The following is a 57,671-nucleotide window of genomic DNA, read 5'->3' on the forward strand; positions in this document are numbered from 1 at the left end:
CGTAGATATCTATAATCAAATGAGGCCTCATACGGCTTTAAAATACAAAACGCCCGATGAAGTACATCGAGCGTTTTAGTTAAAAAGTGTCAACCCATATCAGGACGGGTCATATCTTCATTGTATTGCTCACTTTGTTTCAATATTTCCTATCTTTTGTCTGGTGATATTCTTCACAATAAAAGTTTTTTGCCCAATATATAAACAATTATTTGTTAGACTTGATTTGTCATAAATGTTAAATGATGTGTAAATATCTAGCATAAGATGCTAGTAAATGGTTTAAACTCAGATTAATCGAAAGTTTTGCCTGTTAAATGTCGCTTCTGGTCTTTATTTGGCTGGTGAATGCTTTGGAGTTAGAGTTTACTGCTAGATATGTGTGGTTTGGTCAGCATTATTGGTTTTTTTGCTACATTTTTATGGCAAATTACTTCAATGATTGCTAATGTGTGCCGCAGTCTTTGTAAGGTTTTAGACTTTTGTGCTCAGAAAGTGCACTAAAAAAATCTAAAACTCTGACCGTTCCAGGCCCTTACAAAGAAGTCATGGATGCTAACGAAAAAATTTGGAGTTTTACGCATGTATAAGAATAAAATCACGCGCGCTTTATTTATTGGTGCTGGTCTTTCTCTCGCTCTAGCTGGTTGTGGTGAAAAGCCTGCGGAGAAACAAGCTGCTGAGCCTGCTCCGGCTCCAGCCCCTGAAGCTAAATCTGATTCTAAAGAGCCAAAACTTGCTGCTGTTCAAGAATTGGTGCGTGGTAACGGTACAGAAGTTGCGACAATAGACCCTCATAAATCTCAAGGTGTTCCAGAATCCCACGTGATTCGCGATCTTCTTGAAGGCCTTGTAAACCAAGATGCGGACGGTAACACTATCCCTGGCGTTGCAGAATCTTGGGAAACTGAAGACAACAAAACATACACTTTCCACTTACGTGAAGACGCAAAATGGTCAAACGGTGATCCTGTCACTGCAGGTGATTTCGTTTACAGCTTCCAACGTGCAGTCGATCCAGCAACCGCCTCTCCATATGCTTGGTACATGGAATACACCAAGATGAAGAACGCAAAAGACATTGTTGCGGGTAAAAAAGATAAGAGCGAGTTAGGTGTTAAAGCGGTTGACGATCACACGTTAGTGGTTGAGTTAGATACTGCAGTACCATATTTTGTAATGATGATGGGCCACACGACAGTGAAACCTGTTCATCAAGCAACTGTTGAAAAGTTCGGCGATCAATGGACGAAGCCAGAGAACTTTGTAGGTAACGGTGCTTATGTTGTTGACAACTGGGTTGTAAACGAGCGTTTGGTTCTAAAACGTAACGAACAGTACTGGGACAACGAAAACACGACGCTTGACCAAGTTACTTTCCTACCAATCGAGAACCAAGTAGCGGAAATGAACCGCTTCCTAGCGGGTGAAATCGACTTCACGAACGAGCTGCCTACAGAGCACTTCAAGCGTCTGAAGAAAGAGCACCCACAAGAAGTGTCTGTAACCGGTAACTTATGTACTTACTACTACATCTTCAATACGAAGAAAAAGCCGTTTGATGATGTTCGCGTGCGTAAAGCGATTTCTTATGCGATTGACCGTAACATTGTGACTGATGCGATTTTAGGTCAAGGTCAAAAGCCAGCTTACTTCCTAACACCTGAAATTACGGCAGGTTTCAACCCAGAAATCCCTGCATACGGCAAAATGACGCAAGAAGAGCGTAACGCAGAAGCTGCGCGTCTATTGGAAGAAGCGGGTTACGGCGCAGACAACCCTCTTGAATTTAACCTTCTATACAATACATCAGAGAACCACAAGAAACTTGCGGTTGCACTGGGTTCAATGTGGAAGAAGACACTTGGTCTTGACGTTACGCTAGAAAACCAAGAGTGGAAAACTTACCTATCTACCAAAGATTCTGGCAACTTTGAGGTTGCTCGTGCAGGTTGGTGTGGCGACTACAACGAAGCTTCATCTTTCCTAACGCTGATGATGAGTAATAACACTACTGGTGGTATTCACTACGACAGCAAAGAGTACGATGCGATCATGAACAAAGCATTTGCTTCAACCTCTGACGAAGAGCGCCAAGCACTTTACCTAGAAGCAGAGAAGTTGATGGCAAAAGATATGCCAATCGCACCTATCTACCAGTACGTGAAATCACGTCTACTATCACCGAAAGTTGGTGGCTTCCCAGTAAATAACGCGGAAGACAAGATTTACTCTAAAGATCTCTACATCACAGAGTAATTCGTAACTCGATAGAACTATAAAAATGAGGCTCTACATGTGAGAAATTGCATGTAGCGCCTATCTTTAGTCCAAAAGAATTGGACGACTTCTTTAATTTAACTGTCACAGACTGAAAGAGTGAGTTTATGCTTAAATTCATCGCAAAAAGGATATTTGAGGCGATCCCAACAATGTTGGTTTTGATCACCGTATCTTTCTTTCTTATGCGCTTTGCACCGGGAAACCCTTTCTCGACAGAGCGTCCATTGCCACCCGAAGTAATGGCAAATATCGAAGCTAAATATGGCTTGGATAAACCTGTATTTGAACAATACACCACGTATTTGACCAATGTTATCCAAGGTGATTTCGGACCGTCATTTAAATACCTTGATTACTCAGTAAACGAGCTGATCGCGGTTGCCTTACCTGTTTCGGCTAAAGTGGGCTTCATCGCCTTTATCTTTACTTTGATAATGGGGGTTACCGTCGGTACCATTGCTGCGCTCAAGCAAAATACTTGGATTGATTACACCATTATGTCGACTGCGATGCTTGGTGTCGTAATGCCATCCTTTGTATTGGCGCCTGCGCTTATCTACATATTCTCGCTTCACTGGAATATCTTCCCTGCGGGCGGTTGGCAAGATGGTAGCTGGCAGTATTTAGTGCTTCCTGTTATTGGTATGTCGCTACTGTATGTTGCTACCTTTGCTCGTATCACGCGTGGTTCGATGATCGAAACCCTAAACAGTAACTTTATTCGTACGGCACGTGCTAAAGGTCTAAGTTACCGTTACATCATTATCAAACACGCTCTTAAGCCGGCACTTCTCCCTGTTGTTTCTTACATGGGTCCAGCTTTCGTAGGTATCATCACCGGTTCCGTTGTTATCGAAACCATTTTTGGTCTGCCTGGTATTGGTAAACTATTCGTTAACGCTGCGTTTAACCGTGACTACTCGCTAGTAATGGGGGTAACCATTCTGATTGGTTTCCTATTTATTCTATTCAACGCGATTGTAGATATTTTACTTGCAATGATTGACCCGAAAATTCGCTACTAACAGGGACGTTTGGTTATGTTAACGAAAAAAGAAAACCTAGAAGCGATTGAGAAATTCTCCGAAAACTTGGAGATTGAAGGTCGCAGTCTTTGGCAAGATGCTCGTATCCGTTTCATGCGCAACAAAGCGGCGATGGTGAGCTTATTCCTTCTTGTTCTAATGACGTTGGCGGTTATTATCCTGCCAATGATCGCACCGTACACATTTGATGATACTGACTGGTACGCGATGCACGTTGCACCGAATGCTGACCATTGGTTTGGTACTGACAGCTTAGGCCGTGATTTATACGTGCGTACGCTAATTGGAGGTCGTATTTCGTTGATGGTAGGTGTTATGGGGGCATTTGTAGCGGTACTGATTGGTACGCTCTACGGCGCAGCATCTGGTTTCATCGGCGGTAAAGTTGACCGCGTAATGATGCGTATTCTAGAAATTTTATACGCGGTACCGTTTATGTTCCTGGTGATTGTACTGGTAACATTCTTCGGTCGTAACATCATGCTGATCTTCGTTGCGATTGGTGCTATCGCATGGCTAGATATGGCGCGTATCGTACGTGGTCAGACTCTTAGTCTACGTAGCAAGGAGTTTATCGAAGCGGCACATGTGTGTGGTGTAAGCAACTGGAAAATCATTACTCGTCATATCGTACCGAACGTACTGGGTATTGTAGCGGTATACTCTACGCTGCTTATCCCAAGTATGATTCTAACGGAATCATTCCTATCATTCCTTGGTCTTGGTGTTCAGGAACCAATGACAAGTTGGGGCGCTCTTCTACAAGAAGGTGCACAGACAATGGAAGTAGCAATCTGGCAGCTGGCATTCCCAGCAGTGTTCATGGTTGTGACGCTATTCTGCTTCAACTACGTTGGTGACGGCCTGCGCGATGCGCTGGATCCAAAAGACAGATAATTAAAAGATAAGATTAAGGAAGCAATGATGAGCTTATTAGATGTCAAAGATCTGCGCGTCGAATTCACCACGCAAGATGGTATCGTAACCGCAGTAAACGATTTGAACTTTTCTCTCAACCAAGGCGAAACCTTAGGTATCGTTGGAGAGTCGGGATCAGGTAAATCTCAAACCGTATTCGCAATCATGGGCCTTTTGGCTAAGAACGGTATTATTTCTGGTAGCGCAAAGTTTGAAGGCAAAGAAATCCTAAACTTACCAGAAAAAGAACTGAACAAAGTGCGTGCGGAACAGATCGCAATGATCTTCCAAGACCCAATGACATCACTGAACCCTTACATGAAAGTGAGTGATCAGTTGATGGAAGTGCTTATGCTGCACAAAGGCATGGGCAAAGCGGAAGCATTTGAAGAATCAGTACGCATGCTGGAAGCGGTAAAAATCCCTGAAGCGCGTAAGCGTATCACGATGTACCCGCATGAGTTTTCAGGCGGTATGCGTCAGCGTGTAATGATCGCGATGGCGTTGTTATGTCGTCCTAAACTGCTTATTGCCGATGAGCCAACAACAGCACTTGATGTGACGGTACAAGCACAGATCATGGACTTGTTGAATGAGCTGAAATCTGAGTTCAACACAGCGATCATCATGATCACGCACGACCTTGGTGTGGTTGCAGGTTCGTGTGACAAGGTGCTGGTGATGTATGCAGGCCGTACTATGGAGTACGGCAACGTAAACGAAATTTTCTACAATCCAAGCCATCCTTATGCGGAGGGGCTGCTGAAGGCGATTCCTCGCCTCGATACTGAGGGTGAAATTCTGCCGACCATTCCTGGTAATCCACCAAACTTGCTTCGTCTACCGCCGGGCTGCCCTTATCAAGAGCGCTGTCACCGTGTGATGGATCGTTGTAAGCGCGAGGCGCCAATTCTGACACCATTTGGTGATGGTCGTCAGCGTGCATGTTTTTCTGAATGGGAGGCTTGGAACAAATGAACGCAGTAGACAAAAAACTAATTCTGGACATTTCTGAGCTGAAAGTTCACTTCAGCATTGCCTCAAAGTCGGCATGGCCGTGGTCAAAGCCTTCGAGCCTGAAAGCGGTAGATGGCGTGAACGTTCGACTATACGAAGGGGAAACGCTTGGTGTAGTAGGTGAATCAGGTTGTGGTAAATCGACGTTTGCTCGTGCCATCATTGGTCTGGTTGAAGCTACTGACGGCCAAGTAGTTTGGTTGGGTCAAGACCTTACTAAAATGAAAAGCGTTCAGCGCCGTGAGACGCGTAAAGAAATTCAGATGATTTTCCAAGACCCATTGGCATCGCTGAATCCGCGTATGACTGTTGGTGATATCATTGCTGAACCTCTTGAGACATTCTATCCAGAACTGTCTAAGCAGGAAGTGAAAGATCGCGTTAAAGAGATGATGGCGAAAGTTGGCCTATTACCTAACGTGATTAACCGTTACCCACACGAGTTCTCGGGTGGTCAGTGTCAGCGTATCGGGATAGCGCGTGCGCTTATCCTTAAGCCTAAGATGATCATTTGTGACGAGCCAGTATCGGCGCTTGATGTATCTATTCAAGCTCAGGTGGTTAACCTGCTTAAAGAGATTCAAAAAGAGTTAGGGCTTTCTCTGGTATTCATTGCGCATGACTTGTCTGTCGTTAAACACATTTCAGATCGCGTTTTAGTTATGTATTTAGGTAATGCCGTGGAACTTGGCGAGGCCGAGGCTCTGTTTGCTGATCCTAAGCACCCATATACGCGTGCGCTGATGTCTGCGGTTCCGATCCCGGACCCGGATATTGAGCGCAATAAGAAAATCCAAATGCTAGAGGGTGATCTTCCTTCACCTATCAACCCACCGTCGGGTTGTGTATTCCGCACTCGTTGCCCACAAGCAACCGAAGAGTGTGCGAAGACAAAGCCAACCATTTTAGGTAATGACGTTCACGCGGTATCTTGTTTACACGTTAGTGTATAAATTCAGCCTGTGACGGGCTTAAGCGCGACACCTTCATCGGGTCGCGCTTTTTTTATGTGTCTGATTTATACATTCGAATTTCTTGAACATGATGTCCTAAGTTCGATGATTCTCTGTTTGATAGGAAACGCTAATATAGACACAAACAGAACGAGAGGAGAGCAATCATGGGTAAGTTGGTTGAAGGTGTTTGGCAAGATGTCTGGTATGACACAAAATCAAATGGTGGCAAATTTGTGCGCGAAGATGCCGGATTCCGTAACTGGGTTAAAAACGACCCTGATGCGGAGTTTACACCAGAGTCCGGTCGATACCATTTGTATGTCTCTCTTGCTTGTCCGTGGGCACATCGAACCCTCATTTTCCGCAAGCTGAAAGGTTTAGAACCACATATTGATGTCACGGTCGTTTGCCCTGATATGCTCAGCCAAGGTTGGCAAATGGGGCTTCCTGAGCCATTGTTTGGTCACACGCGCATGTATCAAATTTACACGCAGGCCAAACCCGATTACACGGGCCGCGTAACCGTGCCTGTACTTTGGGATAAAAAGACCAATACTATTGTGTCAAACGAGTCGTCAGAGATCATTCGTATGTTTAACTCGGAGTTCAATGCGTTAACAGGGAATCGCGACGACTACTATCCAGAACATCTAAAACACGTTATTGATGAGTGGAACGATTTTGTTTATCCGAATGTCAACAACGGAGTGTATCGTTGTGGCTTCGCGACTACGCAAGAGGCGTATGAAGAAGCGTTTGATTCTTTGTTTAATGCATTAGATAAAATCGATGCTCACCTAGCTACGCATCGTTACTTAGCAGGGAACACAATTACTGAGGCGGATTGGCGTTTGTTTACGACTCTTATTCGTTTTGATGCGGTGTATGTGGGGCATTTCAAGTGTAACAAGCAGCGCATCGCAGACTACGAAAATATACAAGGCTACTTAAAAGAGTTGTATCAAGTAAAAGGCGTCGAAGATACGACGGATTTCTATCACATTAAACGCCACTACTACTTCAGCCACACTGGGATTAATCCGACGCAAGTTGTACCAAAAGGGCCTGATTTAGACCTAAATACTCCTCATGGAAGAGAAAGGATTGGCTAGTTTGCTGCTTCCATCGCAAATGAAAAAGTACTTAACGGTTAGCAATGCCGTTAAGTACTTTTGTGTCATCTAAATACCGGGAGTAGGAAGTTTACTTTTTCATTCATCGCCACCTTACTTAGCGCGTACGATGTCCATCACTAGCTTTCCGTCCACTTTTACAGGACCGTCCTCTTTAGCGCCGAGCGTATACTCAAACACACCAGTCTTCATGCCACCTTTCTCTCCGTGGACCATTAACATCAGCATATCGCCTGATTCTACTGGTTCCATCAAAATTGCATTTACGTTTTCATTCTTTCCCATTTTTAACGGAGCGTAGCCGATAACAGGACCAGGCTTCATTGATTCGTCTGTTCGGTGGACAACCATCCACCCATTGTCATCAGCATGAGCCATTTCAGCGGTCACCGTTCCTCCGGACATATCTTGATCGACGCCTTTAATACTCGGGGCGGAAAAGCTGAATGAAGAAAAACTAATCAGAAACGCAGCTAAACCAAACTTTATCAGTGATGTATTGATGAAATCCTTCATATATATTCCTTAGCAGTCAATGAATTTGTGCATTGCAGTAGCTTTTACGTATTTCCTAGCAAAAAAGTTTAGCTAAAACGTAAATAATGTCGATAAATTGAACAGGGACCGTGCTGCTTTGGAGCCAATGCATTTTTGGGAGTGGGTCAATCGGTGTAAGAACAAGCACGAGCAATGTCGATTAGGTATGGGGGGCGATAGGGAGAAAAGCTTTGTGCACCAGTAATTATAGGTTGTGCAGTGATTGGTATAAAAAACAAATAAGTGTTCTGGCCAGCAATAGAAAAAGCCCTCGACGAATCGAGGGCTTTGTATCTATATCCAACTAGATGTCAGAAGCGATTATTTAGCTTCTTGGTCTGCTTGGATAGCTGTTAGAGCGATGGTGTACACGATGTCGTCTACTAGCGCGCCACGAGACAAGTCGTTTACAGGCTTACGCATACCTTGCAGCATTGGACCGATAGATACTAGGTCAGCTGAACGTTGTACCGCTTTGTAAGTTGTGTTACCCGTGTTTAGGTCTGGGAATACAAATACTGTCGCTTTACCTGCAACTGGAGAGTTTGGTGCTTTAGAAGCAGCAACGTTTTCCATAATAGCAGCGTCGTACTGTAGAGGACCGTCAATGATAAGATCAGGACGTTTCTCTTGAGCCAGTTTTGTTGCTTCACGTACTTTATCAACGTCTGCACCCTTACCAGATTCACCAGTAGAGTAAGAGATCATTGCAACGCGTGGTTCGATACCAAATGCTGCTGCAGAGTCAGCAGATTGGATAGCGATTTCAGCAAGCTGTTCAGCAGTTGGATCTGGGTTGATTGCACAGTCACCGTAAACCAGTACTTGATCAGGCAGAAGCATGAAGAATACTGAAGATACGATAGACGCATTTGGTGCCGTCTTGATGATTTGGAACGGAGGAACGATAGTGTTCGCCGTAGTGTGAACAGCACCAGAAACTAGGCCGTCAACTTCGTCGTTCTCAAGCATCATTGTGCCTAGGAATACTGAATCTTGTAGCTTCTCACGAGCCACAACTTCAGTCATGCCTTTAGCACCGCGCAACTCAACTAGGCGAGCAACGTAGTTTTCACGAACAGCATCTGCATCAATGATGGTTACACCAGTACCTAGCTCAACGCCTTGTTGAGCCGCTACGCGACGGATTTCATCTGGGTTACCTAGAAGTACACAGTCTGCAATGCCGCGTTCAGCACAGATCGCTGCTGCTTTAACTGTGCGTGGTTCGTCACCTTCTGGAAGAACGATACGCTTACCTGCTTTACGAGCAAGTTCAGTTAGCTGGTAACGGAACGCTGGTGGGCTTAGACGACGAGACTTCTGAGTGCCTTCAGTCATAGACTCGATCCAGTTACCGTCGATGTGGCCAGCAACGTGTTCGTTGATGAACTCGATACGCTCTTTATCGTCTGCAGGTACTTCGATGCTGAAGCTCTGCAGGTTTAGAGACGTTTGCCAAGTGTTACCTTGTGCTTTGAAGATAGGTAGACCAGTGTCGAATGCTGGTTTACATAGGCCTTCGATTTCGCTAGGGATATCGTAACCGCCAGTTAGCAGTACTGCACCAATATCCACACCGTTCATTGCAGCAAGAGAAGCAGCAACGATAACATCAGGACGGTCTGCAGAAGTAACAAGTAGAGAACCCGGTTTGAAGTGCTCAATCATGTTTGGCAGAGAACGTGCACAGAAAGTGATGCTCTTGATGCGACGAGTGTTGATGTCACCTTCGTTGATGATATCTGCTTTCAGGTGCTTAGCCATGTCGATTGCGCGAGTCGCAATCAGATCAATGCTCCATGGCACACAACCTAGTACACGAATTGGAGAAGTGTTGAAAATTTCCATCACTTTCAATTCGTTTTGTTTTGCGCTGTCTGCATCGTCAAAGATTTCAGATAGGTCAGGGCGAGTACGGCCAGCTTCGTCAACAGGAGCGTTTAGCTTGTTGATGATAACACCAGAGATGTTTTTGTTTTTAGTGCCGCCGAAGTTAGAACATGCTACTTCGATACGCTCTTTCAGTTGCGCAGGGTTATCAGTACCTGGAGTCGCAACTAGCACGATTTCTGCACCAAGTGTTGCCGCGATTTCCGCGTTTACTTGGTTTGCAAATGGGTGCTTACGAGTAGGTACAAGACCTTCGATTAGCGTAACGTCTGCGTCTTTGTTGATTTGGTTGTAACGTTCAACAACGGTTTCTAGCAGCTCGTCCATGTTGTCGTTACCGATTAGGCTTTCAGCAACAGACATCGCCATTGGTTCACCGATCTTCATATCGCTGTTACGACCAACGATAGTTGAAGTCAGATCTGGCTGATCACCACCTGAACGTGGCTGACAGATTGGCTTGTAGAAAGAAACTTTAACGCCTTTACGCTCCATAGCGCGAAGAACACCCATGCTAACGCTTGTTAGGCCAACGCCTGCGCTAGTAGGGATAAGCATAATAGTACGAGACATTCGTAGAGTACCTTTAGCTATTTGGGGGATAAAAGCTCAACTCTTATTCCATGAAGCTCGAAGAATAGGAGTTGAGCCCCTAAGAAATTCGTTTGAATGAAAATCTGGCTAGCCGAGTGGCTAGCCAGGAATTCAATTAAAGACCTGTCAGGCGAGCAGTGTCTTCAGCGATGACTAGCTCTTCGTTAGTAGAGATAACCATTGCAGGGATACGGCTGTTTTCAGTCGTGATAACGCCTTCGCCGCCGAAGCGAGCTTTAAGGTTAGCTTCGCTATCTACTTCGATACCGAAGATGCCAAGACGGTTTAGAACCATTTCACGGATAGGGCCAGAGTTCTCGCCGATACCGCCAGTGAAAGTGATTGCGTCTAGACGGCCTTCCATTGAAGCAGTGTAGCCAGCAACGTATTTAGCTAGACGGTGGCAGAACACGTCCATTGCGCGTGTTGCTTCTTCTTTTTGACCGTAGTTGTCTTCAACGAAACGACAGTCAGAAGTCACTTCGGTTAGACCTTGAAGACCAGACTCTTTAGTTAGCATCGTGTTGATTTGATCAACAGAGTAACCTAGAGCGTCGTGTAGGTGGAAGACGATAGCAGGGTCGATGTCGCCACAGCGAGTACCCATTACCAGACCTTCAAGTGGAGTAAGACCCATAGAAGTGTCTACAGATTGACCGTTCTTGATCGCACATACAGATGCGCCGTTACCTAGGTGACAGTTGATGATGTTTACTTCTTCAACTGGTTTGTTTAGTAGGCCTGCAACTTCACGAGTGATGAACAAGTGAGAAGTACCGTGCATGCCGTAACGACGGATACCGTGTTCTTTGTATAGGTTGTATGGAAGAGCGTATAGGTAAGACTCTTCAGGCATAGTTTGGTGGAACGCAGTGTCAAATACAGCAACGTTTTTCAGCTCTGGGAAGTTTTTCTTAGCCGCTTCGATACCGATGATGTGAGCAGGGTTATGAAGAGGTGCAAATGTTGCAGCGTCTTGAATACCTTTTAGAACTTCATCAGTAATTAGTGCAGATTGAGTGAACTGCTCGCCGCCGTGAACGATACGGTGACCGATTGCGCCTAGGTTAGCTTTAAGCTCTGGCTTAGAAGCAAGAATAGTTTCTACCATAAACGCTAGTGCTTCTTCGTGAGCTGCACCATTGCCTAGTTGAGCTTCGTGCTTGCCATCAAGTTTCCACTTGATGCGAGCTTCAGGAAGGTGAAGACACTCAGCAAGACCTGACAAGTGCTCGTCGCCGTTCTCGGCATCAACAACGGCAAATTTAAGAGAAGAACTACCGCAGTTTAAAACTAAAACTAGCTTAGACATGTATGACTACCTGTTATTCGTCTGATAAAAAATCAGTTAAAGAATGAAAAATTAATCACAAGAATAGCCGATACCCAGAAGGCTGCGTACTAATCCTGGTCAAAAATTGTTCTAATTCCATATAAAGAAATAGTGATGAACCCTTCCATCACTATGATGCGATCCGTGCAGATAGATATCTCGGAGTTGCTTAAATTGTAAATAACAGCAACAATGAGATTGAGGGTCTGCAAAGGATAGCGATAATAAGCAATGATAACAAAAAAAATTTGAAAGAATATTAACTTTCATCAATTTTTTGTACCTTCAGTTGAAATGTTCAACTATTTTTTAGTGAGAGAGCGGTATGAGTAATAAAGTCGGATTGATCCATAGCCTGAAAGATGGCCAGAATTACATGGAGATCTGGCCGGTTCGTAAAGAGCTAAGCGCCATATTTCCGGAACAGCGTATCATTAAGGCGACTCGCTTTGGCATTAAAGTCATGCCGGCCGTTGCTGCGATCAGCGTACTCACTCAAATGGCATTCAACAATTACCACGCGTTACCTCAATCCATTGTTGTCGCCTTGTTTGCGATTAGCTTGCCACTTCAGGGCATTTGGTGGCTTGGTGCTCGATCCAACACGAAATTGCCGCCTTCTTTGGCCTCTTGGTATCGGGAGTTGCATCAAAAAATTGTGGAAACAGGTTTTGCATTAGAGCCTGTCAAAGCTCGCCCTCGTTACAAAGAGCTTGCGATAATACTGAACCGAGCGTTTCGCCAGCTCGATAAATCGTCATTAGAGCGTTGGTTCTAATTTAAATTGTTTGAAATGGAGTGTGCACTGGCCGCTCCATTTTTGATCCTGCCTCTATTACCTACTTTGACGGTCGTTGATGAAGCGAGCGAAGCTTTGTTTACCAAAGATTCTTTCCGGATGAAGAAGTCCCCCCGATCACAAATGTTGCTTTAGTGTTAAATCTTTCTTTTCTTTACTAAGACTTAGTAGTAATAATAAAAACAAGATGCGCAAGAAGTGCACAGTTATATGAACACAACAATACCGCCTTCAAACATTTGAATTCACGAGTCGATACACATATTGAAAGCTCGTGAAACAAGGACGAAGTCACATCAAGGAGTTATGATGAAAACGAAACGTTTATTAGCCACTGCCGTTCTATCAGCTACTGCTATTTTCTCTTCTACCAGTGTACTGGCCGCCACTGCAACTGTCGCAGTTTCACAGATTGTCGAACACCCGGCGTTAGACGCGACGCGCCAAGGATTGCTTGATGGTTTGAAAGCGAAAGGCTACGAAGAAGGCAAAAATCTAGAATTTGATTATAAGACCGCACAGGGTAATCCAGCGATTGCGGTGCAAATTGCCCGTCAGTACGTCGGCGAAAATCCTGATGTGTTAGTTGGCATCGCGACACCTTCGGCACAAGCTTTGGTGTCGGCTACTCGATCTATTCCTGTTGTCTTTACTGCGGTAACAGATCCGGTTGGTGCGAAATTGGTTAAGTCGATGGAACAACCAGGCAAAAACGTAACTGGCCTGTCTGATCTTTCACCCGTTGCTCAGCATGTCGATCTCATCCAAGAAATTCTTCCTCAGGTGAAAAGCATCGGGGTTGTATTTAATCCCGGTGAAGCTAATGCCGTGACTTTGGTTGAATTACTAAAAGAAAGCGCAAAAGCAAAAGGCATACAAGTGGTTGAAGCGACCGCACTAAAAAGTGCTGATGTTCAGTCTGCGACTCAAGCGATTGCAGCGAAATCAGACATTCTTTACGCCCCAACAGACAATACAGTTGCAAGTGCGATTGAAGGAATGATTGTGGCAGCGAATCAAGCGAAGAAACCTGTATTTGGTGGCGCGACGTCGTATGTCGAAAAAGGTGCAATTGCAGGCTTAGGTTTTGACTACTACCAGGTTGGTGTACAAACCGCGGATTACGTGGCGGCGATTCTTGATGGTCAAGAACCAGGCAAGCTAGATGTAAAAGTCGCGACGGGCTCTGACCTTGTAATTAACGAAAGCGCAGCATCTAAGCTCGGTATCAAGCTGCCAAGTTCTGTGGTTGAACGTGCGACAAGCATGCAATAAGTAACGCTTTTTGGGGTTAAGCCTGTCACGTTGGTTGGTAGAGGCTTGCCCCAAAATTGATACTCGCCGGATTTCTCGTGTAGAGCATTCTGCTAGAGAAGAAGGGGGAGTATACGTTAGAAGTCTTACGTTCAGGTTGGTATTAGCCAGCCTGAGCATGCAGAAAGGAGCAGTTATGTCTGCATTTGCTTTTTTTGGCGCACTCGAAATTGGCTTGATTTATGGCCTAGTCGCTCTGGGTGTGTATCTTACGTTCCGTGTTCTCGATTTCCCCGATTTGAGTGTGGATGGCAGCTTTCCAATGGGAGCGGCGGTGGCTGCAACGGCGATTGTCGCAGGTATTAATCCTTGGCTTGCGACAATAATGGCGATGATAGCTGGTAGTATGACGGGGTGGGTAACCGCTTTTCTGGCTGTTCGGTGTGGTATTTTACACCTGTTAGCTTCCATTCTTACCATGATCGCTGCATTTTCAATTAATATTCGTATTATGGGCAAACCTAATATGGCGTTGCTTGGAGAGGATACTATTCTCACTCCGTTTGAAGCATTGGGCGATGCGATGTTTATTCGCCCTCTGGTTGTTGGGGTCTTAGTTCTTCTTTCCGCTTTCTTTGTCATTCGCCTGCTGAACAGCGACTTTGGTCTTGGTTTACGAGCCACGGGTGTGAATGCGCGTATGGTTTCTGCGCAAGGGGCGAGCACTGGCTTTTATACCTACTTTGGCTTGGCTTTATCCAACGGGTTTGTGGGATTCGCAGGCGCGTTGTTTGCACAAACGAACAGCTTTGCGGATGTGACCTCTGGCGTGGGCACCATTGTCGTTGGTTTGGCAGCTGTGATTTTGGGGCAGACCCTTATTCCCGGGCGCAAGATTTGGGTTGCGGTGTTTGCGGTCATCATCGGTTCGGTACTTTATCGCCTTGCAGTGGCTTTCGCTTTGAGCTCTGGCATGTTTGGTTTACAAGCTTCAGACCTCAACCTGGTTACCGCAGTATTGGTGGCTGTGGCGCTTATTGCTCCAAAGCTAAAACAGAGCATGAGAGCGAAACAACGCGTTACTGATGCTAAACAAGCGGCATCAAAAAATGGTTCTGGGGAGGCATTATGATCGAACTAAATAATATTCAGGTCACGTTCAACCCTGGGACGATTTTGGAAAATTGTGCATTGAAAGGCGTCTCTTTAGAGGTTCCAGAGCATCAATTTCTTACCGTGATTGGTTCTAATGGCGCAGGAAAATCGACGTTGCTTGGTGCGGTGACAGGTGAGACGCCGATGATAGGTGGTCAGGTGATCATTGATGGCAAAGACGTCACCAAGCAGACGGTTGCCCAACGTGCGACGCAATGCGCCCGAGTGTTTCAAGATCCATTGGCCGGGACTTGTGGTGAACTTACGATAGAAGAGAACATGGCTCTAGCGCACATGCGTGGTAAAAAACGCAGCTGGGGGTTGGCGCTCTCTACTAAACGTCGCAAGCTGTTCCAAGAGCGAATTAGCATCCTCGGTCTTGGTTTAGAAGACCGCTTGGGCGATAGCATTGGGTTGCTGTCTGGTGGACAACGACAAGCCGTTAGCCTTGTGATGGCGACGTTATCGGAGAGTAAGCTGTTATTGCTTGATGAACACACGGCTGCGCTTGATCCTCGTATGGCGGCGTTTGTTATCGACTTAACTAAACGTATTGTCGATGAGTTCGATTTAACAGTGATGATGGTGACGCATTCGATGAAAGACGCATTAGCATGTGGCGATAGGACCGTAATGCTTCACCAAGGTGAAATTGTGCTTGATGTGGCTGGAGAGCAGCGCGCTAACATGCAAGTACCAGACTTGTTGGATATGTTCTCCAAAGTGCGTGGTGAAGAGCTGGCAGATGACAGTCTCTTGTTGAACTAAGCGGTATCCGACAAGTCACTACGCCTACTAAGTGTGATCCTCCTTGGGAAAATTGGCTGATATGTCAACTCGCAAGGAGGATTTCTTGTCTCTAATTCTTCAATAACATAGTGGCATATCCGATGACGAGGAGTGCCCATAATGAACCTGCCATTTATTTTTCATAGTCAAACTATTGATGGTTTAGCTTTTAATGACGAGCAAGTTACAGTCAGACTGAAAACCGAGACATTGGATTTTGATTCCGTCTATGTGCGTATTGAGCCGGACAATGAAGAATATCTGGTCGATATGGCTCAAGTAGGAACAGCTGGTGAATTACTACTATGGGAGGCATCGTTTCGACCAAATCAAGATCGAGATGTCACACATTATGTGTTTAAGCTCCTCAAAGACGGACAACAATACTGGCTCGATGCACGAGGCGTACAAAAGCGTATTCCACCCAAAGAGTTCCACTTTAAGTTGAATGTAGAGCATCAACCACCAAACTGGGTCCAAGAGCAAGTTTTCTATCAAATCTTTCCTGACCGTTTTTCTGCTAGTAAAAGTGAGTCTGATATTCGCCACGCTTATGCTCAGTATGATTCTGCCTCGTTCGTCAAGGCGTGGGGAGATGCGGTAGGCTCTCACCAAAATACCGGGGCACGTGAATTCTTTGGCGGCGACCTCAAAGGTGTGGAGCAAAAGTTGGACTATCTTGAACAGCTCGGCGTTACTGCGCTTTATTTTAATCCGATCTTTTCTTCACCAAGTAATCATAAATACGACACCACTGATTACTTCACTGTTGACCCTATGTTCGGCACCAACGATCAGTTTGCTGAACTGTGTGAGAAAATCCGTGGTAAGAATATGAAGATTGTCTTAGACGCGGTGTTTAACCACACGTCAGTGCATCATCCTTGGTTTGATATCCAACAAAAAGGAGAAGGAGCATATGGCAATCCGCAGTCAAAGCTCCGTGATTACTACTTTTTCGAAGGCGAAACCAATCACTACATTGGTTGGAAAGGCATTGGTAACTTACCGGTTCTGAACTTCGAAAATGAACAGGTGCGCGACTACATCTACCAAAGTGAAGATTCTGTCATCAAGTATTGGCTGAAGCCACCGTACTTGGTTGATGGCTGGCGGTTTGATGTAATCCATATGCTTGGCGAAGGGGACGGCGCGAAAAACAATGCTCATTATGTGGCAGCGTTTCGTCATGCAACTAAGTCAGTAAACCCGAATGCTTATGTGTTAGGTGAGCACTTTTTTGAAGCAACGCAGTGGTTGCAAGGTGATCAAGAGGATGGGGCGATGAACTACTACGGTTTTGCTCATCCAGTCCGAGCTTTTATCGCACGACAAGACATTATGTACGATCCAATCAACATTGATGGTTTGGAGTTTAAAGTATGGTTGGACGAAGCCAGAGCAAAAATCCCATTTTCGAATCAGCTATCGCAGCTAAATCAACTCGATAGTCACGATACTGCTCGGTTTATCACATTGGTTGATGGTGATAAGCGTAAAATGAACATCGCGCTAGCAATGCTTATGACTTACGTTGGCACGCCTTGTATTTACTATGGGAGTGAAGTCGGTCTAGAAGGAGGGCTAGACCCGGATAATCGTCGTTGTTTTCCTTGGAATGAAATTGAAAGTTCACAATGGCTATCGCTTTACCAACAATGGGTCAAGATACGTAAACAATGTAAGCCTTTACAGTCGGGCTGTATTCAATGGCTGCATTGCACTAACAACCAGTTGGCGTACGCACGTGTACTGGGTCGTGAAGCAGTCGTTGTTATGATTAATCTCAGTGGTAATGAATGTTCAATCGATTTACCTATGTGGCAACTGGGCTTGGAGGTTAGCCAAGTTATATCGTTGTTAGATGACACAGAACAGGTTGATTATAAAGGTCATATCTCTGTCAATATGTCGGCACAGAGCTGCAAATTATGGCGACTAAAGTGACACCACACTCTATATTGATTAAACTCCTTTAATATATAAACGGTCTCAAACAGCGCGCACACATTTGTTTGGTCTCTTGTTATCTGGTGCTGCATTGCATGCGTCACCAGATAACGAGTATCAATTTAATAGCAGTCATAAGAGACTATTGACCTTTCATATGCATGGTACTCAATGGTAAACCAAAGGCGATTTAGCCTCTCATTTGTCATCTTTTTTCCTCTGGCGTTATTTGTAGTGGTTTTACTCGTGACAACGAAAAATTACTATGATGCGGTTAACCGCTATATCGATTCTGAGTATTCGCGTATCGAGCGTGCAATGTCTCGCGGTATTAAAGTACTCACGGCTTTAGATTACAGCTTCACCAACTATACCAATTACGCTAACCCACTGTTTGAAGAACATAATTCTTTAGTCAAAGAAGGGCTTTGTTATCTTTGGCCTATAGATGTGTTATTACTCGAAAGTGTTTATAGTGAAGGGTTACCTGCGGTTGACCTTGATTATATGATCGTAGGGGATGAAAGCTTATGTCAGCAAGGTTCAACGATTAACCAGTTAGCTGAACAAAAGGCGGGTTTTGCGCCGTCATTGTCATTTCTGCACGATATTGAATCGCACATTGTTGGAATCCATTACATTGACAAGCGCGGTTACGTTATCTCCTCACCCGATACCTACGCAAAAAATTTCACAAGAGAGCTTTTGTCAACGCTAAAAGCCCGACCTTTTTGGCAAAAAACCGCGCAAGATAAAGTGAACATTACCTTGGCTGGACCAGGGCCTGTGTTGGACTCGATGGAAGGTCAAGTCATTAGTATGACGGTACCCGTCTATGAGAAAGGAGAACACCAAGGTGTTTTGTCTATTGATTTTGATATCAATACGCTCATGGCTTCATCGCTAGGTCTTGTAGGTCAGTTTCATTTGGTTTCCAATTTACAATCCATTCCTTCAAACAGTACACGAATCAAACCAGTCGAATTAGAGCGATTGAGTGCGAATCACAGCATGTACTACGAGTACAACCTTTGGGATGAAGCTAAGAACCTAGCGGTTTTTGAAAAATACAGCCTTATTGTCGCACTATTTATTTACGTGCTGAGTACCGTCGTCTTGTTCTATGTGAATATGCATAGCGAGCGACGTTACTTTAAAGAACTGGCAGCAAGAGACCCAATGACCAGCTTATTGAATCGTCGAGGTATGCAAACCGTGTGGCGTAATAAGATGACAAAAAAACAGGTTGCTTTGGCAGTGTTCGATATTGATAACTTCAAGAAGATCAACGACACCTATGGTCATGATGTCGGTGATTCTGCAATTCAGCTTGTTGCAAAATGTATACGTGAAAATATTCGCCATACCGATGTTGCCTCAAGGTTTGGTGGCGAAGAGTTCGTTTTAGCGATTTATGACGAAGATTCAGAGGGCATTAAACTCATTTTAGACAGAGTAAAAAAGGCCATAGATGAGCGCTCGACACGCGTAACGAAAGAAGGCTTTACGATCTCTGGCGGTGTGGTGTTTAGTAAAGAGAGCCGAGTAGAAAACTTTGATGAATTGTTTAAAGCGGCGGATGAAAAGTTATATCAAGCCAAAAGTACCGGCAAAAATAAGATCTGTTACTAGGATTTAGATACAAAAAAGGACGAGATATTCGTCCTTTTTTGTGTTCGGGAGTTATGCAACCTGAGAGTTTAAGTCATCGTGGTAGCGTTGAATATGCTCAACAATTGGTGCGGCTTTGTTGAACGTTCTGATTTCTCTAAATAGGTCTTTTGCTTCAGGATAAGCCTGACGTAAGTAAGAGAACCATTGTTTTACGCGGTTTGGGTAATACAAGCCTTTATCGCCTTTCATCTCAAACTTGGAGTAATAGATGAGCAACTCAACCACCTCGGGCCATGACATTGGCTGGTGGTTATGTTTTACCATATTGCCTAAGTTAGGGATATTGAAAGCGCCTCGGCACACCATCAAAGAGCTAACGCCAGTCGTTTCAATGCAACGTTGACCGTCTTCATAATTCCAAATTTCGCCATTCGCAATCAGTGGGATATCAAAACGTTCACGAATTTGGTTGATGTAATCCCATTTTATCTCAGAAGCTTTATAACCACCTTGTTTAGTACGTGCGTGTACGGTCAGTTCATTTGCGCCAGCAGACTGAATGGCATCGACAATTTCAAAGCAATCTTCAGGGTTCTCCCAGCCAAGACGAATTTTTGCAGTTACGGGAATGGCTTCTGGAACGGCTTCTCGACAAGCTTTAACCACACGGTGAATGAGCTCTGGATGTTGGAGTAGCGCTGCTCCACCTTTACTTTTGTTGACCATTTTGGCTGGGCAACCAAAGTTTATATCAATACCTCTGGCGCCAAGGTTTGCCGCTTTAATTGCGTTCTCAGCCATCCAGTTCGGTTCTTGTCCCAACAATTGCACATGTACTGGCACACCAGATGCAGTCTGAGAACCTTGCAACAGCTCTGGGCATAAACGGTGAAACACATGATCGGGTAATAGCTGGTCGATTACGCGAACAAACTCCGTAACACACAGGTCATAGTCGTTTATCTCGGTCAGGATTTGGCGCATCAAATGATCTAAAACGCCTTCCATTGGGCCTAGTACAACTCGCATAGCTTGCCTAATACAGTTTGGTGGTAAAAAGGAGGGCGATTGTAGCGATGTAAGTTAAGTTTGTCATTAAAAGACTCGAAGCGCCCAATGCCGTCAAACACACAACGTTAGGTTACTTGCTTTTGAGCTCTGAGGTATAATGCCGCCAAATTTATGGGAAACCAGATGTCATGCAATACACATTGATTGAAAAAGGTGAAGTTCACGTCGATGAATCTTGCCTATTTATCGAAGGCGCAGTGTTAGCTGCGAATCTGACGACAAAACCACTCGCTCCTGAAAAGTGGTTAGAGCCGCTATTAGGTGAGGGATTCAAAGCGATTCAACCAGCTGTGGAAGAGCAAATTCACAAGCAGCATAACCGAATTCAACGAAACGAATATTCCGTGCTAGAGCTAACAGGCAAAGAACCTGAACAACTTGCTGATTTTGCCGAAGGCTTTATGTCTGTTTGGCCAATGATTGAAGAACAATGGCAAGACGTTGAGCTCAATGATGGGTTACAGCGTATGCTGCAAGCATTACTGACCACTTTGATGCTGGCTATCGATGAGCCAGCAACGCAGCAACAGATGCGCGACGCAGGTATTGAAACGCCACCGGCCCTGACAGATTTAGTCGATCAGCTTGATTTAATGGTCGGTGAAGTCGCGCTGGGCGCGGATGAGTTGATGGTAGGCAATAAAGCTCAAAGCCTAAACCCATTCAAAGGTATCGGGCGCAATGATCCCTGTCCTTGTGAGAGCGGAAAAAAATTCAAGCAGTGCTGTGGTCAATCACGCGGCTAAATCGAATCGCCGCGCTATCCACTTAACAAAAAGCCGACCAGATGGTCGGCTTTTTGTTAATTTTTACGCGTCAGTAGGATTAACGAATTGGATTAACGCGTTTTGCAGGGAAGAATTGTGCAATTACAATTAATGCCAAAGCGATTAAATTGCCTGCAAAAATTACGACTAACCATTGTGGCATTGATAAATCAAGGAACTGCCATACAACCTTAGAGCAATCACCATATGCTTCAAACATCCAAGGAACCCACTGATTGAGCGGAGCCCAGCTAGGGAATGTGACGAATAAATCGCAAGTCGCGAATGGTGATGGATTAAACTGGTAGTCAACGTGCTGCATCGCAAGTAACAAACCCTTGTAAGCACTTAATCCCCAGCCTATCAAACCTAGCCAGCGGAAAATTGGGTTCTTGGGTGCCAATATACCAACCATTGCAGCGACGCCCACTCCCATCATCGCGACTCTTTCATAAATACACATGACACATGGTGCAAGCATCATGACGTGCTGAAAATAGAGGGCACATGCTTCAAAGAAAACGACGAATAGCAGAAGCAGTAGCCACGATAAACGTCCCTTTGAAAACTGGTTAAGTGAATTTAAAATAGTCACGTTTTTGTTCCTGTCTGAAATAGAAAAAGCTCTGAATACTCAGAGCTTTTTATCGTGGATAAGTTTCCTAATCAACTCAAATTTTAGTGACCACCGGATACTACGGGAGTCAGATCACCACTATGAGGTAAAATCCAACCAGCTTCGTAGAAAGAAGCTGTTGCAGGCTCTAGGAAGAACATGATTCCCATTAGACCGACAATCGCAAGAACGACGGTGTAAGGCAGCGCCATGATAACCATTCGCCCGTAAGACAGACGAATTAATGGAGCGAGAGCCGATGTGAGTAAGAATAGGAATGCCGCTTGACCGTTTGGCGTAGCAACAGAAGGCAGGTTAGTACCAGTATTGATTGCCACCGCCAGTAAGTCGAACTGATCACGAGTAATGAGACCCTCAATGAGTGCAGTTTTTACTTCATTGATGTAAACCGTACCAACGAACACGTTATCCGACACCATAGATAATAAGCCATTCGCCACATAGAACAGAGCTAGCTGAGTACCTTTATCTTCAACGGCAAGCACCGCATCGATGACTGGTTTAAACAGCTCTTGGTCAATGATTACAGCAACGATCGAGAAAAATACTGCAAGCAGTGCAGTGAAGGGCAGGGCCTCTTCAAACGCTTTCCCCATGGAGTGCTCTTCAATGACACCAGTAAATGCGGTCGCTAAAATGATCACAGAAAGGCCAATTAAGCCGACAGCCGCTAAGTGCAAAGCGAGTGCGACGATCAACCAAACCGCAATAAGACCTTGAACCCAGAGTTTTGCGACATCTTGATTTGTTCGCGTTTTACGCTCTTCACGATCAAAATCGACGAGGATCTGACGAACGTTGTTAGGAAGCTTTGCGCCGTAGCCAAACACTTTAAGCTTTTCAACTAAAGCACAAGTGATGAGACCACAGAAAAATACAGGTAGTGTCACTGGAGACATACGGATTAGGAATTCACCAAATAACCAACCCGCTTGGTCTGCAATAATTAAGTTTTGAGGTTCACCAACCATCGTGGTTACGCCACCTAAGGCAGTACCTACACCAGCATGCATCAACAAAGAGCGCAAAAAGGCACGATAGTTTTCTAAGTCATCACGCGTTAGTTCAGTGATCGTGTCATCTTGTGTATGGTCATGGTCACCGATAGGGTTACCAGACGCTACTTTGTGATAGATAGAGTAAAAGCCGATCGCCACGCTGATAACAACGGCGATAACCGTCAAGGCATCCAAAAATGCAGACAAAAATGCCGCGGCAAAGCAGAACGCGAGTGATAGTAGGGTTTTAGAGCGAATGCCAAGTAAAATCTTGGTAAAAATGAACAGCAATAGCTGCTTCATGAAGTAGATGCCCGCAACCATAAATACCAGAAGTAGCAGTACTTCGATATTTGCTACTAATTCGTGCTTAACTTGCGCAGGGCTAGTCATGCCGATAGCAATGGCTTCAATAGCAAGTAAACCGCCAGGTTGTAATGGGTAGCATTTTAATGCCATTGCTAGCGTGAAAATAAATTCAGCGACCAACAACCATCCAGCTACAAATGGGTTTATTAGGAAGAATACAATCGGGTTAATTATTAAGAAGGCTATAATGGCAACTTTGTACCAATCAGGCGCTTTACCAAGGAAGTTCTTGATAAAAGCGTTTCCGAGCGATATCGGCATGATAATTCTCTTTATAACAAAATTATGAATAGACACTACAATAGTGCTTAAGTATCTGTTTGTTAGACTTATTAACTAGTCTTTAAAAACAATAACTTAGTAAAACAACAATCCTTTGTTTATTGTAGTCTTGCCAAGTTACTTCCCCTGAACTCAAGCACCGCTCACTTTCGACCGCAAACTCTACACTCAGGCATTTATTAGTCAATAACAAAACGTGATGCTACCGACTAAAATGACTTTTTAAATGTAATAACGCGATCAAAACGGCGTTACTATACCATGAAAGTCTTAAAAAAATCCTCTTGGATTTTAAATGACGGCCAGTGACGAGAAAAGGCAAATTAAGAAAGAATATTAACTGTGATATACAAAGTAATTTTTCATATTTTGAATATAAAAATGTGACACGGTTGTCTTTATTTCTCCGAGATTTGTGAGCTGTTTAATTAAATGAAAATTCATATTTTACTGCTTTCGCTCGCATGTTAGAGCCTCTTAAATTGACACAACATATAGAGTATTAACTCTATGTTATGGAGTCGTTTCCACTATTGATCGTAAATTTTCTCAAACCGCTAAGTAGTGGTATGATGAGTACTATCGACCCTCAGAAATCAATATTGGATAAAAAGTAGAATGGTCATAAAGGCGAAAAGCCCTGCGGGATTCGCAGAAAAATATATTATCGAGAGCATTTGGAACGGCCGTTTTCCTCCAGGCTCAATTTTACCTGCTGAGCGCGAGCTGTCCGAACTGATTGGTGTTACTCGAACGACTTTAAGAGAGGTTCTTCAACGACTAGCCCGTGATGGCTGGCTGACTATCCAGCACGGCAAACCTACGAAAGTTAACCAATTTATGGAGACCTCTGGTCTGCATATTTTGGATACTTTAATGACGCTAGACGTTGATAATGCGACAAACATTGTAGAAGATCTGCTTGCGGCACGTACCAACATCAGTCCTATCTTTATGCGCTATGCATTTAAAGCGAACAAAGAGAGCTCTGAGCGTACAATTAAGAACGTAATCGAATCTTGTGAAGCTTTAATGAATGCGGCTTCCTGGGACGAATTCATCGCTTCTTCGCCGTATGCTGAAAAAGTTCTGCAGAATGTGAAAGAAGATAACGAGAAAGATGAAGCGAAGCGTCAAGAAATCTTGATTGCTAAAACGTTCAACTTTTACGATTATATGCTTTTCCAGCGCCTAGCATTCCATTCAGGAAATCAAATTTACGGTTTGATCTTTAATGGTTTGAAGAAGCTCTACGATCGTGTCGGTAGCTACTACTTCTCAAATCCAGCTTCTCGTGAGCTAGCTCTGAAGTTTTACCATCAATTGCTCGAAACTTGTGAAAGTGGCCAGCGTGAGCAACTACCAGTAGTGATTCGTCATTATGGTATGGAAAGTGCGTTGATCTGGAACGAAATGAAAAAGCAATTACCAACGAACTTCACGGAAGACGACAGCTAAGCGCTGACAAGTTGGATAAACGAAAACCGCAGTGCCTTAGGCCTGCGGTTTTTTTGTTTTTATTTATAAGTCGGCGACGAACCAAGCACCAATAATAAGGTATGGAACGTTTATCCTGCTAGTGAGAGTCTGGGTAACGGTAGATATAATGACTCTACGACATCTGAAAGGACATGGTCGTAAGTATTGAAGATGGTCAATGACAAGTCCGATGTGACGCCATAAAGCTCTGCTTCTGTTAAGTCGACATGACTCCCTGTCACGTATTCATTTAGCGTCTGTATTGAGCGCGTGGAAGCAGGAGAGGTAATGCTAAGTGGAGCGATAACCGCTAGTTGGTTTAGCTTACGCATCATGACCGATGCATAGTTTTTGAAACGCTCATTTCCGCCTTGTTCTCCTAAATCTTGAATGCTGATTCGTAACTGAGTCAGGGTCTCCAAGCTATCCATGATGTTTTGCCAGTTCATGTGATACTCATTATGCAAGTCATCTCTTTGCTCAACCGCTAGCCATGCGATGGTTACTTCATCCATCAAAAACAAGCAATGACGAATTAACTTACCATGCTCCATCTGGTTTCTTGCAACACTATGGTCATTCCATTGTTCAAGTAGTTTCCCTACTTTAATCTGTAATACGCGATACATGGGTTTGTTTTCAAACCGTGATGTTTCGACTAAAAGATGAAGCTTGTTAGTCAGAGCATCATTAAGAGCGTCCAATTTTTGTTGATCGTTTTGTTGGAATTGAAGCGAGTAGTGAGTAGCAGCTCGGTGGTGTCTCAGAAGGTGAACAACATCTCGTAATAATGTTAACAGCTGATATTTGCGCGCATGTTGCTGCTCTCGTTTAGAAGATAAGTGATATATTCCAGCTAAAATAGCGATGGACAATAGTGTGGAAATCAAAACAAACATAACCAACTCCTTGTTAGTGTTTGGACCTAACAAGGAAGATTGCAGTTTTGATGCCAAACAAAAACTCAATTTAAACAATTGGTTATATTGAATGTTCTTTTTGAATGGTCGTTGTTGGTGCATGGATTCACCAAATTTGTGAATATGGTTGATTATTCGGTGTCGATGCTTGGTGTACGCGTTATTCTTTGTGAGTTACATATTGATTACTTTTTGTAGTCTGATTCAAGTCACAATGTTTAGAAATTAAAATACTCGAACACTTCATATGATATAAGTTGTCTATTTTGTTGATTGTTCGAGGTAATTAATTTGTCTAATAAATTCGACCTATGCTTCAGTACTCACTCAAAGATAACGCTCCCTATCGATACAAATGATGAGGATAGGTACCTTCAGTTTCGTAAGGACAACCCACATATATTTGGTAGTTTTATTCCCGCAGGTACTCCTTTCATACTGAACGAAGGCTCTGTGAACAACATAGCTAAGTTGCGTAGCGAGAGACCTGATATAGCTTGTGCTCTTGATACTGTAAAAAGTTGGTCACAAGAAACCAAAAGAAATGTAGCCAATCTAACACGTGAGTTTGGCGATGAAAACTAACAAGCGGTAGCCCTCCTCTATGAAAAAGAGATTAAGCCTTTTTTAGATGCTACTAATCATACTATGGGGAGGGGGGAATCGATGAGTATACTGCAGTAGGTGCTGCCGCTACTGCTGTTAATGAAAAGCAAGTCAGATTGAGTAATTTCGGGAAAGCTTCGCTCAAATATCAAAACGCCTTACTAGATGTACGTACAGCCTCACGAAGTGGTGCGCAGAAAAAGGAGCTTGTGAAGCTTGGATATAGAGTTAAAGAAGCTCACAGTTCTTTGAATGCCAAATTTACAAAAGAGCTTGCCCATTATGCAGGACGAGTTAAAAGTAGCCGTGGAAACATTTGGAGCAACCCGAATAGGGCTGTCAATATCGCGCGAAGTGGCAGGGATATAACTAAGTTACATTTAACATCTATAGCTAACATCCGCTCAATTCGATTTCTTGAACAAAGCTCTAGTATTGTGGGTAAAAAGATCATCATGATTGATGCTGGTGTTCGATTTAACAATGTTCGAAATGCCAAGAATAACGGAGAAAATTGGCAAAAAAGAGCAGCAATGGAAGTTGCAGGGTTTGGTGCGAGCAACGCTGCTGGCGTTTGGACTACATCCAAAGTGATTGTATCTGGAATGGGAGTCGCTTTGGCTGCTGGCCCATTTGGAGTAGTAGTATTAATAGGTGTTGGTTTAGGGGCTGGTTATGCGGCTGCAAAAATGGGTGATTGGTTTGGGCAAGGTTTAGCAGAAAAAACCTATGAAACTAGCTCTAAAGTAAATTGGTTTTAAAGGAGTAGTTGTGTTTTGTTTCGATCTTATAGTGATGATTGTTGGTTGGACATGGTTACTGAGCACATTGGTTTTTATTCGTGTATCAGCAAAGCGGATTGAGACAAAAATATTGCAGGATGGTCATGATCCAATTGGCTGGGACAGAAATGGGTGGGGTTTTAGATTTCCCATGTACGCCTCAGTGTTGATGCGAGGTAAACCTGCGAAAGTATCGCTGGTAGAAGACAAACTTATTCTAAAGTACGCGACGGTCTTTGACCGAGTGCTTGCGTATATTGTCACAATAAGCTTCGTGATGGCACTTGCTTTGGGAGCAGTAATGGGGTTGGGGCCTGAAGAGTACTGAGTGAAAACCAGTTAAGCGCAGGGCTCTGTAGAACGGTGAATACAAGCCTAGTTGAAAAGCCAAATCCTAGTAAAGGGAACAAAGTGTTTTATTTTAATATTGTAAACATTATTGTTGGATGCACTTGGCTAGTGAGTACCTTGTTTTTTATTCGTATATCGGTAAAGCGGATTGAGAAAAAGATGTCGAAGGATGGTCATGGCCCTGTCGGTTGGGATAGAGATACCTGGGGGGTTAGATTCCCAATGTATACTACAGTTTTAATGCGAGGCAAGCCTGCGAAAGTATCACTTGTAGATGATCAGTTAATACTAAAATACGCAACGACATTTGATCGAGTTCTCGCTTTTGTAGTCACGATCAGCTTTGTACTTTTCCTTGCATGTGGCGCGATTATTACTTGGGGTCCAGAAGAATTCTCTTTGTAGTACAATCAAGCTTAATCGATAAGCTTAACTGCGAGAAAAGGCTTAACTGATTTAGTTAAGCCTTTTCAATAAAGATACTTACATTACGCGCATACCAGGTTGAGCGCCTTCGTGTGGCTCAAGGATCCACAGGTCACTACCACCAGGGCCTGCCGCTAGGATCATACCTTCAGACATACCAAACTTCATCTTACGAGGTTTTAGGTTTGCAACCATTACCGTTAGTTTGCCTTCTAGCTCTTCAGGTTTGTAAGCTGACTTGATGCCAGAGAATACCTGACGAGTTTCACCACCGATGTCCAATTGGAACTTAAGCAGTTTGTTGGCTTTTGGTACTTCTTCACAAGAGATGATACGAGCGATACGCATATCTACTGCAGCAAAAGCATCGAACTCAATCTCTTCAGCGATTGGCTCTTTGTCTAGCTCAGTTTCGCTAGCCTTGTTCTTTTCCGCTTCTGCTTTCTCTTTCGCCGCCATTTCTGCCGCCGCATCTTCTTTAGATGCTTCGATCATCGCTTCAACATTCTTCGGATCGATACGGTTGAACAGTGCTTTGAACTTAGTGATCTCGTGGTCTGTTAGTGGAGCAGCGATGTTTTCCCAAGTTAGCTCTTGGTTTAGAAACGCTTCAGTACGCGCAGCTAGCGATGGCATTACTGGTTTCAGGTAAGTCATCAGTACGCGGAACAGGTTGATACCGACAGAACAGATGTCTTGTAGTTCCTGATCTTTGCCTTCTTCTTTTGCTACAACCCACGGTGCTTTTTCATCAACGTATTGGTTAGCTTTGTCTGCCAATGCCGTGATTTCACGGATTGCACGACCAAACTCACGCGTTTCGTAAAGCTCAGCGATACGGTCAGCAGCAGCAACAAATTCGTTGTAAAGTTCAGGCTCAGCAAAGTTGTCAGACAGTTTTCCTTCAAAACGTTTCGCGATGAAACCTGCGTTACGAGATGCCAGGTTAACGATCTTGTTAACAACGTCAGCGTTTACGCGCTGAGTGAAGTCTTCAAGGTTAAGATCTAGATCGTCGATACGGCTGTTTAGCTTCGCAGCGTAGTAGTAACGTAGACACTCAGGGTCTAGGTGCTCTAGGTAAGTGCTTGCTTTTACGAACGTACCTTTAGACTTCGACATTTTTGCGCCGTTTACGGTTACGTAACCGTGTACGAATACGTTGTTAGGCTTGCGGAAGCCAGAACCTTCTAGCATTGCTGGCCAAAATAGGCTGTGGAAGTAAACGATGTCTTTACCGATGAAGTGGTACAGCTCTGCTGAGCTGTCTTTTTTCCAATACTCGTCGAAATCTAGGTCGTCGCGCTTGTCACATAGATTTTTGAAAGAGCCCATGTAGCCGATAGGCGCGTCTAGCCATACGTAGAAGAATTTGTTCTTCTCACCAGGGATCTCGAAGCCAAAGTATGGTGCATCACGTGAGATATCCCACTGCTGCAAGCCAGATTCGAACCATTCTTGCATTTTGTTCGCTGTTTCAGCTTGTAGCGAGCCAGAGCGAGTCCACTCTTTTAGCATGCTTTCAAACTGAGGCAGGTCGAAGAAGAAGTGCTCTGAATCTTTCATTACTGGCGTTGCACCAGAAACCGCAGATTTAGGATTGATCAGTTCTGTTGGGCTGTAAGTCTCACCACAGTTGTCACAGTTGTCACCGTACTGGTCTTCAGACTTACATTTTGGACAGGTACCTTTTACGAAACGGTCCGGTAAGAACATCTCTTTTTCTGGATCGAACAGCTGAGAGATAGTTCGGCTAGAGATAAAGCCATTTTTCTTCAACTCAAGATAAATGTGTGACGCTAGCTCACGGTTCTCATCTGAGTGTGTGCTGTGGTAGTTATCAAAGCTGATATCAAATCCAGCGAAGTCTTTTTGGTGCTCTTCGCTAACTGCGGCAATCATTTCTTCAGGAGTAATACCCATCTGTTGCGCTTTAAGCATGATTGGCGTGCCGTGAGCATCGTCAGCACAGATGAAGTTTACAGTGTTGCCGCGTAGGCGTTGGTAACGAACCCAAATGTCCGCTTGGATATGCTCAAGCATATGACCAAGGTGGATCGAACCGTTAGCGTACGGAAGGGCACAAGTTACCAGCATTTTCCTTGACGGAAAGTTTTTTGGATCGTTTGCCATACTTAATATTCGCTTTTCTTGATAGGTATAAATAAATTTTGATGGATAATACTACCCCATGAACTGACTAACTCCAAGGTGTCAAACTGCGGAATGCCTTAGTTTTTTTGGGGTTCTGGTTGAGCCTGGACGGTGGTAGCATGACATCTAAAAGGAGGGCTTATGCATCAGTTCACTTCAAAACAAGATTTTTGTCACTGGTTTAACCAATTCCAACATCCACAGTTGGTGGAAAACTGGGCAGATATTCATGGCGCAATTTCGATTACGACACAGGGTTCTATTGATATAACGTTGCCATTCGCAAGTAATGAGCTTCAAACCGTACTGCATGACTGGATCAAACAGCAGCAAGCCTCGGGTAAAGTGGCTGAATTCCCATTTAATATTCGCCTTGGAGTTAAAGCTTTAGAAACTCAAGTGGCTCACTCGGTTAAGGGTGTTAAGAACATCGTTGCCGTCAGTTCTGCGAAAGGTGGCGTTGGTAAATCTACTACCGCAGTTAACTTAGCGTTGGCGATTGCTCAATCTGGGGCGAAAGTGGGATTGTTGGATGCAGATATCTATGGTCCGTCTGTACCTATGATGTTGGGGCAAGAAGATGCTAAACCAGAAGTTCGTGATGGCAAGTGGATGGAACCCATTTTTGCTCACGGCATCTATACTCATTCTATCGGTTATTTGGTGGATAAATCAGAAGCGGCGATATGGCGCGGTCCAATGGCTTCAAAAGCATTGTCGCAGTTATTAACTGAAACAGATTGGCCAGATTTGGATTATTTGGTGATTGATATGCCGCCCGGTACGGGGGATATTCAATTGACTCTGTCACAACAAATTCCGGTAACAGGTAGCGTGCTAGTCACAACACCGCAAGATTTAGCCCTTGCCGATGCAAGGAAGGGAGCGGCAATGTTTAACAAAGTCCATGTCCCGGTTATTGGTGTTGTGGAAAACATGAGTTATCACATTTGTAGTCAATGTGGCGCGAAAGAGCATATTTTTGGTATGGGCGGAGCTGAAAAAATGTCGCAAGAATTTGGCTTAGCATTGTTAGGACAAATTCCGCTTCATATCTCTATGCGAGAAGATATTGACGCTGGCGTGCCAACGGTAGCAAGACGCCCAGAAAGTGAGCATGCAGGGTATTATAAGCAACTTGCCGATCGCGTATGTAGCACGATGTTTTGGCAAGGCAAAGCAAAACCAGATGCGATTAGCTTTACAATGGTGAACTAAGTTTACTATGCCTGTTGGTTGATAATTGCACATTTTAACGTTTGCTCGGAGGTTAATCCTCTGAGCAGGCAGAAACTTATGACTAAACCCTAATTCCAACTAGTAACTATGGGGTGAACTCCCTATAATCAGGCAGTTTATCTTTTTATGTGACTAGAAATCATCATCGGGTGCAAACTAATGTCTGATAATAATCAATGCGTCATCGTAGGTATTGCTGGCGCTTCTGCTTCTGGAAAAAGTCTGATCGCGAGCACTATTTATAATGAGCTTCGCGCGAAAGTAGGCGATCATCAAATCGGTGTCATCACGGAAGATTGCTACTACAACGACCAAAGCCACCTAAGCATGGAAGAGCGAGTAAAGACGAACTACGATCACCCGAGTGCGTTGGACCACGACCTACTGTGTGAGCACCTAGAAAAATTGGTACGTGGTGAAGCAGTAGAAGTGCCTGAGTACAGCTACACTGAGCACACAAGAACAATTAACACCACCACAATGACACCTAAAAAGGTGATCATTCTAGAAGGTATCCTTCTTCTTACAGACCCTCGTCTTCGTGATTTGATGCATGCGACAGTATTTATGGACACACCGTTAGATATTTGCTTGCTTCGCCGTGTTAAGCGTGATGTGGAAGAACGAGGCCGAACTATGGAATCTGTTCTTAAGCAATACCAACAAACAGTACGTCCGATGTTCATGCAGTTTATCGAACCTTCTAAGCAATATGCGGACATTATTGTTCCTCGCGGTGGTAAAAACCGTATCGCAATTGATGTATTAAAAGCTCACATTGCAAGACTTTTGAAAGCTTAAGCCTATAGACGGCTATATCGCTTTATTTTTAGGAGAAGAAGTGGCACCTTAAGTGCCACTTCTTTTTTTGTTTTTAAATTAGTCAGTTGCAGGTTAAAACCAGACACTTTTCACGCTTTTGTGGAACTGTCAGCGGTAAATGGAGTCTGCGCTTATAATTGTAAAAACACTCGAGCAAGGAAAAACAAATGAAGAAACTGCTCTTAATTCTAGCAATACCGATTGTGGTCATTTTGGTCGCAATTTTAGCGTTAACCATCTTCGTCAATCCGAATCAGTTTAAACCCCTTATTGTTGAGCAAGCGCAAAAGCAAACGGGATTAGAGTTGGTGATTGAAGGGGATATCAGTTGGCAATTTTTCCCATCGATTGGCTTTGAGTTGGGACATACAGAATTGCGAAACCCGCAAGGCTTTAGTAAACCCAATTTATTCAAAGTTGATACCGTTGGTGTAGACATCTCTGTTATGCCACTTTTTAGTCAACAGCTTGAAATTGGAAACGTCACGCTTGATGGTGCTGAGTTCTACATTGAAACCAAGAAAGATGGCAGCAAGAATATTGATGCATTGACGAAAGCCCAAACACAACAAGCAGAACAAGAGAGCAATACTGCGCCTACGCAAAATGGTGAAACGCAAACTTCTGGTTCTGATTGGAGTATTAATCTTGCTGGCGTTACGGTTTCTAACGGTTCATTAGAAATGCAGGATAAGCAAGCCGGTAGTTACACCAAACTTTATGATATTTCATTAAACCTTTCCGAATTCGCTTTTGACAACTGGACAACGGCTGATTTTGGCGTGAAGGGCGAAATGAACGACCAAAAGTTCACCGCGAAAGGTCAGGCAGACTTTAAGCTAGAAAAAGGTTTGGCAAACTACGCGCTAAAGAACATCAACTTTGATGCGACATACTCTGACCCTGCCAATAAAATTGAATCGGTAACGATCGGTTTAGACACGTTTGAATTCGATAAAGTAAATAACCTGACTTATGCCATTAAGGGTGACGCTGGTGGTATGAAGTTAGATATGCAGGGTGCTGGTCAACTTAGCGTGGACAAGGCTATCAGCAAAGTACAGTTGGATAAGTTAACTCTTAAATCGACTTTTGAGGGTGATGCTTTACCTCAGTCCCCAATGAAAGTCGACATGGTGTCTGATCTGTCTTTCGACCTAACGAAAAACCATCTGAGTTTTGTTCTAGAGAAGTTAACAGCGAATGCTATCGCCCTAGATGGTAAGGCAGATGTGACACTCGGTGATATTCCTAAAGTACGCTTTGCTCTCCATAGCCCCAATATCGATCTTGATGAGTTCTTAGGGTTAGATAAGCAAGCTGCCGAAGGTAATAAGCCTGCTTCTGGTGGCGAGAGTGCTCCTGCCGGACCTGAGGTTGAGCCTGATTTGTCTGCGTTGAAAGCGTTAGATGTAAAGGGTGACATTACTATCGACAAATTCAAAGCGGCAAATGCGAAGATGGAAGCGGTAAAAACGAGCTTCACTGTAAATCGTGGCGTGTTTGAGCTTACATCTTTTAGTTCGAAGTTGTACCAAGGCTCAATCTCAGCGACAGCGAAGTTAGATGCACGCCAATCACCAGCGACTTACAGTGTTAAAAAGTCAATCAAAGGCGTGAAAGTTCAACCGCTACTTATAGACGTTGCTGAAAACGACAAACTTGAAGGGACAGGTAACATTGATGTGAATGTTACAGGTAAGAGTCTCACGCCTACCGGTATCAAGAAGAATCTATCTGGTACGGTTGTTATCAATTTTGCTGACGGTGCGGTGAATGGCATCAACGTTGCTCAGTTGATTCGTGAAAACTATGCGAAATTTAAAGGGCAAAAAGTTGAAGGCACCAATGAAGCTAAGAAAACAGACTTCAGTGCGATGACGGCGACATTGAAACTCAACAAAGGTGTTGTATCAACGGATAATATGCAAGCTCAGTCTCCATTGTTACGTGTTCGTGGTAAAGGTACCGCAAACTACATCAATGAAACAGTCGACTTTACTATCAGCACGTCAGTTGTAGGTAGCCTAGAAGGCCAGGGCGGTAAAGATATAGATGAGCTGAAAGACATCACGATTCCAATCAATGTGTCTGGTAAGTGGGCAGAACCTAAATTCAAGCTCGTATTCGATGATGTTCTGAAGCAGAAAGCTCAGAAAGAAATCGATCGTGGCGTAGAGAAGCTAACGGACAAAATCAAAGACGAGAAAACCAAAGATGCGGTCGATGGTTTATTGAAGAATCTTTTCAACTAACCGTGCGTGAAAATCAAAAGGGTTGGCATTTTGCCAACCCTTTTTAAATTACTCTGCGAGTGTTACCAATCGACGCCTTTGAGGGCTTTTACGCCAGATTCAAATGCGTGCTTTACATTTTTCACTTCAGAAACGGTATCGGCCATTTCAATCAGGGTTCGATGTGCGCCACGCCCAGTAATAATAACCGACTGCATTTTAGGTCGGTTGCTCAGTGCTTCGACCACTTCGTCTAAGTCGATGTAGCCGTAGCTCACCATATAAGTTAGCTCGTCAAACAAGATGACATCGATAGAGTCGTCTTGCAGCATGCGTTTACATTCTTGCCATACGCCTTGCGCTGCTTCGGTATCAGCGGCTTTGTTTTGAGTTTCCCATGTAAAGCCGGTCGCCATTACTTGGAATTCAACGCCGAGTTTCTCAAGTAGGTTGCGCTCACCGTTGTCCCAAGTACCTTTAATAAACTGCGCGACAGCACAATTCAAACCATGACCCACTGCGCGTGCGATCGTACCGAATCCTGATGTCGATTTACCTTTACCATTTCCGGTAATGATCAGTAGCAGACCTTTTTCCTCTTGAGCAGCAGCGATTTTTGCGTCTACCTGTTCTTTGACTTTTTGTTGGCGAGCTTTATGGCGTGCTTCTTTATTTTCTTCGATAGACATAATACTTCCTTAATTCCTTTTCGTGCTGTGCCCAAGCTAATTTGGGTTCATTGATTTATCTCGCTATGATAGACCAACATATCGTGAAGAAAAACCACCGATAATTCAGGGAATAAAATGAAGAAAATACTTGTTGTTTGTATGGGAAACATTTGTCGGTCACCAACTGGAGAGGCAGTGTTAAGAGCGAAAGCTCAAAAGCTAGGCGTTGAAGTAGAGGTTGATTCGGCAGGTACAATTGGCTACCACGCAGGAAACCGACCGGATTCAAGAGCGATGGCAGCAGGAAAGCAGCGAGGTTATTCTTTTAAAGGAATGCAAGCGCGCCAAGTCACCATTGATGACTTTGAAAAGTTTGACCTTATATTAGCCGCAGATAAAGCAAATTTGGCCGATTTATTGGATATTTGTCCGTTGAAGTATCGACACAAAGTATCGTTATTTTTAAGTCATTCTGAGTCAGTTTACGACGAAGTCCCGGACCCATATTATGGTGGGGAAGATGGCTTTGAACTGGTGCTTGATTTAATCGAAGAGGCATCAGACGCAATTTTGAAGAAGCTATAATCACCGTACTTGAAGACAATAGAAAAAGGGATGAGCTCAGCTCATCCCTTTTTATTCGTGTTAACCCGCTAGTATGTCGGTTGCGACTTTGTAGCTTGGGTCTTCCTTCACGTTAATTTCAACCAAGCTGCCAGCTTTGTCCAAAAGTTTACGACAATCTGGGCTTAGGTGACGAAGGTGCAGCGTTTTACCTTGAGCATTGTAACGCTCAGCCAGTGTTTCAATGGCTTCAATTGCAGAGTGATCTGTCACGCGAGAGTCTGCAAAATCGACAATCACATCTTTTGGATCTTCAGGCGCGTTAAACAACTCCAGGAAGTTAGCCGCAGAGCCAAAGAAAATAGGGCCGTGAATCTTGTACTCTTTTGAACCTTCCTCGTTTAAGCACGTGTCGGCATAGATGTGCTTAGCGTGTTGCCATGCAAACATTAATGCAGAAACGATAACACCAACCGCTACGGCAACAGCAAGGTCAGTAAGAACAGTAACAACGGTCACAAGAACAATAACGAAGAAGTCTTGCTTCGGTACGCGGCGTGCTAGCTTAAATGTTGCCCATTCGAATGTACCAATGACAACCATGAACATCACACCAACCAGAGCAGCGAGTGGGATCATTTCAATTAGCGAAGAAGCGAATAAGATAAACATCAATAGAGCGATAGCCGCAACGATACCAGATAGACGGCCGCGACCACCTGAGTTTACGTTGATCATCGACTGACCAATCATCGCACAACCACCCATTGCGCCAAACACAGAACACGTCATGTTTGCCATACCTTGACCGATACATTCGCGGTTAGATTGACCACGAGTATTCGTCATCTCATCTAAAACTGTCAGTGTTAGTAGAGATTCAATTAGACCAATGGCCGCTAGAATGATCGCGTATGGAAGAATGATTTGTAGAGTTTCTAGCGTAAATGGCACCGCCGGAATAGAGAAGGTCGGCAGTGAACCTGCGAGTGTTGCCGCTTCATCACCAGACATTGTACGCAGGAAGTCAACAACAGTACGAGTTTCCAGATCCAAACCAACCACTAAAGCAGTCACCGTTACGATTGCAACAAGTGAAGAGGGTACAGCCGTTGTGATTTTTGGTAGAAAGTGAATGATTGCCATAGTTAGCGCAACCAAACCAAGCATTAGTAGCATTTGGTCTTGTGGTAGCCAAGTAAGCATGCCGTTGATATCTGGCGCTTTAAACTGACCCAACTGAGCTAGGAAGATAACAATAGCCAGACCGTTCACAAAACCAATCATCACAGGGTGAGGCACGATACGGATGAACTTACCCAATTTAAACATACCAGCGGCAATTTGAAGAATACCAGCGAGCATGATGGCTGCGAATAGGTACTGGACACCGTGAGTCGCGACAAGCGAAACCATTACGACTGCCATGGCACCTGTTGCACCAGAAATCATGCCAGGACGACCACCGAAAATGGAAGTAATAAGACCAACGATGAATGCAGCGTAAAGACCGACCATCGGATCTACGCCTGCGACGAACGCAAATGCGACAGCTTCAGGAACCAATGCTAGCGCAACGGTTAAGCCTGATAGCACATCATTTTTTACGGAGTGCTTAGAAAATTGGGGAAATTCGAACATGTTTGTTTTTAAGTTCTCTTTGCAATGAGTTAAACCCGACACATATTCGTATTTGCACAAGCCACTGGAAGGTTGATTTTTAATCAAACATTGCAGTGGAAACCGTAGTATTAAAAGAGCAGCATCAGAATGGTGTCGAAAACTTGAGTCGGCGCATGCTACCGAAAAGTGTGATTAAGTTCAAGAATGATACGAATAATGGCGTACAAATGTGATCACGAATTGGTATTTATATGAACAATTTATTGGGCAAATATGAAGATAAAAAAGGCTACCAGATGGTAGCCTTTAATTTATTTATGCCGTTAAGCAGTTGAACGTAATGATTTAGCCTAGTTAAAGTTAGGCTTTGTCATCTCTGCCGATGCACGGTTTTTAGCCACTTGGCTACCAGCACCTTTAGCTTGGTAACGTTCGGTTTTGAACGGTGCTGCTGCAACCGTGATTTCGCGTAGCTCTTGAGGGCCAGGTGCTTTCGTCATCGGTGCGCTAGCGTTTAGCTTAGCCGCAACTTTAATGGCTTCGACTTTAGGCTCTGGTTTATCTACTGGCGCTTCGGCTGCAATCTCTTTTGCTGCTTCAACGATAGGCTCTTCAGCAGGTGCCGTTTCTACGATGACATCAACCGGTTCAGCATGTTCAGTTACAGGAGTTTCAACGATAGGCTCTACCGATGCTGTTTCTACTACTGCCGATTCAGCTTTTTCTGCGATTACTGTTTCAACAACAGGTGCTTCTACTACTGGAGCTTCCACTTTCGCTTCAACGGTTTCTTGAACCTTGTGTTCAACAACTGGCGCATCTGTTACGACAGGTTGCTCGCGACGAATAATCACTTTACCCATTGCCATTTCTGGACACGCAAAGCCACCTTGGATTGTAGGTACTGCTGCTACAGCTTCTTCCTTAACTCGCTCTTCCTTCTTAGGTGCTGGTTTCGGAATGTAACGTGGCATTACTTTACCCATAGCCATTTCAGGAGAAGCGACACCTCCCTTACGTAGGCGGAACGGGTTAGGGCGGCGATCACGGCCACGGCGACGACGCTGGCCGCTTGCACGCAGGTGACGTGGCGAACGACGGTTACGACGTTGCTTAGACTCTGCTTGCTTGTTGTCTTGTTGTGCTTCTACCGCTGCTTCTGTTGGCTTCTCAACTTTGGTTTCAACCGTTTCTTGAGTCTTAACCGCTGTTTCTTCGGCTTTCTTCTCAATAGCTTCTTGGTCCTTAACGCGTACAGACTTGTTCAATTTGCGACGTTGGCGGCGCTCTTTCACTTTTTCTGCTTTCGCATTTTGCTGCTTCGGTTTGCTCTCTTCTGGTTTTGTTTCAGTACGAGCTTCCGCTGCTAGCTGCAGACCTTTTTCCGCTACTTTTGCGTTTGCTTTCTGCTCTTGGGCTTTATCTGCCTGTTGAGCTTTAGGTTTACGCTTTTGGTTACGGTTTTGCGGTTTATTTGTTTGTTGTTGAGCTTCGTTTTGCTCATTAGCCTGCTCATCACGAGGCTTACGACGACGTCGGTTATCGCGATTGTCGCGGTTATCACGATTATCGCGCTGGTTGTTATTGCGACGACGATCGTTACGATCACGTTTGTTACGTCGATTATCGCGATTTGGTTTTTTCTCTTCCTGAGGTTTCTGTTCTTCTTTTGTTTCTTCAGAACCACCGAATAGGAAGCTACCAAGTGCTTTAAACAGACGGCTGAACAATCCAGGTTTCTCTTCTTGTTCAACGTTTTGTTCTTTCTTCTTCGCCTCAGGAGCTGGTTTAGCTGCTGGTGCAGGTGCGGTTTGAGACGGAGCCGCAAAGCCTTTAAGAACTGGCTCTTCAATTCGTTTTGGTTTTACGTCAACTTCCGCTGGCTCTTTACCTTCCGCTTCTTTCATTGCTTCCAGTTTTTTAGGAAGTAGGTAAGAAATCAGATCGAACTCTTCACCTTCACGAACACGGATAACTTCGAAGTGCGGCGTTTCCATGTCAGAGTTTGGAACAACCGTAATCTTCACTTCTTGAATGCGTTCGATATGGTTAACTGAACGACGTTTTTCGTTCAACAAGTAAGAAGCGATTGGCACAGGTACAACTGCGAGAACTTGCGCTGTATTGTCTTTCAGTGCTTCCTCTTCGATTAAACGAAGTACAGAAAGTGCTAGAGATTCGTTGTCGCGAACGACTCCAGTGCCGCTACAGCGAGGACAGATGTGGTGGCTTGCTTCTGCTAGAGAAGGGCTTAAACGTTGACGTGACATCTCCAACAAACCAAAGCGAGAAATACGACCGATTTGTACACGAGCGCGATCAAGACGAACGGCTTCACGTAGACGGTTTTCTACTTCTCGTTGGTGGCGAACAGGTGTCATATCGATAAAGTCGATAACCACTAAGCCACCCAAGTCACGTAGACGTAACTGGCGAGCAATTTCGTCGGCTGCTTCTAGGTTCGTGTTTAGGGCTGTTTCTTCAATATCACCGCCCTTGGTTGCACGAGCAGAGTTGATATCGATAGACGTTAGTGCCTCAGTCGGGTCAATAACAATAGAACCACCAGATGGCAGACGCACTTCACGTTGGAAAGCCGATTCAATTTGGCTTTCGATTTGGTAGTGGCTGAATAGTGGAACTTCGCCTTCATATTTCTTAACGCGGTTAAGGAAATCAGGGCGCACCAATTGAATGTGCTCTTTTGCACGTTCGTAGATGGTGTTGCTATCAATTAAGATTTCGCCAATATCACGACGCAAATAGTCACGGATTGCACGAACGATAACGTTACTTTCTTGGTGGATTAAGAATGGAGCAGGGTTAGAGTCCGCTGCACCTTTGATTGCACCCCAGTGGTTAAGTAGTACATTCAAATCCCACTCAAGCTCTTCAGCACTCTTGCCAACGCCAGCAGTACGTACGATTAGGCCCATGCCCTGAGGCAGTTCCAAAGTACTTAATGCGGCTTTTAGTTGAGTACGCTCGTCACCTTCGATTCGACGAGAAATACCGCCAGCACGAGGGTTGTTAGGCATCAGAACAAGGTAACTACCAGCAAGAGAAATGAAAGTAGTAAGAGCTGCGCCCTTGCTTCCACGTTCTTCTTTTTCCACTTGAACGATAACTTCTTGGCCTTCCGTTAGCACTTCTTTGATGCTTGGACGACCTTGGTAGGTGTAACCTTCAGGGAAATATTCGCGGGCAATTTCTTTGAGAGGGAGGAAACCGTGACGCTCGGCGCCGTAATCAACAAATGCGGCTTCTAAGCTTGGTTCGATACGTGTGATACGTCCTTTGTAGATATTCGCTTTTTTAGATTCATGACCTGGACTCTCGATATCAAGATCGAAAAGTCGCTGGCCATCAACCAGAGCGACACGCAACTCTTCTTTTTGAGTTGCGTTAATTAACATTCTTTTCATTGAAAATTCTCGTTGTCTTTTCTTTTATATCTTTCTTGTCGACTTGCCACTGTTTTTTCGCTCTTTCACGGTGCCTGATCCCATGGCTTGTATTTTGCAGCCTCCCGGCTGGAAGGGGATGCTCTCGGGCACTTCAGTCATCACAAGCCTCTTGTGGTTTCTGTTGGAAACGTAGACTTGTGACCCGCTATTTGGGCGGTAGGTACTCAACGTGAATATGCGAGGAGTAGGGTGGCAAGAGTGTTGAATTCGATGTGTCTCACGCCAATGCTGCACTCGACCTTCAACGATCTACTCACATTGCTTGAGGATAAATGATTGGTAATGAATAAAATGTAACCAAACCTTCCTTAGCAGCTGTGAACTATAGCAGTGCGCGTGGCTATCAGCAATCTGCTTTCACGCAAACGATAGAAAATTTGCCGCTAAACTCAAAATTTCTATTTTATAACTGGCTGTTTCATAAGCAATTGAGATGTGCAAACTGTTCAAGACAGAAAACAAATTGAGAACTTGATTGAGAGTTTTAATAATTTAAACAAAAGCTTGGCGAAATTTAGACCAGTATGTGCCACCGAGTGTTTCTTTTACGACAAGAATAATGTGAAGTCGCACGAAATTGAGTTTACAATACGGCTCATGAACGAAATAAGAACAAAAGTCCAGTTCGTCGACATTGACGAAGATATGGCGGGTCAGCGCATTGATAATTTTTTGCGCAACCAATTAAAAGACATTCCTAAAAGCATGATTTACCGAATTGTGCGTAAGGGCGAAGTGCGCGTAAATAAAAAGCGTATAAAAGCAGAGTACAAGTTAAAAGCAGGCGATCTCGTTCGTATTCCACCGGTGACCGTCGAGAAAAAAGATGACGATGTCGCACCAAGTACGAAACTTAACAAAGTCGCTGAGTTGGAAAATATGATTATCTTCGAAGATGATCATATGTTGATTCTAAACAAACCATCTGGCACCGCTGTGCATGGTGGCAGTGGTTTAAAGTTTGGTGCGATTGAAGCGCTTAGGGCTCTGCGTCCTCAAGCTCGCTTTCTTGAACTTGTGCATCGTATTGACCGTGATACTTCAGGGATTTTGCTGGTTGCTAAGAAGCGTTCTGTACTTCGTCACTTGCAAGCCCAGTTTCGTGAAAAGACAGTAAAGAAGTTTTACTTAGCTCTTGTCATGGGGCAATGGAAAAGCAGTTGTAAGGTTGTGAACGCGCCACTGCTCAAAAACGAAGTGAACAGTATTGTTCGTGTTAACCCTAATGGTAAGCCGTCAGAAACGCGTTTTAAGATTTTGGAAAAGTTCGAACAAGCTACATTGATTCAGGCGAGTCCGATTACTGGTCGAACTCACCAAATCCGAGTTCATACGCAATACACTGGTCACCCAATCGCTTGGGATGATCGCTACGGTGATCGCCGCTTTGATGCTTATACAGGTCAAGTTGGTTTAGATCGTTTGTTCCTACACGCGGCAAACATCAAGTTCCAACACCCATCAAATGATGAGTGGATGGAAATCAACGCACCGATGGAACCGAAACTAGAAAAAGTGTTGGCGGGTTTAAGAAACGCGTAACCATGTTTTCCTCGCGGATGCAAAAGGGAGCCACAGGCTCCCTTTTATCGTATTTGGGTTAAAGGACATCGAGTCCTTGAACATGCAACATATCAATCAAATCAATCAATGGTAGTCCGACAAGTGTATTCGGGTCTTTACCAACTAATTTCGTAAACAAGCAAATTCCCATGCCTTCGCTTTTAAAGCTGCCTGCGCAGTAAAAAGGTTCTTCCCTGTCGACGTAGCGTTCGATTTGTTCAAGCGTTAAATCTCTAAAGTGCACCTCGAAAGAATCAAAGCCGACTTTTGTATGGTTTGTGACGGTGTTATGTACCGCAAGACCAGTATAGAAAGTGATGACTTTTCCACTTTGAGCCAAAAGTTGATTTATCGCGTTATCTCTATTTAAAGGCTTGCCAACGATTTCACCATTAATGACACAAACTTGGTCACTACCGATAACTAAACTTGCTTTATCCGTCTGGCAAGATATTGCTTTCTCTTGGGCCAGTCTCTGCACAAGTTCAGTTGGCGTTTCTTGGTCAAAAGGTGTTTCATCGCAATCAGGTGATAAACAAACGAATGGTAGTGAGAGCTTTTCAAGCAGTTGTTTACGAAAAGGGGAGGTTGAGGCTAAAACCAGTTGGTAATTTTTCATTTTGAATTACAATTCGTGGGAGCATTTCCAATAGGATAATCGATCAAAAATGATTCTGGCTAATGCTCTGTATGTTAAGCGTAAAAAAGTACAACTTTTTTGCCTTTTTCTTTGACTAATTTTGATTTGGAAGATAATATTCGCGCCCTATGCAAAAGGTAAAAATACCGCGAACGGTTGACCCAGCTAAAGCTGCACAGAAACGATTGGATTACGATGGCATCATCCAAGCTAGTCTTTTCAAGCGCTTAGTGGAAACAACTGAAGGCGTAAAACGCGACGCAGAAGTCTCATTGTCATTTGGGATGGATGAACAGCGACTCGTTGTTATCTCTGGTAAAGCTAACATCGAAGTCGATTTAGAGTGTCAGCGTTGTAATGAGGTATTCGCACATGAGTGCGAAGTTGAATTCCTTTCTACTCCTTACTACGGTGAGAAAACAGAACAGGAAGCACCAGAAATTTATGATTTGGTAGATCTAAATGAATATGGTGAATTAGACCTCATACAACTTGTTGAAGACGAGTTCATCTTAGCATTACCTCAAATTGCGATGCACGATGAAGCGGATTGTAGCGTTGATTCAAATAACATGGTTTTTGGTGAGATTCCTGAAGAAATTGAGGAAGAAAAACCGAATCCATTCGACGTTTTGAAAAGTCTGAAAAAGTAATAGGTGTGGTAGCCGATTCTTCTTCAGGTTTTTAACCCAATAGTATAGGAGTAGGGTCAATGGCCGTACAGAAAAACCGTAAAACTCGTTCTAAGCGCGGTATGCGTCGTTCACACGATGCGCTAACTACAGCTGCTCTATCTGTAGACGCGACTTCTGGTGAAACTCACCTACGCCACAATGTAACTGCTGAAGGTTACTACCGTGGTCAAAAGGTTATCAACAAGTAAGGTTGAACCTTTGCAAAGTATTACCGTTGCACTTGATGCAATGGGCGGGGATTTCGGTCCACGCGTAACAGTGCCTGCCGCCGTGCAGGCACTGTCTCATTTCCCAGAGCTAAAAGTGATTCTTATTGGTGATCAATCTCTGATCACGTCTCAATTATCTCAACTCGGTACCTCGACCAGTTCCCGCTTGACTATTCTTCACAGCGAGAAAGTTATCTCGAACTCAGAAAAACCTTCATTGGCGTTACGTAATAGCCAAAATAGTTCTATGCGTATGGCTATCGATTTGGTTTCTGAGCAGAAAGCGGATGCTTGTGTTAGTGGTGGCAACACCGGTGCATTAATGGCACTATCGCGTTTCATTCTTAAGTTACTTCCTGGCATTGAACGTCCTGCTTTAGTTTCCGCTTTACCGACGATTACCGGAAAGCGCACTTGGATGCTAGATCTGGGAGCGAATGTATCGTGCGATGCTGATAGCTTGTTCCAATTTGCTGTAATGGGCAGTGCATTAGCTGAAGAACACTTGGGTCGTCCTCCTCGCGTTGCTGTACTCAATATTGGCGCAGAAGAGATTAAAGGTAACGATTTAGTCAAACGTTGCGCAGAAATGCTTTCTCAGACCGATGCGATTAACTTTGTCGGTTATATTGAAGGTAATCAAATTTTGCATGATGTTGCGGACGTCATTGTTTGTGATGGATTTGTCGGCAACGTATGCTTAAAAGCCAGTGAGGGAACAGCTCAACTTTTTATCGAAAAAATTAAAACCAGCATAATGGCATCAACGATAAAGGGTTGGATAGCTAGAAAGTTGTTTTCTAGGCTGTTTAATGAACTAAAAACACTGAACCCCGACCAGTATAACGGCGCAAGTTTGCTAGGATTGCGCGGCATTGTCATAAAAAGCCATGGAAGTGCGGATGTATCTGCGATTGTCAATGCACTTGGCGAGGCAGTACACGAGGTCAAACGACAAGTACCAAGCCGTATTAGCGATCGTTTGGAAGCGGTTTTACTCGAGAGGCATTATTAGTCTTCATGTATAGCAAAATTTTAGGTACTGGCAGCTACCTGCCATCTCAGGTGCGTACAAACGCAGATCTAGAGAAAATGGTAGATACAAGTGATGAGTGGATCGTTGCTCGCACGGGTATTAAAGAGCGTCGAATTGCTGCAGAAAACGAAACTGTAGCAGACATGGCATTCTACGCAGCTGAAAACGCTATCGATATGGCGGGTATTGATAAAAACGATATCGACCTGATTATCGTAGCCACAACGAGCAGTAGCCATACTTTCCCTTCATCTGCGTGTCAGGTGCAGGCAAAGCTTGGCATTAAAGGTTGTCCAGCTTTTGACTTAGCCGCTGCTTGTTCTGGTTTTGTGTACGCATTATCTGTTGCAGACCAACATATCAAATCTGGTATGTGCAAAAACGTACTTGTGATTGGTTCAGATACTTTGTCTAAAACGTGTGATCCGACAGACCGTTCAACCATTATCCTATTTGGTGATGGTGCGGGAGCCGTTGTCGTAGGCGCTAGCCAAGAGCCTGGCATTATCTCTACCCACATATACTCGGATGGTCAATTCGGAGAGCTTCTAAGCCTACCTGTACCTGTGCGGGGGCAAGATGCGGATAAATGGCTTCATATGGCTGGGAACGAAGTATTCAAAGTCGCTGTCACTCAGCTATCGAAACTAGTAAAAGATACGCTTGAAGCCAACAACATGCATAAGTCTGAACTAGACTGGCTAGTGCCGCACCAAGCGAACTACCGCATTATTTCAGCGACAGCGAAGAAACTTTCGATGTCACTAGACCAAGTCGTGATTACACTTGATAAACACGGCAACACATCAGCTGCGACGGTGCCAACAGCACTAGATGAAGCGGTACGTGATGGTCGTATTAAACGCGGTCAAACTCTGCTTCTTGAAGCGTTTGGCGGCGGATTCACTTGGGGCTCGGCCCTTGTGAAGTTCTAAGTTTCACAAGAATTCAAAATTTAAGGTGCACTTGGTGCATCTTATTTCTTTTTACTTTGCTTAAAGGAAAACAACATGAGCAAGTTTGCTATCGTATTTCCAGGTCAAGGTTCTCAAGCTGTAGGTATGCTTGCAGAACTAGGCGAACAATATGACGTAGTAAAACAAACATTTGCAGAAGCATCTGACGCACTAGGTTACGATCTATGGGCGCTTGTTCAAAATGGACCTGCAGAAGATTTAAACGAGACTTTCCGTACTCAACCAGCTTTGCTAGCTTCATCTGTTGCAATCTGGCGTGTATGGCAGGAACTTGGCTTAGAGCAACCAGCAAACCTAGCCGGTCACAGCCTAGGTGAGTACTCAGCACTTGTATGTGCGGGTGTTATTGACTTTAAAGAAGCCATCAAGCTGGTTGAATTACGTGGTCAACTTATGCAAGAAGCAGTACCAGCTGGTACTGGCGCAATGTACGCGATTATCGGTTTGGCTGATGATGCGATTGCAAAAGCGTGTGAAGACGCAGCGCAAGGCGAAGTGGTCTCTCCAGTAAACTTTAACTCGCCTGGTCAAGTCGTTATCGCTGGTAGCAAAGACGCAGTAGAGCGAGCTGGTGCGCTATGTAAAGAAGCTGGTGCGAAGCGTGCGCTTCCTCTTCCTGTTTCAGTACCTTCACACTGTGCACTTATGAAGCCAGCAGCGGAAAAACTTGCTGTAGCTCTTGAGTCTATCGAATTTAACTCACCACAGCTGCCAGTTATCAACAACGTTGATGTGATTGCTGAGACAGATCCTGCAAAAATCAAAGATGCGCTTGTTCGTCAGCTACATAGCCCAGTTCGTTGGACTGAAACAGTTGAACTGATGCACGAACAAGGCGTAGAAAATCTTCTTGAGCTTGGTCCTGGTAAAGTTTTAACAGGTCTAACAAAACGTATCGTGAAAACGCTAACTGCAGCAGCAGTGAATGATATCGCATCGCTAGACGCTGCGAAGTAATCCATCAAGCGATAAATTTGCGATAAGAAAAGGAAACACAACATGATGAATCTAGAAGGTAAGATCGCGCTAGTTACCGGCGCAAGCCGTGGTATTGGCCGCGCGATCGCGGAACTTCTTGTCGAGCGAGGTGCTACGGTTATCGGTACTGCTACTTCTGAAAGTGGTGCGGCTGCTATCAGCGAGTATCTTGGTGATAACGGTAAAGGCTTAGCGCTTAACGTGACCGATGTCGAGTCTATCGAAGCGACACTAAAAACGATCAACGAAGAATTTGGTGTGATCGATATTCTGGTGAATAACGCTGGTATTACTCGTGACAACCTATTGATGCGTATGAAAGATGATGAGTGGAACGACATCATCGATACCAACCTAACGCCTATCTACCGCATGTCTAAAGCGGTTTTACGCGGCATGATGAAAAAACGTGCGGGTCGTATCATCAACGTAGGCTCTGTTGTTGGTACCATGGGTAACGCAGGTCAAACTAACTACGCAGCAGCGAAAGCGGGCGTGATTGGTTTTACTAAATCAATGGCTCGTGAAGTTGCGTCTCGTGGTGTAACAGTGAACACTGTTGCTCCTGGTTTCATCGAAACTGACATGACTAAGGCGCTAAATGATGACCAACGTGCGGCAACTTTGTCGAACGTGCCAGCAGGTCGTTTAGGTGACCCACGTGAAATTGCATCAGCAGTAGTTTTCCTTGCTTCTCCTGAAGCAGCGTACATTACTGGTGAAACTTTGCATGTAAATGGTGGCATGTACATGGTTTAATGCGACAGTTTATGCAAAATAAGCTATTTTACATTGTGAAAAATAGCCTATAGTTGCAGTTAACTGTCATGAACTTGTCATGCTTATGCGCAAGATTTGTGCATGATTTAAGTCAAAAATGTATTGAAATTCGGTTAAATTCGCTAATTTTGTGGTTTGACCAGCAAGGACCCCCTTGCAACTTTCAATAGTTCGAATAAACTACGGAATCATCGCATTAGGCGAAATCTGTAAAGGAAAAGAAAAATGAGCAACATCGAAGAACGCGTAAAGAAAATCATTGTTGAACAGCTAGGTGTAGACGAAGCAGAAGTTAAAAACGAAGCTTCTTTCGTTGACGATCTAGGTGCTGATTCTCTAGACACTGTAGAACTAGTTATGGCTCTAGAAGAGGAATTCGACACTGAGATTCCTGACGAAGAAGCTGAGAAGATCACTACTGTTCAAGCTGCAATCGACTACGTAAACAGCGCTCAGTAATTAGCTCTCCCAGGCGGTCTCCTAGACCGCCTGTGTTCTTTCTAACTTCTTCTATCCTCTCATAGAAATATTCAATTCCCGGAGAATTATATCGTGTCCAAGCGTCGTGTAGTTGTCACTGGCATGGGTATGTTGTCACCGGTAGGCAACACAGTAGAATCATCTTGGAAAGCCCTGCTAGAAGGTCAAAGTGGTATCGTAAATATCGAGCACTTTGATACTACGAACTTCTCAACTCGTTTTGCAGGTCTTGTTAAAGATTTCGATTGCACAGAGTACATGTCTAAAAAAGATGCTCGTAAGATGGACCTTTTCATCCAGTACGGCATTGCAGCGGGTATTCAAGCTCTTGATAACTCTGGCTTACAAATTACCGAAGAAAATGCGGCTCGAGTTGGTGTTGCTATCGGCTCAGGCATTGGAGGTCTTGACCTTATCGAAACTGGCCATACCGCATTAGTAGACAAAGGCCCTCGCAAAGTTAGCCCATTTTTTGTTCCTTCGACCATTGTAAACATGGTTGCAGGTAACCTATCTATCATGCGTGGTCTTCGTGGTCCAAATATCGCGATTTCTACCGCATGTACTACTGGCCTGCATAATATCGGCCATGCAGCACGTATGATTGCCTACGGCGATGCAGATGCGATGGTTGCTGGTGGTGCAGAAAAAGCTTCTACGCCTCTTGGCATGGCTGGCTTCGGTGCAGCTAAAGCGCTATCTACTCGTAATGACGAGCCTCAAAAAGCGTCTCGCCCATGGGATAAAGGCCGTGATGGTTTTGTTCTAGGTGATGGTGCTGGCATGATGGTGCTTGAAGAGTACGAACACGCAAAAGCACGTGGCGCGAAGATTTACGCAGAACTGGTTGGTTTTGGTATGTCTGGTGATGCTTACCACATGACATCTCCAAGCGAAGACGGCTCTGGTGGTGCACTTGCGATGGAAGCGGCGATGCGTGACGCTAACATCACAGGTACTCAAGTAGGTTATGTGAATGCTCACGGTACTTCTACTCCTGCTGGTGATGTTGCAGAAATCAAGGGCGTGAAACGTGCTCTTGGTGAAGAAGGTGCGAAGCAAGTTCTTGTGTCTTCAACTAAGTCGATGACGGGTCACCTATTAGGTGCTGCTGGCTCTGTTGAAGCAATTATCACGGTTATGTCTTTGGTTGACCAAATTGTTCCGCCAACCATTAACCTTGATGATCCAGAAGAAGGTCTAGACATCGACCTTGTGCCGCATACAGCGCGCAAAGTTGAAGGTATGGAGTACGCTATCTGTAACTCGTTTGGCTTTGGTGGTACAAACGGTTCTTTGATCTTCAAGAAGTTCGCTGAGTAACACTATCTAACCTAATTTAGATAAGCGAAACTTGTATTCTAACGGCTCGATGCTTAGCATTGAGCCGTTTTGTTTTATTTGTTGTCTGCTAATTTGAAGGTATGTGAATGTTTTGGGTAAATGGAGTTCCGCAAACGCATGTAGAGCTAGGTGATCGCTCATTCCAATACGGTGATGGAGGCTTTACCACCATCCTGACCCAAAATGGAGAGTTGGTTTACTGGCAGGAACATACTGAGCGCATGAGTGCTTGCCTTGACGCTTTGAAGATCTCTTCACCTGACTGGAAAGTTGTGCATGATTGGGCAAGCAAAGCGGTTTTATCTGACGCACGAGCGGGGGTGAAGATTCACGTTAGCCGCGGTATTGGCGGGCGAGGGTATAGCCCTAATGGGATTGAAGGCCCTATCGTGACGATTTCCAATTTTGCGTTTCCTTCTCATTATTCATCTTGGCAAGAACAAGGTGTGGACTTGGGCGTTTGTAATACTCGTCTAGGGATTCAACCTTTACTTGCGGGACATAAGCACAACAACCGTTTAGAGCAGATTCTCGCCAAGGCTGAAATCGACAATACAGAGTTTGCAGATGCAATAACGTTAAATGTGCAAAACCATGTCATTGAAACTACAATGGCCAACCTTTTTTGGGTTAAAGGTAATAAAGTATTTACGCCGGAGCTGACCTTATCAGGCGTTACGGGCGTAATGCGTCGTAAGGTGCTTGAGTTACTTAAAGTAAGTCATATTGAAGTCATCGAGGGGCGTTTTATACTTCCAGATTTGCTGAGTGCTGACGAGGCTTTCATGTGTAACTCAATATTAGGTGTCGCACCTATTCGCAGCATAGTGACATCGAACTCTAAGACTATATTTCCGATAGGAAAATTGACTCAACGACTGCAAGGGAATTTAACTACGTGATTAAAAAACTGTTGGCTTTTGTTGTGCTGATCGCAGTGATAGGCGCAGCAGCTGTTTTTTATATAATTTCACAGGCTAAACAATACGTTGAAAAGCCTATTCTATTGGAACAACCTCAGCTGTTTACTGTAGAAAGTGGTACAAGCTTTCATCATGTCATGCGCGCCTTAGTTGAAGATGAGGTGATTGAAACATCGGAGTACATCCGTTTAATTCCTCACTTATATCCAGAATTGTTGCAGGTGCGAGCGGGTACTTACCAACTTGAGCCTGGTATGTCGCTTTCGCAAACATTGGAGCATCTGAATACTGGAAAAGAATACCAGTTTGCGATCACTTTTGTTGAAGGCAGCCGCTTTTCTGAATGGGTAGATCAACTAAAAAGTGCTCCTTATTTAAAGCATGATTTAACCGATCTTTCAGAAAAAGAAATGGCTGCGAAGCTCGGAATTGAGAGAGAAAAGCTAGAAGGGTTGTTTTTAGCAGAAACCTACCATTACACAGCGGGTGCGAGTGAAAGCCAGTTATTAAAACGAGCGCATCGAAAACTCAATAAAATACTGGACGCTAGCTGGGAAGCTCGTCAAGAAAAGCTGCCATTACAGGATAAATATGAAGCCTTGATTCTCGCGTCTATCATCGAGAAAGAGACGGCTATTGATTCTGAGCGTGAGCGCGTCGCTTCTGTGTTTATCAACCGATTGAACAAACGTATGCGGTTACAAACTGATCCGACAGTTATTTATGGTATGGGTGACGCCTACGATGGCAACATTCGTAAGAAAGATTTGCGTACGCCGACACCATATAACACCTATACCATCAATGGTTTGCCACCAACACCGATTGCGATGGCTGGTGAAGCTTCCATTGAAGCGGCTTTGAATCCAGAAAGCAGCAACTATTTATATTTTGTAGCAAGTGGAAAGGGCGGACATGTATTCTCGAAATCCCTTGCTGAGCACAACCGTGCTGTTCGTGCCTATTTAAGAGAACTAAGAAAGAACAAATGATGAAAGCAAACTTTATTGTCGTTGAAGGCCTAGAAGGCGCGGGTAAAAGCACTGCGATTAAAACCGTTTTAGATACGCTAAAAGCGGCCGGTATTGAGGATATCGTAAATACCCGTGAGCCAGGAGGCACACCGCTAGCAGAAAAAATGCGCGCTCTGGTGAAAGAAGAGCACGAAGGCGAAGAACTTAAGGACATGACGGAGTTGCTTCTTCTGTACGCTGCACGTGTTCAGTTGGTTGAGAACGTGATCAAACCAGCTTTGGAAAACGGTCAGTGGGTGGTTGGTGACCGACACGATATGTCGTCGCAAGCTTATCAAGGTGGTGGCCGTCAGATTGACGCATCGTTAATGAAAAATCTCCGAGATACAACGCTTGGTGATTTTAAACCTGCTCTCACTCTCTATATGGATATTGACCCTCGTGTTGGGCTTGAGCGTGCACGTGGGCGTGGTGAGTTAGATCGTATAGAGAAGATGGATATTAGTTTCTTCGAGCGTACACGTGAGCGTTATTTGGAGATTGCTCATGCCGATCCTTCCATCGTTATCATTAACGCAGAACAGACGATTGAAGGCGTGTCGCGTGATATTCGGGACGCTCTAAACGAGTGGCTAGCTCGTCAATAAGTGAAACGTAAATTTAGGTGACTCATGTTAAATGATTATCCATGGCTACAGCCAATATGGGATAACCTCAAAGTAGGGTTAGAGTCGGACAGAATACCAGGTGCGCTTTTATTACAAAGCGAGCAGGGCTTGGGCATCGAAAAACTTATCGAGTTTTTTAGCCAAGTACTTCTTTGCCAAAATTACGCGAGTGAAGCATGCGGTTTTTGTCATAGCTGCCAGCTAAATCAATCTCAAAACCACCCTGATTTACACTGGATCAAGCCAGAGAAAGAAGGAAAGGCGATAACGGTGGACCAAATTCGCGCTTGTAACCGTCTTGCTCAGGAATCATCTCAGCTTAATGGTTACCGCCTATTTGTAATAGAACCGGCGGACTCTATGAACGAGTCGGCATCGAATGCGCTGTTAAAGACGCTAGAAGAGCCTGGGGCAAAGTGCTTGTTTTTGCTCGTTACCCACAATCAGGAGCGTCTGCTCCCAACGATTCGTAGCCGTTGCCAACACTGGGTTGTTGCGCCTCCGTCAGCGGAACAAGCGATGCAATGGATGCACGAACAAGGGGCGAAGCAAGTTCCTGCTTATGCCTTAAAACTGAATATGGGCTCTCCAATAAAAACATTGGATGCGTTAAATAATGGTGAGCTCGAAGCTTACTTGGCTTTTGAACGCAGTTTTATTAAGGCAATGTCTTCGCCTGTTTCAGACGTTTCTGAGTGTGCTTCTTTAATCGCTAAACACTCAGAGCAATCACTAGACTGGGCATGGTATTTACTGACAGATGCTCAGAAAGCGCAGTTTGGTGTATCAGAAGCTCAAATGCTTCCGGGCGCGACAAAGTTTCAATCGGACAACTATAACGGTTTGTACTCATCAGCGAAGGCGCTGATGAACCTGAAAGCTCAGGTGCAAGCCTTTCCTGGCCTGAACCTTGAGCTACTATCAATGAATTGGTTAATTGAATCACGAGAGGCATTATGTTCGTAGATTCTCATTGTCATTTAGACAAATTGAATTACGACGATCTCCACATCAATGTGGAAGACGTTATTAACAAAGCTAAACAAGCAAACGTAACTGAACTACTTTCTGTTGGAGTAACGCTGGATTCTTTCCCGAAAATGATGGAAATGATCGAGCCTTATGACAATGTTTATGCTTCGTGCGGTGTGCACCCACTTGATGTTGAAAGCGACTTTTCGATGGACGTATTGCGCCACCATGCGTCGAATGCAAAAGTCGTCGCTATTGGCGAAACGGGTTTAGATTATCATTACAAGCCCGAAACGGCCGCGTTACAGAAAGAGCGCTTTGAGCAACACGTTGATCTTGCAGTGGAGCTCAACAAACCTTTAATTATCCATACCAGAAACGCACGTGCGGATACTCTAGATATTTTGCGTAAGGGTGGGGCAGAGAAATGTGGTGGTGTTATCCACTGTTTTACAGAAGATCTTCCATTTGCTGAAGCTGCACTGGAGCTGGGGTTTTATATTTCTATCTCGGGGATTGTTACTTTCCGTCAAGCTACAGAGCTAAAAGAAGTGGTGAAGACTCTACCTTTAGAGAAGCTTCTTATTGAGACAGATTCTCCTTACTTGGCTCCTGTCCCTCATCGTGGCAAAGAGAATCAACCCGCTTACGTTGTCGAAGTCGCTTCTTATATTGCGCAACTCAAATCGTGCTCTCTTTCTGAAGTGGCACAAAAAACCACCGAAAACTTCCGAGATCTTTTTTTGCGATGAAAAAATAATAAGAGCATAAAAAAGGAGCTTAGGCTCCTTTTTTGTTGATAAAAACAACAGATACGCTCACGAGTTTAATGTTTACTAAAAATGTTGATTTAATAACATTCAAAAATCACAAATGTAATTTTGTTACTAAAAATAACATTGAGGCGTATTTTATTTACGCCTTAAAATTAATTATATAAATAATTAATTCTTTATAAAACAGTAATATAAGTGCAATGCAAACCTTTTCATCGGCTGTTTTTGGGTGTGATCCAAGACTTGTTTTGAAACTAAATTTCGTAACTGTGTGGAAAGTTTGAGGGTCATCAATATATATTTAGAGCCGGAAAATATAATGCAGTTGTGGTTACATTTTCATTGGGTGCTAACCTTTAGGCTACGGGGGTGTGCCGTTAGTGCCCAAATAATACTTATAAATTTATCAGGAGCATAAACATGTTTAAGAACCTTTTTGCTAACCTGCAAAAAGTTGGTAAGGCTCTGATGCTTCCAGTATCAGTTTTACCAGTTGCAGGTATTTTATTAGGTGTGGGTGCTGCCCATCTAAGCTTTATTCCAGAGATCGTTTCTAATCTTATGGAACAAGCTGGTGGTTCAGTATTCGGCCAAATGGCACTTCTATTTGCAGTAGGTGTAGCTCTAGGCTTCACTAACAACGACGGTGTTGCAGGTCTTGCAGCTATCGTTGGTTACGGCATCATGACGGCAACGCTAGGTGTAATGGCGGGCGTTATGGGTGTTGAGAAAATCGATACAGGTGTACTAGGTGGTATCCTTGTCGGTGGTGTGGCTGCTTGGGCATTCAACCGTTTCTTCAAAATCCAACTTCCAGAGTACCTTGGCTTCTTCGCTGGTAAGCGCGCAGTGCCAATCATCACTGGTTTTGCTGCGATCATCCTAGGTGTTATCCTTTCTGTTATCTGGCCACCAATTGGCGGTGCAATTTCTGCATTCTCTGATTGGGCTGCACACCAAAACCCACAGCTAGCATTCGGTATCTACGGTGTTGTTGAGCGTTCTCTAATCCCATTCGGTCTACACCACGTATGGAACGTACCGTTCTTCTTCGAAGCAGGTTCTTGTGTTAACGCTGCCGGTGAAGCTCAAAATGGTGTACTAACTTGTTACCTAGTTGCTGATGAAGCATCTCGTGCTGCTGGTAATGGCTTCGGTCAGCTAGCGGGTGGTTACATGTTCAAGATGTTCGGTCTACCAGCTGCAGCAATCGCAATTGCTCATTGTGCTAAACCAGAAAACCGTGCAAAAGTAATGGGTATCATGGCGTCAGCTGCACTGACTTCATTCCTAACTGGTATTACTGAGCCAATCGAATTCTCATTCCTATTCGTTGCTCCGCTACTATACGGTATCCACGCTCTACTAGCTGGTTCTGCATACATCGTTTCGAACACTCTAGGCTTTGTACACGGTACTTCTTTCTCTCACGGTCTGATCGACTTCCTAGTCCTATCTGGTAACGCTCAGAAGATGGTGCTAATGATTGCCGTCGGTCTAGTTTACGCAGTAATTTACTACGTAGTGTTCCGTGGTGTAATCACAGCGCTTGACCTAAAAACACCTGGCCGTGAAGATGAAACGGAAAGTGCAGCTGTAACTTCTGGCTCTGATATGGGCGGTGAACTGGTTGCAGCGTTTGGCGGTAAAGCTAACATTACTGGTCTAGATGCATGTATCACACGTCTACGTGTAGCAGTTGCAGATACAGCAGCTGTTGACCAAGACAAGCTAAAACAACTAGGCGCTGCTGGTGTTGTAGTTGTAGCTGGTGGTGTACAGGCTATCTTCGGTACTAAGTCTGATAACCTAAAAACTGAAATGGATGAGTGGATTCGTAACCACGGTTAATCGCAGTCATTCATAGTAATGCATAAAAGGAGGCTTCGGCCTCCTTTTTTAGTTCCTATTTTATTAACTGACAGTTCCTTTTTTAGTGTGATCCTAAACTCATCTTTACTTTTGTCAGCTTTTTCATACATCGAGCTTACCCATCGTTGACATATTGATATGCCATTATGTTTGAATAGCGAATAATGTTTTTTTGAATAATTGATAACGTGTATGAAGAACAAATTCATTTTAGTTTTGGGACTAGTTTCTAGTACGGCAATGGCGGCAAGCGAACCAACGGATCTATCAGTTGGTATGGCTGTCGATCAACAATTAAGTGTTGTTGTAGAGTTAGATAACAAATATCGTGGCATTATCGGAAACGATGGTATGGCGTTTGATTACATCGCTAAGCGTGGAACATTCGATCAAAACATGCCTGTGACTTGGTATGTCGGCGTTGGTGGCTGGTATGAATGGGATGACGAGTTTGGTGTGAGAGTACCACTTGGTGTGAACTGGGATTTATCACGCGGCTGGGACCTTTATGGCCAAATACACCCAGAGCTAGATCTTTACAAAGGTGCTGACTTGCAACTTGGCGGCGCCGTTGGCATCAAGTACAGTTTCTAGAATTGAACTAATGTATGTATAAAAAAACGCCGGTAACTACCGGCGTTTTTTTGTATGGAACTTAACGTTCTATTGTTTATTCATGGCTCGCTTAATGCAAACGGCAGCGCCGCCCCAAGTGATACCTAAACCAATAACCATCATAATAATTGCGCTGATTGTCATTTTGCTGTCTCCTTGCGGTTCACTGCGTTGATCACTAGACCAAAGATAAAGAGTGCGGCGATAAGTGCCCAGCCTAAAGTTAGATCATAGCCACCGTAGCCTTCAGTAATTAGGGCGTATAGCTTGGTCGCTAAGATAATGGCGAGCATGATTGGTGTAACGAAGCGTAAGCAGATCTCGAACCATTGACCAACAGAGAAATCAGAGCGCTCGTTAACGTAATTACGTACTTCTGGCACGCGCTTCAATAGCCACGCCATCAAGACAATCTCAACCAGACCACCAACCATGATGCCAACGTTGTTTGCAAAGTGGTCTACTAGGTCGAGTAGCAGCAGACCGCCATTGGTAGCAAACGCCATAGAGACAACGAAGCCAATACCAATCGCAACATTTGCAGCTTTTTTACGGCTCCACTTCAGCTTGTCGATAATGGCTGAAGTTACGGCTTCCATAATTGAAATATGCGAACTTAGACCAGCAACCACCAGTGCAAAGAAGAACAGTGGACCAAGAATATATGGGGCAGGTAGTAGGTTAATTGCCGCAGGTAAAGTAACAAAAGCCAAGCCAACGCCTGCAGATACCACCTCTGTTAACGGCTTACCTTGCTCTTGAGCCATGTAACCCAATACTGAGAAGATCATGATGCCGGCTAGGATCGAGAAGCCACAGTTGATCAACACGGTCATAAACGCGTTATTCGTTATGTCTGACTTTTCTGGTAGGTAGCTAGAGTAAGCTAGCATGATGGCGAAGCCGATACTTAGCGTAAAGAAGATCTGACCATATGCCGCTGCCCATACTTTCACATCCCAAATTTTGCTGAAATCGGGTTCGAACATGTAGTTCACGCCATCTAGAGCTCCTGGCAAGAAAATCATACGTCCGATTAAGAAAATCACCATCAAGAATAGGATTGGCATCATAATTTTAGATGCTCGTTCAATTCCTGATTTCACGCCTTTGGCAATGGCGGTGTAAGTAATTGCCCAAGCAATTACCATGGATAAAGCAATCTTCCATTGAATACTGCCTAAGTCTGTTGGTGAGTTGTCACCTAGCTTTAGGTATTCACTAAAGAAAAATGCGTTGGTATCGGTTCCCCAACCTTGAGTGAACGACAACCCAAAGTAAGAAATCGACCAACCGATAACAGCCACATAGTAAACGGCAATAACTGCAGCCACACCAACTTGGAACCAGCCAAGCCATTCAAATTTAGAATGAATTTTCGCAAGTGTTTTTGGTGCCGAGCCTCGGTATTTTTGTCCCATACTGAACTCAAGGAT

At 44.2% G+C, this 57,671-nt stretch carries 51 protein-coding genes (1 of these 51 running past the window's edge); 37 read left to right on the forward strand and 14 right to left on the reverse strand.

What is annotated here, in order from left to right; genetic code table 11:
• The first annotated feature begins 582 nt into the window (after positions 1–582).
• From R7Z78_RS14585 to R7Z78_RS14610, 6 genes are all read left to right on the forward strand, one after another.
• The gene (locus tag R7Z78_RS14585) at positions 583–2,259 is read left to right on the forward strand and encodes an ABC transporter substrate-binding protein (RefSeq protein ID WP_017633862.1); all 1,677 of its coding nucleotides are present in this window, start codon (positions 583–585) and stop codon (positions 2,257–2,259) included.
• A gap of 128 nt (positions 2,260–2,387) precedes the next feature.
• Entirely contained in the window at positions 2,388–3,308 is a 921-nt protein-coding gene (gene oppB / locus R7Z78_RS14590) for an oligopeptide ABC transporter permease OppB (protein ID WP_005380786.1), read from the forward strand.
• Positions 3,309–3,323: 15 nt separating this feature from the next.
• Positions 3,324–4,226 carry an oligopeptide ABC transporter permease OppC gene (gene oppC / locus R7Z78_RS14595; protein WP_017633861.1) on the forward strand — a complete coding sequence of 301 codons (903 nt, stop codon included), beginning with the start codon at positions 3,324–3,326 and terminating at the stop codon, positions 4,224–4,226.
• 27 nt (positions 4,227–4,253) lie between these two features.
• The gene (locus R7Z78_RS14600; protein ID WP_005380792.1) at positions 4,254–5,225 is read left to right on the forward strand and encodes an ABC transporter ATP-binding protein; all 972 of its coding nucleotides are present in this window, start codon (positions 4,254–4,256) and stop codon (positions 5,223–5,225) included.
• On the forward strand, positions 5,204–6,217 hold the full coding sequence (gene oppF / locus R7Z78_RS14605; RefSeq protein WP_005387265.1) for a murein tripeptide/oligopeptide ABC transporter ATP binding protein OppF: 1,014 nt from the start codon (positions 5,204–5,206) through the stop codon (positions 6,215–6,217). The genes R7Z78_RS14600 and oppF overlap by 22 nt, the downstream gene beginning before the upstream one ends.
• A gap of 167 nt (positions 6,218–6,384) precedes the next feature.
• Positions 6,385–7,332, forward strand: a complete 948-nt coding sequence (locus tag R7Z78_RS14610) for a glutathione S-transferase family protein (protein WP_053349611.1) — start codon at positions 6,385–6,387, stop codon at positions 7,330–7,332.
• 114 nt (positions 7,333–7,446) lie between these two features.
• Here R7Z78_RS14610 and R7Z78_RS14615 read toward each other — a convergent pair whose 3' ends face one another.
• From R7Z78_RS14615 to R7Z78_RS14625, 3 genes are all read right to left on the reverse strand, one after another.
• Entirely contained in the window at positions 7,447–7,869 is a 423-nt protein-coding gene (locus tag R7Z78_RS14615; protein ID WP_005380804.1) for a hypothetical protein, read from the reverse strand.
• A gap of 342 nt (positions 7,870–8,211) precedes the next feature.
• Positions 8,212–10,356, reverse strand: coding sequence for a phosphate acetyltransferase (pta, locus tag R7Z78_RS14620; RefSeq protein ID WP_005380805.1), 2,145 nt, complete (start codon positions 10,354–10,356; stop codon positions 8,212–8,214).
• Between the two features lie 136 nt (positions 10,357–10,492).
• Positions 10,493–11,689, reverse strand: a complete 1,197-nt coding sequence (locus tag R7Z78_RS14625; RefSeq protein WP_005380807.1) for an acetate kinase — start codon at positions 11,687–11,689, stop codon at positions 10,493–10,495.
• A 346-nt stretch (positions 11,690–12,035) separates the two neighbouring features.
• On the opposite strand from R7Z78_RS14625, the gene yfbV reads away from it, so the two are divergent.
• The 6 genes from yfbV to R7Z78_RS14655 all read left to right on the forward strand — a co-directional run bounded on the left by yfbV (position 12,036) and on the right by R7Z78_RS14655 (position 19,289).
• Positions 12,036–12,488: a terminus macrodomain insulation protein YfbV gene (gene yfbV, locus R7Z78_RS14630; protein WP_005380809.1), complete on the forward strand. Its 453-nt coding sequence runs from the start codon at positions 12,036–12,038 to the stop codon at positions 12,486–12,488.
• Positions 12,489–12,818: 330 nt separating this feature from the next.
• Positions 12,819–13,784 (forward strand): ABC transporter substrate-binding protein, encoded by a 966-nt coding sequence (locus tag R7Z78_RS14635; protein ID WP_104975498.1) that lies wholly within the window; start codon positions 12,819–12,821, stop codon positions 13,782–13,784.
• A 175-nt stretch (positions 13,785–13,959) separates the two neighbouring features.
• Positions 13,960–14,895, forward strand: coding sequence for an ABC transporter permease (locus R7Z78_RS14640; protein WP_012841584.1), 936 nt, complete (start codon positions 13,960–13,962; stop codon positions 14,893–14,895).
• A complete protein-coding gene (locus R7Z78_RS14645) occupies positions 14,892–15,686 on the forward strand; it encodes an ABC transporter ATP-binding protein (protein WP_104975497.1) in 795 nt (264 codons plus the stop codon). The genes R7Z78_RS14640 and R7Z78_RS14645 overlap by 4 nt, the downstream gene beginning before the upstream one ends.
• Before the next feature lie 141 nt (positions 15,687–15,827).
• Positions 15,828–17,654, forward strand: coding sequence for a maltodextrin glucosidase (gene malZ, locus R7Z78_RS14650; protein ID WP_104975496.1), 1,827 nt, complete (start codon positions 15,828–15,830; stop codon positions 17,652–17,654).
• A 174-nt stretch (positions 17,655–17,828) separates the two neighbouring features.
• Positions 17,829–19,289, forward strand: a complete 1,461-nt coding sequence (locus R7Z78_RS14655) for a sensor domain-containing diguanylate cyclase (RefSeq protein WP_005380815.1) — start codon at positions 17,829–17,831, stop codon at positions 19,287–19,289.
• Between the two features lie 51 nt (positions 19,290–19,340).
• Here R7Z78_RS14655 and dusC read toward each other — a convergent pair whose 3' ends face one another.
• A complete protein-coding gene (gene dusC, locus R7Z78_RS14660) occupies positions 19,341–20,300 on the reverse strand; it encodes a tRNA dihydrouridine(16) synthase DusC (protein ID WP_104975495.1) in 960 nt (319 codons plus the stop codon).
• 170 nt (positions 20,301–20,470) lie between these two features.
• On the opposite strand from dusC, the gene R7Z78_RS14665 reads away from it, so the two are divergent.
• Positions 20,471–21,088, forward strand: coding sequence for a YecA family protein (locus R7Z78_RS14665; protein ID WP_005380818.1), 618 nt, complete (start codon positions 20,471–20,473; stop codon positions 21,086–21,088).
• Positions 21,089–21,167: 79 nt separating this feature from the next.
• On the opposite strand, the gene dsbB is transcribed toward R7Z78_RS14665, so the two are convergent.
• Together dsbB and nhaB are read right to left on the reverse strand one after the other, a co-directional pair.
• Positions 21,168–21,704, reverse strand: a complete 537-nt coding sequence (gene dsbB / locus R7Z78_RS14670; RefSeq protein WP_017821379.1) for a disulfide bond formation protein DsbB — start codon at positions 21,702–21,704, stop codon at positions 21,168–21,170.
• A gap of 83 nt (positions 21,705–21,787) precedes the next feature.
• The gene (nhaB, locus tag R7Z78_RS14675) at positions 21,788–23,374 is read right to left on the reverse strand and encodes a Na(+)/H(+) antiporter NhaB (RefSeq protein ID WP_005380822.1); all 1,587 of its coding nucleotides are present in this window, start codon (positions 23,372–23,374) and stop codon (positions 21,788–21,790) included.
• Positions 23,375–24,013: 639 nt separating this feature from the next.
• On the opposite strand from nhaB, the gene fadR reads away from it, so the two are divergent.
• Entirely contained in the window at positions 24,014–24,853 is an 840-nt protein-coding gene (gene fadR / locus R7Z78_RS14680; protein WP_005380824.1) for a fatty acid metabolism transcriptional regulator FadR, read from the forward strand.
• A 110-nt stretch (positions 24,854–24,963) separates the two neighbouring features.
• Here the strand turns inward: fadR and R7Z78_RS14685 are convergent, their stop codons facing one another.
• Positions 24,964–25,773: a hypothetical protein gene (locus tag R7Z78_RS14685; protein WP_104976018.1), complete on the reverse strand. Its 810-nt coding sequence runs from the start codon at positions 25,771–25,773 to the stop codon at positions 24,964–24,966.
• Between the two features lie 836 nt (positions 25,774–26,609).
• On the opposite strand from R7Z78_RS14685, the gene R7Z78_RS14690 reads away from it, so the two are divergent.
• From R7Z78_RS14690 to R7Z78_RS14700, 3 genes are all read left to right on the forward strand, one after another.
• Entirely contained in the window at positions 26,610–27,161 is a 552-nt protein-coding gene (locus tag R7Z78_RS14690; RefSeq protein WP_250154130.1) for a hypothetical protein, read from the forward strand.
• A 10-nt stretch (positions 27,162–27,171) separates the two neighbouring features.
• Positions 27,172–27,510, forward strand: a complete 339-nt coding sequence (locus R7Z78_RS14695) for a hypothetical protein (RefSeq protein WP_062730501.1) — start codon at positions 27,172–27,174, stop codon at positions 27,508–27,510.
• Between the two features lie 182 nt (positions 27,511–27,692).
• Positions 27,693–27,938 carry a hypothetical protein gene (locus R7Z78_RS14700; protein ID WP_226975267.1) on the forward strand — a complete coding sequence of 82 codons (246 nt, stop codon included), beginning with the start codon at positions 27,693–27,695 and terminating at the stop codon, positions 27,936–27,938.
• A gap of 78 nt (positions 27,939–28,016) precedes the next feature.
• On the opposite strand, the gene metG is transcribed toward R7Z78_RS14700, so the two are convergent.
• Positions 28,017–30,092 carry a methionine--tRNA ligase gene (gene metG, locus R7Z78_RS14705; RefSeq protein ID WP_064354181.1) on the reverse strand — a complete coding sequence of 692 codons (2,076 nt, stop codon included), beginning with the start codon at positions 30,090–30,092 and terminating at the stop codon, positions 28,017–28,019.
• Between the two features lie 162 nt (positions 30,093–30,254).
• Between metG and apbC the strand changes: the two genes are divergently transcribed.
• From apbC to R7Z78_RS14720, 3 genes are all read left to right on the forward strand, one after another.
• Positions 30,255–31,331 (forward strand): iron-sulfur cluster carrier protein ApbC, encoded by a 1,077-nt coding sequence (gene apbC, locus R7Z78_RS14710; protein ID WP_104975494.1) that lies wholly within the window; start codon positions 30,255–30,257, stop codon positions 31,329–31,331.
• A 180-nt stretch (positions 31,332–31,511) separates the two neighbouring features.
• Complete coding sequence (gene udk / locus R7Z78_RS14715) at positions 31,512–32,153, forward strand: uridine kinase (protein WP_005380833.1); 642 nt, start codon at positions 31,512–31,514, stop codon at positions 32,151–32,153.
• A gap of 188 nt (positions 32,154–32,341) precedes the next feature.
• Positions 32,342–34,429, forward strand: coding sequence for an AsmA family protein (locus R7Z78_RS14720; RefSeq protein WP_104975493.1), 2,088 nt, complete (start codon positions 32,342–32,344; stop codon positions 34,427–34,429).
• Between the two features lie 62 nt (positions 34,430–34,491).
• Here R7Z78_RS14720 and cobO read toward each other — a convergent pair whose 3' ends face one another.
• On the reverse strand, positions 34,492–35,097 hold the full coding sequence (cobO, locus tag R7Z78_RS14725) for a cob(I)yrinic acid a,c-diamide adenosyltransferase (protein WP_005380837.1): 606 nt from the start codon (positions 35,095–35,097) through the stop codon (positions 34,492–34,494).
• A gap of 117 nt (positions 35,098–35,214) precedes the next feature.
• Between cobO and R7Z78_RS14730 the strand changes: the two genes are divergently transcribed.
• Positions 35,215–35,664 carry a low molecular weight protein-tyrosine-phosphatase gene (locus R7Z78_RS14730; protein ID WP_053304232.1) on the forward strand — a complete coding sequence of 150 codons (450 nt, stop codon included), beginning with the start codon at positions 35,215–35,217 and terminating at the stop codon, positions 35,662–35,664.
• A 60-nt stretch (positions 35,665–35,724) separates the two neighbouring features.
• Here the strand turns inward: R7Z78_RS14730 and R7Z78_RS14735 are convergent, their stop codons facing one another.
• Positions 35,725–37,284, reverse strand: a complete 1,560-nt coding sequence (locus tag R7Z78_RS14735; RefSeq protein WP_005380840.1) for a SulP family inorganic anion transporter — start codon at positions 37,282–37,284, stop codon at positions 35,725–35,727.
• A gap of 332 nt (positions 37,285–37,616) precedes the next feature.
• The gene (gene rne, locus R7Z78_RS14740) at positions 37,617–40,691 is read right to left on the reverse strand and encodes a ribonuclease E (protein ID WP_169644161.1); all 3,075 of its coding nucleotides are present in this window, start codon (positions 40,689–40,691) and stop codon (positions 37,617–37,619) included.
• Positions 40,692–41,330: 639 nt separating this feature from the next.
• Here rne and rluC point away from each other — a divergent pair.
• Positions 41,331–42,275 carry a 23S rRNA pseudouridine(955/2504/2580) synthase RluC gene (gene rluC / locus R7Z78_RS14745; protein ID WP_104975490.1) on the forward strand — a complete coding sequence of 315 codons (945 nt, stop codon included), beginning with the start codon at positions 41,331–41,333 and terminating at the stop codon, positions 42,273–42,275.
• 58 nt (positions 42,276–42,333) lie between these two features.
• Here the strand turns inward: rluC and R7Z78_RS14750 are convergent, their stop codons facing one another.
• Positions 42,334–42,915, reverse strand: a complete 582-nt coding sequence (locus R7Z78_RS14750; RefSeq protein WP_104975489.1) for a Maf family protein — start codon at positions 42,913–42,915, stop codon at positions 42,334–42,336.
• A gap of 149 nt (positions 42,916–43,064) precedes the next feature.
• Here R7Z78_RS14750 and yceD point away from each other — a divergent pair, with 149 nt between their 5' ends.
• From yceD to R7Z78_RS14825, 15 genes are all read left to right on the forward strand, one after another.
• Positions 43,065–43,589: a 23S rRNA accumulation protein YceD gene (gene yceD / locus R7Z78_RS14755; protein WP_005387307.1), complete on the forward strand. Its 525-nt coding sequence runs from the start codon at positions 43,065–43,067 to the stop codon at positions 43,587–43,589.
• Positions 43,590–43,648: 59 nt separating this feature from the next.
• Positions 43,649–43,819, forward strand: a complete 171-nt coding sequence (gene rpmF / locus R7Z78_RS14760; protein WP_005396978.1) for a 50S ribosomal protein L32 — start codon at positions 43,649–43,651, stop codon at positions 43,817–43,819.
• 10 nt (positions 43,820–43,829) lie between these two features.
• Complete coding sequence (gene plsX, locus R7Z78_RS14765) at positions 43,830–44,855, forward strand: phosphate acyltransferase PlsX (protein ID WP_017633846.1); 1,026 nt, start codon at positions 43,830–43,832, stop codon at positions 44,853–44,855.
• Between the two features lie 5 nt (positions 44,856–44,860).
• Positions 44,861–45,811 carry a beta-ketoacyl-ACP synthase III gene (locus tag R7Z78_RS14770; RefSeq protein ID WP_017633845.1) on the forward strand — a complete coding sequence of 317 codons (951 nt, stop codon included), beginning with the start codon at positions 44,861–44,863 and terminating at the stop codon, positions 45,809–45,811.
• A gap of 75 nt (positions 45,812–45,886) precedes the next feature.
• Positions 45,887–46,810 carry an ACP S-malonyltransferase gene (gene fabD / locus R7Z78_RS14775; RefSeq protein WP_054574794.1) on the forward strand — a complete coding sequence of 308 codons (924 nt, stop codon included), beginning with the start codon at positions 45,887–45,889 and terminating at the stop codon, positions 46,808–46,810.
• A gap of 45 nt (positions 46,811–46,855) precedes the next feature.
• Positions 46,856–47,590 carry a 3-oxoacyl-ACP reductase FabG gene (gene fabG / locus R7Z78_RS14780; protein ID WP_031781117.1) on the forward strand — a complete coding sequence of 245 codons (735 nt, stop codon included), beginning with the start codon at positions 46,856–46,858 and terminating at the stop codon, positions 47,588–47,590.
• Positions 47,591–47,836: 246 nt separating this feature from the next.
• Positions 47,837–48,070, forward strand: a complete 234-nt coding sequence (gene acpP / locus R7Z78_RS14785; protein ID WP_004406112.1) for an acyl carrier protein — start codon at positions 47,837–47,839, stop codon at positions 48,068–48,070.
• 93 nt (positions 48,071–48,163) lie between these two features.
• Complete coding sequence (fabF, locus tag R7Z78_RS14790; RefSeq protein WP_033905745.1) at positions 48,164–49,414, forward strand: beta-ketoacyl-ACP synthase II; 1,251 nt, start codon at positions 48,164–48,166, stop codon at positions 49,412–49,414.
• Between the two features lie 107 nt (positions 49,415–49,521).
• Entirely contained in the window at positions 49,522–50,337 is an 816-nt protein-coding gene (pabC, locus tag R7Z78_RS14795; protein ID WP_104975488.1) for an aminodeoxychorismate lyase, read from the forward strand.
• Entirely contained in the window at positions 50,334–51,350 is a 1,017-nt protein-coding gene (gene mltG / locus R7Z78_RS14800) for an endolytic transglycosylase MltG (protein ID WP_005372950.1), read from the forward strand. The genes pabC and mltG overlap by 4 nt, the downstream gene beginning before the upstream one ends.
• A complete protein-coding gene (gene tmk, locus R7Z78_RS14805; protein WP_005387350.1) occupies positions 51,347–51,979 on the forward strand; it encodes a dTMP kinase in 633 nt (210 codons plus the stop codon). The genes mltG and tmk overlap by 4 nt, the downstream gene beginning before the upstream one ends.
• Positions 51,980–52,003: 24 nt before the next feature.
• Positions 52,004–52,966, forward strand: coding sequence for a DNA polymerase III subunit delta' (locus R7Z78_RS14810; protein ID WP_017633842.1), 963 nt, complete (start codon positions 52,004–52,006; stop codon positions 52,964–52,966).
• Entirely contained in the window at positions 52,957–53,724 is a 768-nt protein-coding gene (locus tag R7Z78_RS14815; protein WP_017633841.1) for a TatD family hydrolase, read from the forward strand. The genes R7Z78_RS14810 and R7Z78_RS14815 overlap by 10 nt, the downstream gene beginning before the upstream one ends.
• Positions 53,725–54,168: 444 nt before the next feature.
• Positions 54,169–55,599, forward strand: coding sequence for a PTS glucose transporter subunit IIBC (gene ptsG, locus R7Z78_RS14820; RefSeq protein ID WP_005372959.1), 1,431 nt, complete (start codon positions 54,169–54,171; stop codon positions 55,597–55,599).
• Between the two features lie 213 nt (positions 55,600–55,812).
• Complete coding sequence (locus tag R7Z78_RS14825; RefSeq protein WP_005372960.1) at positions 55,813–56,214, forward strand: hypothetical protein; 402 nt, start codon at positions 55,813–55,815, stop codon at positions 56,212–56,214.
• 69 nt (positions 56,215–56,283) lie between these two features.
• Here the strand turns inward: R7Z78_RS14825 and R7Z78_RS14830 are convergent, their stop codons facing one another.
• Together R7Z78_RS14830 and R7Z78_RS14835 are read right to left on the reverse strand one after the other, a co-directional pair.
• Entirely contained in the window at positions 56,284–56,379 is a 96-nt protein-coding gene (locus tag R7Z78_RS14830; RefSeq protein ID WP_017633863.1) for a MetS family NSS transporter small subunit, read from the reverse strand.
• Positions 56,376–57,671: the 3' portion of a sodium-dependent transporter gene (locus R7Z78_RS14835; protein WP_104975487.1), read on the reverse strand. It continues 171 nt past the right edge of the window; the window shows 1,296 of its 1,467 coding nt (coding positions 172–1,467); the start codon falls outside the window, past its right edge; the stop codon is at positions 56,376–56,378. The genes R7Z78_RS14830 and R7Z78_RS14835 overlap by 4 nt, the downstream gene beginning before the upstream one ends.

This window comes from Vibrio sp. 1167, assembly GCF_033340375.1.
Classification (GTDB): Bacteria; Pseudomonadota; Gammaproteobacteria; order Enterobacterales; family Vibrionaceae; genus Vibrio; species Vibrio alginolyticus.

Excerpts from the sequence above, each read along its gene's own strand:
- R7Z78_RS14585 (WP_017633862.1), top strand. The coding sequence starts at position 583 with ATGTATAAGAATAAAATCACGCGCGCTTTATTTATTGGTGCTGGTCTT.
- oppB (WP_005380786.1), top strand. The coding sequence starts at position 2,388 with ATGCTTAAATTCATCGCAAAAAGGATATTTGAGGCGATCCCAACAATG.
- oppC (WP_017633861.1), top strand. The coding sequence starts at position 3,324 with ATGTTAACGAAAAAAGAAAACCTAGAAGCGATTGAGAAATTCTCCGAA.
- R7Z78_RS14600 (WP_005380792.1), top strand. The coding sequence starts at position 4,254 with ATGAGCTTATTAGATGTCAAAGATCTGCGCGTCGAATTCACCACGCAA.
- oppF (WP_005387265.1), top strand. The coding sequence starts at position 5,204 with ATGGGAGGCTTGGAACAAATGAACGCAGTAGACAAAAAACTAATTCTG.
- R7Z78_RS14610 (WP_053349611.1), top strand. The coding sequence starts at position 6,385 with ATGGGTAAGTTGGTTGAAGGTGTTTGGCAAGATGTCTGGTATGACACA.
- R7Z78_RS14615 (WP_005380804.1), bottom strand. The coding sequence starts at position 7,869 with ATGAAGGATTTCATCAATACATCACTGATAAAGTTTGGTTTAGCTGCG.
- pta (WP_005380805.1), bottom strand. The coding sequence starts at position 10,356 with ATGTCTCGTACTATTATGCTTATCCCTACTAGCGCAGGCGTTGGCCTA.
- R7Z78_RS14625 (WP_005380807.1), bottom strand. The coding sequence starts at position 11,689 with ATGTCTAAGCTAGTTTTAGTTTTAAACTGCGGTAGTTCTTCTCTTAAA.
- yfbV (WP_005380809.1), top strand. The coding sequence starts at position 12,036 with ATGAGTAATAAAGTCGGATTGATCCATAGCCTGAAAGATGGCCAGAAT.
- R7Z78_RS14635 (WP_104975498.1), top strand. The coding sequence starts at position 12,819 with ATGAAAACGAAACGTTTATTAGCCACTGCCGTTCTATCAGCTACTGCT.
- R7Z78_RS14640 (WP_012841584.1), top strand. The coding sequence starts at position 13,960 with ATGTCTGCATTTGCTTTTTTTGGCGCACTCGAAATTGGCTTGATTTAT.
- R7Z78_RS14645 (WP_104975497.1), top strand. The coding sequence starts at position 14,892 with ATGATCGAACTAAATAATATTCAGGTCACGTTCAACCCTGGGACGATT.
- malZ (WP_104975496.1), top strand. The coding sequence starts at position 15,828 with ATGAACCTGCCATTTATTTTTCATAGTCAAACTATTGATGGTTTAGCT.
- R7Z78_RS14655 (WP_005380815.1), top strand. The coding sequence starts at position 17,829 with ATGGTAAACCAAAGGCGATTTAGCCTCTCATTTGTCATCTTTTTTCCT.
- dusC (WP_104975495.1), bottom strand. The coding sequence starts at position 20,300 with ATGCGAGTTGTACTAGGCCCAATGGAAGGCGTTTTAGATCATTTGATG.
- R7Z78_RS14665 (WP_005380818.1), top strand. The coding sequence starts at position 20,471 with ATGCAATACACATTGATTGAAAAAGGTGAAGTTCACGTCGATGAATCT.
- nhaB (WP_005380822.1), bottom strand. The coding sequence starts at position 23,374 with ATGCCGATATCGCTCGGAAACGCTTTTATCAAGAACTTCCTTGGTAAA.
- fadR (WP_005380824.1), top strand. The coding sequence starts at position 24,014 with ATGGTCATAAAGGCGAAAAGCCCTGCGGGATTCGCAGAAAAATATATT.
- R7Z78_RS14685 (WP_104976018.1), bottom strand. The coding sequence starts at position 25,773 with ATGTTTGTTTTGATTTCCACACTATTGTCCATCGCTATTTTAGCTGGA.
- R7Z78_RS14700 (WP_226975267.1), top strand. The coding sequence starts at position 27,693 with ATGTCGAAGGATGGTCATGGCCCTGTCGGTTGGGATAGAGATACCTGG.
- metG (WP_064354181.1), bottom strand. The coding sequence starts at position 30,092 with ATGGCAAACGATCCAAAAAACTTTCCGTCAAGGAAAATGCTGGTAACT.
- apbC (WP_104975494.1), top strand. The coding sequence starts at position 30,255 with ATGCATCAGTTCACTTCAAAACAAGATTTTTGTCACTGGTTTAACCAA.
- udk (WP_005380833.1), top strand. The coding sequence starts at position 31,512 with ATGTCTGATAATAATCAATGCGTCATCGTAGGTATTGCTGGCGCTTCT.
- R7Z78_RS14720 (WP_104975493.1), top strand. The coding sequence starts at position 32,342 with ATGAAGAAACTGCTCTTAATTCTAGCAATACCGATTGTGGTCATTTTG.
- cobO (WP_005380837.1), bottom strand. The coding sequence starts at position 35,097 with ATGTCTATCGAAGAAAATAAAGAAGCACGCCATAAAGCTCGCCAACAA.
- R7Z78_RS14730 (WP_053304232.1), top strand. The coding sequence starts at position 35,215 with ATGAAGAAAATACTTGTTGTTTGTATGGGAAACATTTGTCGGTCACCA.
- R7Z78_RS14735 (WP_005380840.1), bottom strand. The coding sequence starts at position 37,284 with ATGTTCGAATTTCCCCAATTTTCTAAGCACTCCGTAAAAAATGATGTG.
- rne (WP_169644161.1), bottom strand. The coding sequence starts at position 40,691 with ATGAAAAGAATGTTAATTAACGCAACTCAAAAAGAAGAGTTGCGTGTC.
- rluC (WP_104975490.1), top strand. The coding sequence starts at position 41,331 with ATGAACGAAATAAGAACAAAAGTCCAGTTCGTCGACATTGACGAAGAT.
- R7Z78_RS14750 (WP_104975489.1), bottom strand. The coding sequence starts at position 42,915 with ATGAAAAATTACCAACTGGTTTTAGCCTCAACCTCCCCTTTTCGTAAA.
- yceD (WP_005387307.1), top strand. The coding sequence starts at position 43,065 with ATGCAAAAGGTAAAAATACCGCGAACGGTTGACCCAGCTAAAGCTGCA.
- rpmF (WP_005396978.1), top strand. The coding sequence starts at position 43,649 with ATGGCCGTACAGAAAAACCGTAAAACTCGTTCTAAGCGCGGTATGCGT.
- R7Z78_RS14770 (WP_017633845.1), top strand. The coding sequence starts at position 44,861 with ATGTATAGCAAAATTTTAGGTACTGGCAGCTACCTGCCATCTCAGGTG.
- fabD (WP_054574794.1), top strand. The coding sequence starts at position 45,887 with ATGAGCAAGTTTGCTATCGTATTTCCAGGTCAAGGTTCTCAAGCTGTA.
- fabG (WP_031781117.1), top strand. The coding sequence starts at position 46,856 with ATGAATCTAGAAGGTAAGATCGCGCTAGTTACCGGCGCAAGCCGTGGT.
- acpP (WP_004406112.1), top strand. The coding sequence starts at position 47,837 with ATGAGCAACATCGAAGAACGCGTAAAGAAAATCATTGTTGAACAGCTA.
- pabC (WP_104975488.1), top strand. The coding sequence starts at position 49,522 with ATGTTTTGGGTAAATGGAGTTCCGCAAACGCATGTAGAGCTAGGTGAT.
- tmk (WP_005387350.1), top strand. The coding sequence starts at position 51,347 with ATGATGAAAGCAAACTTTATTGTCGTTGAAGGCCTAGAAGGCGCGGGT.
- R7Z78_RS14810 (WP_017633842.1), top strand. The coding sequence starts at position 52,004 with ATGTTAAATGATTATCCATGGCTACAGCCAATATGGGATAACCTCAAA.
- R7Z78_RS14815 (WP_017633841.1), top strand. The coding sequence starts at position 52,957 with ATGTTCGTAGATTCTCATTGTCATTTAGACAAATTGAATTACGACGAT.
- ptsG (WP_005372959.1), top strand. The coding sequence starts at position 54,169 with ATGTTTAAGAACCTTTTTGCTAACCTGCAAAAAGTTGGTAAGGCTCTG.
- R7Z78_RS14825 (WP_005372960.1), top strand. The coding sequence starts at position 55,813 with ATGAAGAACAAATTCATTTTAGTTTTGGGACTAGTTTCTAGTACGGCA.
- R7Z78_RS14830 (WP_017633863.1), bottom strand. The coding sequence starts at position 56,379 with ATGACAATCAGCGCAATTATTATGATGGTTATTGGTTTAGGTATCACT.